The organism is Rubellimicrobium arenae, from assembly GCF_017916275.1.
Taxonomy (GTDB): Bacteria; Pseudomonadota; Alphaproteobacteria; order Rhodobacterales; family Rhodobacteraceae; genus Rubellimicrobium; species Rubellimicrobium arenae.
In genome coordinates this window covers 1-57,671 of sequence record NZ_JAFMST010000011.1, presented here as the reverse complement: position 1 = coordinate 57,671, position 57,671 = coordinate 1, and the positions used below count along the sequence as shown (strand labels likewise).

Below are 57,671 nucleotides of genomic sequence, written 5' to 3'. Positions count from 1 at the left end.
CGGATGATGGTGGTGTTGCGCCCCGTATTTCCGCCGCCCAGCCAGCCCTTGTCGATCACCGCGACGTTGGTGATGCCATGCTCCTTGGCGAGGTAGTAGGCCGCGCCGAGTCCATGCCCGCCCGCGCCGACGATGATCACGTCGTATTCGGCCTTGGGCTGGGCGTCGGGCCACTGCTCGCGCCAGTTCTTGTGGCCGGAGAGGGCGTTCTTGAGGAGGGAAAAGGCGGAGTAATGGGTCATGGGGGCTCTCGGTGGCGGCCAGCCGGATCGTCGCATTATGTCACAGCCGTTGCCGCTCACCTGTATTCCTGCGGCAGAATCGTTGTATCTTTGGGACACCGTTCTCGAACCCGGACCAAGCAAGATGACCCCTGCCCCGCGCCTCCGCATCGGCTTCATCCTGGCGCCCCGGTTCACGCTCTGCGCCTTCGCGAACTTCGTGGACGTGCTGCGGCTTGCGGCCGACGAAGGCGACCGGTCCCGCCCCATCCTGTGCCGCTGGCGTGTGCTGTCACCCACCATGGACCCGGTGGAGTCGAGCTGCGGCATCCGCATCCATCCCGAGGAGCGGCTCGGGGACCCGACCCGCTTCGATTACATCGTCGTGGTGGGCGGCCTCATGGACGAGATCGAGCGCCTGCACCCCGACCACACCGCATTCCTGCGCCGCGCCGCCGAGGCCGGCGTTCCCCTGGTTGGCGTCTGCACCGGCACCTTCATCCTGCACCGGGCCGGGCTGCTCAACGGCTACAAGGCCTGCGTGAGCTGGTTCCACCATGACGACTTCCTGACGGAGTTCGATGGGCTCGTGCCGGTGTCGGACCAGATCTTCGTCGTCGATCGGGATCGGCTGTCCTGCTCTGGCGGCGCCTCCTCGGCGCATCTGGCCGCCTTTCTCGTGGATCGGCACATCGGCCCGGCGGCGGCACGCAAGAGCCTTGCCATCATGATCATCGACGAGGCCCTGGGGGCCGAGCGTCCGCAACCCGGCCTTCCGCTCGAGCTGACAACCAAGGAGCCGCTCGTCCGGCGGGCGCTTCTCGCCATGCAGCAGTCCATGGAGGCGCCCCTGCGGGTGACCGATCTGGCGGAACGGCTGGGCGTGAGCCGACGGAAGCTGGAGCGTCATTTCGGGGACGCGCTCGGAGTGACGCCCAAGGAGGCGGATCGCCGCATCCGTCTCGCCCAGGCCAAGCACCTGCTGAGCCGCACAGGCCGGTCCGTGGCCCAGATCGCCGCTGAGACCGGATTCTGCGATACCTCGCACCTGACGCGGACCTTCCGGGAGGCCGAAGGGATGCCTCCGGAGGCCTGGCGCTCCACGCAGACCGGAATCACGTGATGACGACCAGAACTGGCAGCATAGGCGGCGACACAAGGCCCGGATTGAACCGCGCGGTCAGGTCCGTGCCACGAGTCAGCCGCGCCCTTGTGATCGATCAGGCCGGTCGACCGGACAACACCCGGACGGCTTGCGTCCCTTTCCCGGAGGCAGCGGCTGACAGGAGGCTCCGGCGGGATTCTGACCAAGGGGCCGGGCCCCAATGACGGACCCGTCGTCCCTGCTCATTGCTCTCGATCTTCTTGGCACCTTCGTTTTCGGGCTGAGTGGCGGTACGCTGGCGGTGCGCCGTGGCCTCGACATCGTCGGCGTCCTGACCCTTGCCGCGGCGGCGGCTCTGGCGGGCGGGATGCTGCGGGACTCGCTGCTGGGCGCGACGCCTGCAGCGTCTCTGGTCGACGAGCGCTACCTTCTCGCGGCGTTCGGGGCGGGCCTGGTCGCGTTCTTCTTCCATCCACTGCTGAACCGGCTGAGAAAGCCCGTGATGCTGTTCGACGCCCTGGGCCTTGGACTTTTCGCCGTGACCGGTTGCCGAAAGGCCATGGAATTCGGGCTCGACCCCGTGGCGAGCATCCTGCTCGGGGTCATGACCGCAGTCGGAGGCGGAGCCGCCCGCGATCTCCTGGTCGCCGAGGTGCCTCGGGTCCTTCGGGAAGAGATCTATGCCCTGGCCGCCCTGGTCGGGGCCGCAATTCCGGTGATCGGCCGGCAGGTCGGTGGTCCGGAGCCCGTCCTGGCCGTCATCGGGGTCGTCGCCGCCTTCATCCTGAGGGTCGTGAGCGTCCAGCGCGGCTGGAGCGCGCCGCGCTCCCCGTGGTCCTGACGAGGGCGGAGTCGCTGGCGGCCCGTGGTTTGGTCATGGTTCGGCGGCCAAGCTCTCTTTCGGACGTATCGGCTCCACAGATCCTCCGTTGTCCTTCGAGGCAGCCCCCTTCGGGCGCCGTCGGCCTGAACGCTAACCTGCAGAGGGCTCAGCCCGCGCCGCGAAGCTGTCCTGAATGGCCGATCAGGAGGCGCCATGTCGCCGCGTCGGCGATCGACAGGAGGACGGCGCCGCGCCTCCTGAGCGTGGAAAGGTAGATCCGCTCGGCGTCGGCGGGGAACACGGCCCGCATCGCGGCATGGCCGGTGATCGTCCGCTCCCAAGCCGCGATCCGGGGCAGGCCTGTCATCAGGTAAGTCTCGCAGTGCTGGTCGAGCACCCTCAACCGCCAGAGGGTCGGCCCCAGCACGACCTCGTGCCGGTGCAGCACGGCCCCGGGGACTCCGACGTCAGGCGGCAACAGATCCTCGAGCCGCTGGAGCCGATCGCGGAGGCGAAAGATGGCCATGTCGTGCTCGTTCGACTCCGTCGCCCGCGTCACGGCCGAAAGGCCCGACTGCACCGACACGCCCAGGTCGATGATCCTCCGTGTCGTCTCAGGCCCGGTGAGGGTGCCGGGCCGGCGGTTCGGCCCAGGACGGAACGCCTCGACCAGATCGAGCATGGCAAGATGATCCCGTTCCACCAGCCGAGGCACCCTTGGACGCGTGACGACGAGGGTGGGAGCTTCGCCATCCGCTGCGGTCGGATCGTTCGACCAAGAGGCTCCACACACCGCAAGGGCCACCATGACGCGCTGCGCGAGCGGGCAGAACGGCCCCGACCGAAGGTGGAATCGCACCCGGACCTGCCCCTCCTGCCCTGGGCTCTGACGATCCAGTGCCATCCTCGCGCCCTCAGGCTCCGGCCGCTGTGGGCTCGCCCAGCGAGAGCATCAGCCGGTTCGCCCAGTGGAAGAAGGCCGAGGCAAGGACCAGGTCCACCTGCTCTTCAGCGGTCAGGCCCTCGCGGTTCAGGTCGTCCACGTTCTCCGGGGCAAGGGCCGGGGGCGTGGCGGTCAGGGCTGTCGCCGAGCGGACGATGGCACCCCAGCGCTCGCCAAGCGGGACCGTCGGGCCATGGTCCAGAAGTGCCTGCACGTCCGTCTCGCGTCTGGAGTGGCGCGCGGCGAAGCGTGAATGCACCGAGGCGCAGAAGATGCAGCCGTTCACCCGCGAGACAGCGGTCGCGGCCAGCTCGCGGTCGGCCCGCGGGAGCCCGCCCTGCGTGTTGTAGAAGATGTCGCGGTCGACCCGGGTGCGTGCGCCTAAGACTTCGGGATCATGCGCCAGCAGCATGAAATAAGGAGACTTCGCGCGAGAGGGATCTGCCAGCCCGTCGCGATGGCGTTGGGTCAGCTCCTCCTCCGCCAACGGCGGCAGCCACGGCAGCCAGCCGAGGTTGTCCGTGGTGAAACGGTCGGGTTCATGGTTGCCGGGATGGCTCAGGACGGTGTCGGTCATGCGGATCTCCGATCAGGCGGGAACAGCGGAACGGGCGGCCTGAAGGACGGTCAGGCCGGCCACGACACGGATCTGAAACGCAAGAAAGGCCACGAGCTGGGACAGCGTGACGATGCCCGGCGTCGTCCACCCCGCGTCCAAGAGGGCCTGCAGGGCGTCCCTGGAGGCGTCCCGCGGGTGCAAGGTCAGGAGATGCGCATGCTCCAGGGCGGCGGCGAGGCGAAGGCCGATGGCGTCGCGTTGTTCGCGCGTCAGCCGGAACGGCGCCCCGGGCTGGTCTTCATGTGACAGCGGACCGGATGGGTAGCGACCCCAGGGACCCGGGCCGCGCGCGCTCTCGGCCAGCCGAAGGACCGTAGGTGCCAGGACGGAGTCGGTCCCCTCAAGGAGGGCGCGGTAATGAGCCGCCGTCTCGGGCTGCTGATGCAGCACCGCGACGAAGGCTGCGACGGCCCGCCGCTCGACCAGCGACACGGGGCCGGAATCGGCGGGGTGAAGCAGCAGCAGATAGCTGTCCTCGGACTGGCGGCGGGCTTCGGCGCGGTTCGCGAAGGCCCGGTCCTCGGGCGAGCCCACGGACAGCCCCGAGAGCCGGGTGATGAGATCGGTCATGGTCAGGTCCTTTCAGGGGCGGAGCGCGGCCATGCGTGGCCGGGCTGGTAGGGCGGTCCATCCGAGCGCCGGAGCCACTTGCTGGGCGAACAGTTCCAGCGAGCGGAGGATGAACCGGTGAGGCGGGTCGACGGAATGGACCTGCACCGCCACATCGGTGGCGTGCGCCAGGGTGGCATCCCGCGACAGGCTCTCGGCGACCTCGTCCGGAGTGCCGCAATGGGTATCGAAGGCGCGGATCAGGTCGTCGATGCTCGTGCCCGGGAGTTCGTGGCCGGCACGGCGGAACCGTTCGGCGATCCGGCGCAGGCCGGCCTCTGCAAAGGTCCTTGCATCGGCCCGGCTGTCGGCGACGAACACGCTGCGGGAGGCCAGGATGCGCGGCGCCCGTCCGGGCGGCAGCGCGGCGTGGTAGGCGTCGACGATCGGCAGCTGGATCTCGTGCAGCGGCAGGAGCGGCTCGCCCGGCGGGCGGGGCTGAGTGCGCGACAGCAAGAGGCCATCGCCGTCCCGCCCGGCGCGTTCGCCGCCCCGAACCGAGAAGGTGGCCTGCCAGACCCGGTCATTCAGTCCGGGCGCGGCAGGATACAGGAGGTTGCCGCCGCCTACGTCCTTGCCGGCCCAGGCGGACCGCAGCACAGCCAGATGCCGGTCGAAGACCTCGGACCGGGCGCCGTGGTCAAGTCCGAAGGCCGCGAAGGAGGTGGGGGTTCCCCCGGAGCCGAGGCCGATCTCCAGCCGCCCGTTCGACAGCGCATCGAGCACCGCCGCGTCTTCGGCGACCCGAAGCGGCTGCTCCATCGGCAAGGTCACGATCCCGGTCCCGAGACGTATCCACGAGGTCCGTGCCGCGAGGTGCGACAGAAACAGGAGCGGCGACGGCATTCCGCCCTCGGTCCCGTCGAAGTGATGCTGCGCGATCCAGAAGCTGTCGAAGCCGAGCGCCTCGGCCCTGAGAACCTGCTCCACGCCCATCCGGTAGCGCTCGCCGGGCGGCGCGTCGTCGAGGAGACGCGAGAAGAAGCCGATGCGCTTCGAGGTCATGAGGTCGCTCCTTCAAGGGTCCTGGCCGAACGGGGTTGGCCGCCCGGGATGGCGGCGATGAGGGCGCGGGTGTGCTCGCTCCTTGGGGCGGCGAAGACCCGGTGTGCCGGGCCATCGTCCACCACGCGCCCGCGATGGAGCACCGAAACGCTGTCCGCGATGGCCCGCACCACCGAAAGGTCGTGCGAAACAAAGAGGTAGGTCAGCCCCAGGTCACGCTGGAGTTCGTCGAGAAGCCGGAGAATCTGGGCCTGGACAGTCACGTCCAGGGCCGAGACCGCTTCGTCCAGGACCAGGACCTCGGGCTTCAGCACCAGGGCACGCGCGATGGCGACGCGCTGGCGCTGGCCGCCGGACAGCGCGACCGGACGACGGTCCCAGACCTCGTCCGGCAAGGCCACACGCTCGAGCACCTGAGCCGCGGCCCGCTCGCGTTCGGCCCGGGGGACAGGGTCGAAATTGAGGAGGGGTTCCTCCACGATGGCCCGCACCGTCTGGCGCGGATCCAGCGAGGCAAACGGGTTCTGGTAAACGAGCTGCACCCTGCGCCGGAACTGCCTCAGGTCTTCGCCCCTCAGCCCGGTGACCTCCTCGCCGCCGACGAGGATGCGTCCCGATGCCGGTCGCTGGAGGCCGACGATGGCCCGCATGGCGGTCGTCTTGCCGGAGCCGCTTTCGCCCACGATGGCGTGGGTGGTCCCCCGGGCGACCTCGAAGGACACGCCGTCCAGGGCCTGGATCGTCCCCCTGCCCCGCGTCGCGAACCGTTGGACGAGGTTCTCGACCGTCACGGCGGCATCGCGCCTCCTTTCGCGGAGGATTGCAGGGCTGCGGGCCGGCGCGAGCGACGGGATATCGGACAGGAGGCGGCGGGTGTAGGCGCTCACGGGATGCGCGAGGACGGCGGTGACGCAGCCCTGCTCTTCCAGACGCCCGTTGCGCAGCACGGCGATGCGGTCCGCCCGATCGCCGGCCATGGCGAGGTCATGGGTGACGAGGAGGACGGCCGTCCCCCGCTCGGCCCGCAGGCGGTCGATCATGTCCAGGACGTGCCGTTGCACCGTGGCATCGAGCGCGCTTGTGGGTTCGTCGGCAATCACGAGCTCGGGCCTGAGCGCCAGCGCCATGGCGATGAGCACCCTTTGGCGCATCCCGCCCGACAGCTCGTGCGGGTACTGGTCATGGTGGCGCGCGGGATCGGGCAAGCCTACCTCGGCCAGCGCGTCCAGCACCCGCTCCCGCACCGACCAGCGCGTCTCGAGGCCATGGACGACAAAGACTTCGGCCAGCTGCGCGCCGACGGTCCGGACCGGGTTGAGCGAAGAGCCGGGGTCTTGCGGGATCAACCCGATGCGTCGCCCGCGAAGCTGCATCCAGGCCCGGTCCGACAGGCCAAGCAGCGATTGCTGTCCAAGATGAACGGAGCCCCCGTCGATCCGGGCATTCGCGGGAAGGAGCCCCAGGATCGCCTGGGCCGTCGTCGTCTTGCCCGAGCCGGACTCTCCGACCAGGGCCAGCACCTCGCCCGGCTTCACGGACAGGCTCAGGCCGTGGAGCACGGGCCGGGCCTGGCCAAGAGTCACGTAGGACATCGACAGATCCCGGATCTCGAGACCGGATTCCGGTGGCTGGGGGGTGGGGCGCGATAGGGTCATGCGTCAGCCCTCAGCATCGATCGGCCGACGGCGTTGACCGCGAGGACGACCGCGATCACGGCCAGGCCCGGGAAGAGCGTGAGCCACCAGGAGGTCGTCATGTAATTGCGCCCTTCCGCGATCATCAGGCCCCATTCGGGCGTGGGTGGCGGCGCCCCGTAACCAAGGAAGCCCAGGGTGGAGATCTGAAGGATGGCCCAGCCGGACTGGATGGCCGCGAAGGCCAGCACCGACGTCACCGAGTTGGGCAGGACGTGCCGCCAGAGCACCCGCGCGAAGGTTCCGCCGCTGCCGAACGCCGCCTCGACGTAGTCGGCCTGGCGCACCGTCAGCACCTCGGACCTGATCAGCCGTGCGAAGGTCGCGACGGACGTGACACCGACTGCCAGAGCCACCTGGATCGGACCGAAGCCAAGGATGATGATGAGGGACAGCGACAGAAGCAGCGCGGGGATCGCCAGCAGCACGTCGACTGCGCGCATGACGATCGCATCGGTTCGCCCGCCCACGGCGCCTGCGACCAGACCAATCAGGCTCCCGGCAAGAAGGCCCACGCCGACGGCGACGGTAGCCCCTGCCAGAGTGTGCCGGGCTCCGTGGATGATCCGGGCGAGGAGGTCGCGGCCAAGCTCGTCGGTTCCGAGCGGATGGTCGAGCCCGGGCGCCTGGAGCTGCGCGCCCGGCAGGCCGGTCGTGGCGCTCTGTCCGGTGAAGAGCGTCGGTCCCACCGCCCAGGCCAGCACCACGATCAGCACCAGCCATGCCGGAACGAGCCCCAATCGCGGCAGCCGTGGCGAGAACCGCCGCGAGGTGGTCAGGAGAGGAGCATCGAGATCGCGCGACGTCATGCGAGGGCCTCCCGTGTGCGGCGGATCCGCGGGTCCAGAACGATCGACACAAGGTCGACCGCGAGATTGACGAGCACGAAGCCCAGCGCCGAGATCACGACGATCGCCTGCAGGACCGCGATGTCCTGGGTTCGCACCGACCGCTCGGCGAGCCGCCCCAGGCCGTTCATGCCGAAGACCGTCTCGGTCACCACCGCCCCGGCGACCAGCTCGCCCAGGAGCAGGCCGCCAACCGCCAGCACGGGGAGCGCCGCATTGCCCAGGACGTGGCGCCACAGTGTCGCCTGGCGCGACAGGCCCTTGGCACGCGCCACGGTCACGAACGCCTGGCGCTCGATGCGTTCGATGCTGCTCAGCAGCACGCGTGCGAGCGGGGCTGCGATCGGCAGCGCCAGCGTCAGGACTGGCAGGACCAGTCGTTCCCACGGGCCGGGGGCAATCACGGACACCCAGCCCAGCCGGAAGGACACGACCTGGACCAGCATGATGCCGATCCAGAAGACCGGGAGGGAGATCATCACCGCAGGCAGAGCGCCCAGGGCGTGGCGCAACCACCCGAACGGCGACAGCGTCGCCGCCCAGGCCAGCACGACGGCAAGGGCTCCCGCCACCAGGACGGCCAGCCCGGCGAGCGTCAGGGTCGGCGGCAGGTTCAGCGCGATCTCGTCCCAAACCGGCACGCCGGACTGAACCGAATAGCCGAAATCGCCCCGCAGAAAGCTCCAGGCCGTGAAGACGTATTGCTGAACGACGGGCTGGTCGGACCCGTAGAAGGCCCGGATGCGGGCGATGTCCTCGGGGGTCATCCCCATGTTGGGGTCGAGGAAACGGATCAGGACCGCGTCGCCGGGCATCATCTGCACGAGCAGGAAGGACAGCGTGAACGCGGCCCACAGGACCAGCACGGCTTGCCCCAGGCGATGGAGTACGATGGTCGTCATGGCCTTCTCCTTCGGGGCGAACCAGGTGCCCGCTTCGAGTCAGGGAGGAGACCCCTCGAAGCGGGCACCGACCGCCCGATGATCGTCAGGCGGATTTCCAGGTGCGATAGAAGCTGGGGCGTCCCACCGCTTCGAAGGCGACGTCATGGACGTGCGGGGCGCTCGCGAAGACCTGCGGCTCCTCGAAGATCGGAATGGCGTAGGCCTGGTCGACGACGTACTCCTGCGCCTCGGCCACGAGCGCGAGACGCTTCGCGGGGTCGATCTCGGAGGCGATCCCCTCGAGAAGGCCGTTGAGGTGGTCGTCGACGAAGCTGTCGACCTCCTGGCTCACCCCACCCTTCTGGAGAAGGACGTTGCGGTTCGCTGGATAGTACTGGCTCTTGATCACGTCCGGATCGGCCCGGCCTACCATCGCCGGCGAAACCGGCGTCTTGGCCGGATCGAGGTTGTCGACCGTGGCGCTGCCGGCATCCCCTGGCAGGACGTTCAGCGTCACGCCAAGCCGCGCCCATTGCTGCGCGATCAGCTGGAGCGCCGCGCGGTTCTGCGGCTGGGGCAGTGACTCATAGGCCGTCAGCACCAGGGCTGTCCCATCCTTTTGCCGCAGGCCGTCCGGCCCCAGAGCCCAGCCTGCCTCGTCCAGGAGGCTTGCCGCCAGTTCGGGGTCGTGGGCGAGCTTTGCGCTCAGGTCCACGTAGCCCTGCGCCTGAGACGACAGGATCGAGGTCGCGCGTGGATAGTTGCCCGAGAAGAGCGTCGCCACGATCTCGGCCGTGTCGGTGCCATGCAGCAGCGCGCGGCGGACCCGGACGTCCGCGACCAGCGGATTGTCGGGCCGGAAGACCACCGAGTTGTTGATCCCCCGGGTCGGCGGCGCGTAGAGGTTGAACCCGGCTGCGGAGATCTGCGGCTCGTCGTAGGCCTGGATCTGCCGCACCACATCGGCCTGCCCCGACAGGAGCGCGCCGATGCGCACCGAATCTTCGAGCACGATCAGGATCCTGACCTCGTCCAGAAGCGCCCGGCCCTGATGTGGCAGCTCCTTGGGTCCCCAGGCATAGTCTTCGCGGACCCTGAGGATGAGTTCGGTCCCGGTGGTCTGGCTGGCGGCGACGAAGGGGCCCGATCCGACGACCAGCGTCGCATCGCCCAGTTCGTCGAAGCTGCGCGCCAGCGTCGCCGGGGCGACCAGGCCGGACCCGATGACCGACGTTCCCTGCAGGAATCCCGGCGAGGGCTGCTTGAAGTGGAACCGCACGGTGAGCGGATCAAGCACCTCGCTACGGTCGTAGTTGTTCACGACCTCCGAAGGACGGAAGTTCCGATCGGGATTGCCTAGGCCGAAGCTGTCGAAATTCTGCGCCACGGCACTCGCGTCCAGCGGCGTGCCGTCCGAAAAGGTCACCCCCGGTCGGATGTGGAAGGTGTATTGCCGAAGGTCGTCGCTGACCTCCCAGCGTTCAGCGATCCAGGGCTCGATCTCCAGCGTGTCCGGGTTCTGCCAGGTCAGCTTGTCCGTGATCTGGTTGAGCACGCCCGAATTGGGATAGAAGCCGCCTGCCGGGGGATACAGCTGCGTATGCGGCTGCTGCTCCAGGTAGATCAGGGTGCCACCCTGGACAGGAGTGCCGGTCTCGAGGGCCACCGAACGGCGCGCCGGCAGCGCCATGACGGCCAGCGAAGCCAGAAGCGTTCGGCGGGTCAGGGACAAGGAGGTTCGTGTCACGTTGGGGCCTCGGCTTTAGTCCGCACAGGTTCTGCGGGGTTCGAGGAAACACTACTCCAGGGGCGCCTAAAACACGATAGAATTGGTCGTGTTTAATTGCCGCTGGTTGTAGGAGTTTCTTCTCCGGCTGGACCCGGGCCGTGAACCTACCTTGGGCGTCGCATCGTCTCGGTCCGGCCGGGACCGGAGCATGACCCACCGAGGCGCTGACCCCGTTGCCGCCAACCCGGCGGGCCGTCACTGAACCTGCCTGGGGGGATCGTCCTGCAGGCCCGTCGGTGAGGCCGCAGTCAGCATCTTCATGGTGGACGGGCGCCCGCCTCCTGGGTCGCCCCGGCGGTCCGGGCATTCCTATGCGAGACCGCAGCGGCTCGTCGACCGTCTGCGCAGTGGATCAGGAAGGCGAACGTGTGCATCCGGCCTCAGGCCGGGCTGGACGACCTCAGATCGGCAAGGCTCTTGGCAAGTTCCGAAGCGCGGAACGGCTTGCTGAGACGGGCAATGCCGGGCGCGACCCCGTCCATCTCGGCGTAGCCCGACACGATCAGCACCGGCAGGCCCGGCAGGCGGGCGCGGAAACTACGGGCCAGGTCCACGCCGCTCAGGCCAGGCATCAGGTGATCGGTCACGACGAGGTCGGGCCGGAACCCCTCCTCCACCAGGCGCATGGCCTCTTCGGCCGAACGCGCTTCGGTGATCTCGTAGCCAAGGTCGGTCAGCATGTCGGCCGTGCTCATCCGCACGATGTCCTCGTCATCCACCAGGAGCACGGTGCCGACCGCCTGCGCGACCGACGCCGGACGGTGACTGCGGCCCTCCTCGAAGATGGCCCCCGCGCTGATGGGCAACCAAAGGTCGACCGTCGTGCCCGCCCCAGGACGGCTGGAGATCGTGAGCCCGCCTCCCAGTTGCGACGCCAACCCATGCACCATCGACAGCCCCAGGCCGGTGCCGCGTCCGATGCCCTTGGTCGAGAAGAACGGCTCCACCGCACGGGCAAGCGTGGCCTGGTCCATGCCCGTGCCGGTGTCCCGGACCGAAAGGCGGACGTAGTGTCCAAGACGAAGCTTTGCCGGATGGCGCGGCTCGCGGACGGAGTCGCGGGCGGCCGAGATGGACAGCAGGCCTCCGTCTGGCATGGCGTCGCGGGCGTTCACGGCGAGGTTGAGGAGCGCCATCTCGAGCTGGTTGGCATCGGCCAGGGCTGGCGGCATGTCGTCCGGAAGGTCCACGCGCACTTCGACCCGAGGCCCCGACGTGCTGGCGATCAACCCGGCCATGTCGGTCACGAGGCGCTTCACGTCCACCGGGCCCGGTTGCAGCGGCTGGCGTCGCGCGAAGGCCAGAAGGCGCTGCACGAGGACCTTGGCCCGCTCGGCCGATTGCAAGGCTCCGTCCATGAGCCGCCGTTCGCGCTCGCCTCCCACTCCGCGGCGCTGGAGCATGTCGAGGCTGGCGATGATCGGGGTCAGCAGGTTGTTGAAGTCGTGCGCCACCCCTCCGGTCAGCTGGCCCATGGCCTCCATCTTCTGGCTCTGGCGAAGCTGCTCCTGCGCGGAGTCCAGTTCGGTCTGCCGGTCCTTCTCGGAGGTGATGTCGCGGCCCGTCGCATAGGTCAGATCCCCGGCGGGCGCCGCCGTCCAGGAAACCCAACGCAGGGACCCGTCCTTGTGGCGATACCGATTGATGAGGCGTGGCGACCCTCCTTGGGCCGCGAACTCATAGGCCTCGACCGTCTCGTCGTGATCGTCCGGCACGACGAACTCGTTGACATGGTGGCCTATCAACTCCTCGGGGGCATACCCCAGAACCATCGTCCAAGCCGGGTTGACCCGTCGGAACACGCCCTCGAAATCGATCACCAGCATCAGGTCGGGCGAGGTTTCCCACATCCGGTCGCGTTCGGCCGTACGCTCGGCGACCTGGGCCTCCAGGGATTCGTTCAACTCGCGCAGGCGCTCCTCGCTCGCGCGCAGTTCCGCCTCGGCCTGCCGCCGATCGTGGATGTCGACCGAGGCACCGAACCAGCGCGCAATCTGGCCGGTCCGGGGATCGCGGTAGGGCACGCCGCGCACAAGGAACCAGCGGTAGTCGCCCGCCTTCGAGCGGATCCGATGCTCGACTTGGAAGGTGCCGCCGGTCGCGCGCGCCTCGTTGAAGGCGTCCAGCGTGGCCACGGCGTCGTCCGGGTGGACGAAGCTTGCCGCGATGTCGGCGGCGGTCGTCGGCTCATAGACCGCGCCGGTGTAGTCCGACCATTGCTTGTTGAAGAACTCGGTGCGGCCTTCGGGGTCGGTGATCCAGACGATCTGCGGCACGGCGTCCGCCATGAGCCGGAAGCGGGCCTCGCTTTCGCGAAGGGCGTTCTCGGTCATGTGACGTTCGGCCTCGTCGTTCTTCCGACGGGTGACATCGCGCCAGAACACCGCCAGCCCCTCGGGCACCGGATAGGCCCGCGTCTCGAGCCACCGCGCGGTGCCGTCCTGCCAACTGTAGCGGTGCTCCAAGGCGATCGGCTCACGCATGGACATCGCCCGACGGAGCAGACGTCCGATCTCGCTGTTCTCCGAGCCGGGATACACCTCCCAGTGAGACCGCCCAAGGATCTCGTTCAGCGGACGCGATTCGATCTGCAGGGCCGCCTGGTTGAAGGTCAGGATGCAGAAATCCCGGTCCAGGAGTCCAAAGGCCTCGCCCATGCCGTCGAGAATGCCTTGCAGCCTTGTCTCGCTCTGGCGCAGTCGACGTTCGGCAAGGACCTGACTGGTGATCTCCTGGCAGACGCAGAAGAAGCCGCCGATGCCGCCCGCCCCGTCGCGCACGGGCGTATAAGAAAATGCGAAGTGCGCCTCCTCCTTGTAGCCGTTCCGTTCGATGATGAAGTCGATGTCATCCATCTGGACGGCATGGCCGTCGCAAACACGCTCCACGATGGGCAGGAGATCGTCCCGGATCTCGTCCCACACCTCCAGGAGCGGCTGTCCCAGGGCGGCCGGGTGCTTTTGCGCCAAGATGCCGGCATAGGCGTCATTGTAGATCAGCGTGCGATCCGCGCCCCAGGCCACGAACATCGGCTGGTTCGATCCCGTGATGACGCCGACAAGCGTGACCAGGGACAGTGGCCAGCCGTCCTGTGGGCCAAGCGGCGTCGTGGCCCAGTCGTGCTGCCGGATGCGGCGCGCCATGTCACTGCCGTCCGAAGCAGGCGTGACATCGCCCAGCGGCCGATGAACGATCTCATTCATGTGCGCCGCCGTCCCCTTCCAACCGGACACCCGTTTCCCCAATCCTGACCAGCGAGCGTCGGCCTGCTCGACGCGTTTCGGTTGCCAACGCGTAACGCCGTTCAGGGGCCGGTCGTTCAACGCCTCTGGGAAGCAACTGAGTCAAGGGGCCGGACCGGCAGGACTTGGCAATCATGCCTGAAGGTTAGCTCGATGTTCGGAGGTGTCACCTGATCCGAGCCGTAACGCAGCGGAGCGTGATCGGATCTCCCGCCCTTCGTCGCCCGGGAAGCGGTGCGGCCCCGCCTCCTGGTCCGGTCCGCCGCCAGATCCGCCCCGGCGCCAGTGGTTCATGGGCCACCGCGACCCAGACCGGGTTCGGTCATCGGCCAGCCGACTCCATGGGAGAGTTTCCCCCGCTCGCGGCATAGAGTTGCCGGGAGTAAGAGTCCTGGAACTCGCCATCGTGAAGAGCGGCGGCCGGGGCGATCTCGACCACGCGGCCCCGGTTCATGATCGCAACCCTGTCGCACATGAAACTGACGACCGGCAGGTTGTGCGTGACCAGGAGATAGGTCAGCCGATGCTCGGCCCGGAGCCGCTTGAGCAGGTTCAGGATCTCGGCCTGCACGCTCACGTCCAGCGCGCTCGTCGGCTCATCGAGCAGCAGGATCCGGGGCTCCAGCACCAGCGCTCGGGCGATGGCGACCCGCTGCCTCTGCCCGCCCGAGAGCTGGTGCGGGTACCGGAAGCGGAACCGACGATCGAGCCCGACATCCCGCAGCACCGCCTCGACCCGCGCGTCGCGGTCGCCGATCCCGTGGATCGCCAGCGCCTCGGTCAGGACGGCGTCGACCGTCTTGCGCGGGTGGAGCGAGCCGTAGGGGTCCTGGAACACCATCTGGACCACCCGGGCCAACTTGCGGTCCGGGTGATGCGCGGCGGGCCGACCCAGCACCTCGATCGATCCGGTCCATTCGGGCGCGAGACCCGTGATGGCCTTGAGGACGGTGGACTTGCCCGACCCGCTCTCGCCGACAAGGGCAAAGCTCTCGCCTTCGGCGACGTCCAAGGTGACATCCCGGACGACCGGAGTGCCCGCATAGGCGATGTTCAGGCCGCGCAGGGCAATGGCGGTCATGTTCCCTCCCAGGCGCGGCGGTCCAGCGTCGGAAGCTCTGCCCGCGTTTCCCGCATCCGGGGCACCGCGGCGAGCAGGCCGCGTGTGTACGGATGCGTGGCTTCGCCCAGGCGGCGGGCCTCGCAGGTTTCCACGACGCGCCCGGCGTTCATCACGAGGATGCGGTCGCAGTAGCGCGCCACGAGGTCGAGGTCGTGGCTGATGAGGATGAGCCCCATCCCGTTCCCCCGCACGAGGCTGTCCATCAGACCAAGGACCTGCGCCTGCACGCTCACGTCCAGGGCGCTGGTCGGCTCGTCGGCGATCAGGAGGCTCGGGCGCGGGATCAGCATCATGGCAATCATGATCCGCTGGCCCATGCCGCCCGAGACCTCGTGCGGGTACATCGCGGCCACCCGCTCCGGATCGTTGATCCGCACGTCCTGCAGCATCTGGAGCACCCGCGCGCGGGTCGCCGCCCGGCCGAGGGGCGTATGCACCCGAAGAGCCTCGGCGATCTGGCGGCCCACGGTCATCACCGGATTCAGCGAGTACCGCGGGTCCTGCATGACCATGGAGATCCGCGCGCCCCGCAGCGCGCGCATCCGCCGCTCGGACAGCGTCGTCAGGTCCTCCCCTTCGAAGGCGAGGCGGCTGGCCTCGACCCGGCCCGGGGGCCTGACAAGTCGCAGGATGGCGCGCCCGGTCATGGACTTGCCCGAGCCGCTTTCGCCCACGATCCCCAGCCGTTCGCGGCCAAGGTCAAACGACAGGCCGTCGACGACATTGATCCGGCCGCCGTCGCGCCGAGGAAAGCTGACCCGAAGGTCGCGGACCGACAGGAGCGGCGCGGTCATGACTTGGCCTGCCCCTTCGGGTCGAGCGCATCGCGAAGGCCATCGCCGAGGAAGCAGAACCCCAGGCTGACGAGGATGATGGCGAGGCCCGGCATGGTGGCGACCCACCACTGGTCGAGGATGAAGGTCCGCCCGCGCGAGATCATCGCGCCCCATTCCGGCAGCGGCGGCTGGGCGCCGAGCCCCAGGAAGCCCAGTCCGGCCGCGGTCAGGATGATCCCGGCCATGTCCAGCGTGACGCGGATGATCGTCGAGGACGCGCAGAGCGGGAGAATGTGCCGTCCGATGATCCGTGCGTGCGATGCCCCGAGCAGGCGCGTCGCGGCCACGAATTCGGAGTTGCGCCAGGTCATGGTCTCGGCCCGGCTGATCCGGGCGTAGGCGGGCCAGGTGGTGATGGCGATGGCGATGACCGCATTCTCGATCCCCGGCCCCAGCGCGGCAGCGAACGCGAGCGCCAGGATGAGCTTGGGCATGGACAGGAAGATGTCGGTCAGCCCCATCAGGACCCGATCCGTCCATCCGCCGAAATATCCCGAGACTGCGCCCACGATCATGCCCAGCGGGGCCGAGATGACGGCCACCAGGACAACGATCATGAGGGTGATCCGCGCACCGAAGACGACCCGGCTGAAGATGTCCCGGCCGAGTTCGTCCGTGCCCATCCAATGTGCGGACGAGGGCGGCAGCAGGCGGTTCGAGAGGTTCTGGCCCAGGGGGCTTTCGGGCGCGATCAGCGGCGCAAGGGCGGCGGTCAGCACAAGGAGCAGGATGATGCCCCCGCCCACCACGGCCAGCGGGTTCCGGAGCAGGAGCCGCGCAGCCGCATAGGCGCGCCCGGCGCCGGCCTGCCAGCGCGAGGTGGGGCTTTCGTCCAGGAGCCAGTCGCGCGCGCTCATGCCCGGCTCCGCGGGTCGAGGATGCGGTAAAGCACGTCCGACACCTTGTTGATGAGAATGAAGACCGCCCCGATGACGAGGGTCGCGCCCAGGACGGCGTTCATGTCGGCGTTGAACAGCGCCGTCGTGAGATAGTTGCCAATCCCCGGCCAGGAGAACACCGTCTCGATCATGACCGATCCCTCGAGCAGGCCCGCGTAGCTCAGCCCGATGACGGTGATCAGGGGCACGCGGATCGGCCCGAAGGCGTGGACCCAGATCACGCGCCATTCGGGCAGGCCCTTCACCCGCGCCGTCGTCACATACTCTTGGCTCAGTTGATCCAGCATGAAGCTGCGCGTCATGCGGGCAATGTAGGCCAGCGAGAAGAACCCCAGGATCGTCGCAGGCAGGATGATGTGCGACAGGGCATTGAAGAACACGTCGGGCTCGCCACCGATGAGGCTGTCAACGAGAAGGAGGCCCGTCACCTGGTCGACGAGGCCGTCGTAGAAGACGTCGATCCGCCCCGGCCCCGCGACCCAGCCCAGCCGGGCATAGAACGCGGCCAGACCCACGAGCCCCAGCCAGAACGCCGGCACCGAGTAGCCCAGCAGGGCGAAGACCCGGATGAACTGATCCGCCCAGCTTCCTTGCCGCGTGGCGGCCAGCACGCCCATGGGAACCCCCAGCAGCACCCCGATGACGATCCCGATGGTCGCCATCTCGAGCGTTGCGGGAAACACCCGGGCGAGGTCCCGTGCGACAGGGCCGTTGGTCGAGACCGACATCCCTAGGTCGCCCCGCAGCACGTCGCCCACGTAGTCCACGAACTGGACCGCCAGCGGACGGTCGAGCCCCATGGCGACCCGCGCGGCCTCATACTGCGCGGGGGTGGCGCGGTCGCCCACGACGGCAAGCACCGGATCGATGGGGATGACCCGCCCGATGAAGAACGTGATCGCCAGAAGACCCAGGAAGGTCAGCGCCGTCACCACCACGAATCCGGCAGCGGACCTTGTGTGGCGCAGGAGCCGGGCTGGCGCGGTGACAGGACGGGGCGTGGCGGTCACGGGGCGGCGCAGCCTCTTGCTTGGGGCAGCCGCACCCATGGCGGGGCAGCCGAGATTGGCCTTGGCAGTTACAGATTGTTTTGATTAGATCAAACAAATTTTTGTGAGAAGCGGGTCGCGGGTGAGCCTGTCCAGCCTTGATGCCACGACGCGCACCGGATCGGGGCCGATGCTCGGGCCGATGCTCCGCAGGCGCCGTCGGCAGCTTGGCCTCACCCTGCGGCAGCTCTGCGATCGCGCGGGTCTTTCCGTCGGCTATCTGAGCCAGGTCGAGAACAACAAGGCGGTGCCAACACTCGGAACCCTGGCGCAGATCGCAGCCGGACTCGAGGTCGGCCTCGACTACTTCGTGGCCCAGCCCAAGCCAGCGGATGCCTTGTCCCGGGCCGATGGACGCCCCCGGTTCTCTCTCCCGGGCTCTCCGATCGGGTATGAAGCGATCAGTTCGGAGTATCCGGGGTCGGAGCTGTCCTCCTACATCCTCCACGTTCCGCCGGGTTACGTCTCGGAGACGGTGACCCACGACGGCGAGGAGATCATCCTCATCCTGGACGGCGAGATCGAGCAGACGCTGGGCGGCGAGGTGATCGCCATGCGTCCCGGCGACAGCCTGCACTACAGCGGCGCCACGCCCCATGCCTGGGCGAACCGTGGCGGCACGCCCGCCCGGCTGCTGTGGACCGGGACGCTCAGCGTCCTGCACCAGCGCCGCAGCCAAGCTCCGCCGCCGCTGTCCGTTCGCGCCGGCGGACGCAGGCATGACGAATCCAAGAACGAATCCAACAGGAGAGAGAGGACATGACAACCCTTCGGACGACCCTCCTGGCAAGCGTGCTGGTCCTGCCGCTCGCCGTGCCCGCCGCCTGGGCCGAGACGCCGGACGACATCCTCGTGGTCGCGCAGAACATCGACGACATCGTCGCGATCGACCCCGCCCAGGCCTATGAGTTCACGAGCGGCGAGCTTGTCACGAACATCTACGACCGGCTGGTGCAGTACGACGCCGAGGACCCGACCGTCCTTTCGCCGGGCCTGGCCTCGGAATGGACGGTGGACGAGGCCGCCAAGGCCATCACCTTCACGCTCCGCGATGGCGTGACCTTCCATTCGGGCAATCCCGTCCGGGCCGAGGACGTGGTCGGATCGTTCGCGCGCGTGATCAAGCTGAACCTGACCCCGGCCTTCATCCTGACCCAACTCGGCTGGACGCCCGAGAACGTGGAGCAGATGGTCACCGCTGACGGCAACTCCGTCACGGTCCGCTATGAGGGCGACTTTTCGCCCGCCTTCGTGCTGAACGTCCTGGCCTCGCGCCCCGCCTCGGTCGTCGACATGGTCACGGTCATGGAGAACGAGGTCGATGGCGACATGGGCAACGCCTGGCTCAACGCCAACAGCGCGGGATCGGGTCCCTTCTCGCTCCAGACCTTCCGTCCGGCCGAACTCGTGCGGCTCGAGGCGAATGCCGACTACTTCAAGGGCGCGCCCAAGGTCGAAGGCGTGATCCTCCAGCACGTGGCCGAATCCGCGACGCAGCAGCTCCTGCTCCAGCAGGGCGACGTGGACATGGCCAAGAACCTGACCCCCGATCAGATCGCCACACTGGACCCGCAGGCGATCAAGGTCGAGGTGTATCCGCAGGCCGCGGTCCACTTCCTGTCCTTCAACCAGAAGGTCGAGTCCCTCACCAACCCCGCCGTCTGGGAGGCAGCCCGTTACCTCGTGGATTACGAGGGGATGACCAGCAGCTTCCTGGCCGGCCAGATGGAGGTGCATCAGGCCTTCTGGCCCAAGGGGTTCCCGGGCTCGCTGGACGAGACGCCCTACACCTACGATCCCGAGAAGGCCAAACAGATCCTGGCCGACGCGGGCGTCGAGCTGCCGATCAGCGTCACCCTCGATGTCATCAACTCCGCGCCCTTCACCGACATGGCGCAATCGCTCCAAGCCAGCTTTGCCGAAGCCGGGATCAACTTCGAGATCCTGCCGGGGACGGGGTCGCAGGTCATCACCAAGTACCGGGACCGCAGCCACGAGGCCATGCTGCTCTACTGGGGCCCGGATTTCATGGACCCGCATTCGAACGCCAAGGCCTTTGCCTATAACGCCGACAACTCGGACGAGGCCTATCAGGCGACCACCACATGGCGGAACGCATGGGCGGTGCCGGATGACATGAACCGGATGACGACAGCCGCCCTGAGCGAGCCCGACGCCGCCAAGCGCGAGCAGATGTACCGCGACCTTCAGGCCCGCGTGCAGGAAAGCTCGCCCATCGTGATCATGTTCCAGGCCACCTATCAGGTCGCGATGGATGCCGGCGTGTCGGGCTACGTGAACGGGGCGACCTCGGACTTCGTCTACTACCGGCTCGTCGACAAGCAGTAACGGCCCGCTTCGGCTGCCGCCGGATTCCGGCGGCCGCTCCTCCCTGTCCGGGATCAGGACACTCCGGCCATCGCAGACCTGCCGGTGAACAGGCCGAGGGACAGTCGAAACCTGTCGCAGGCGCCTCGGCCTCGTCCCGAAACGCAGCAGCTGCATTCCTCGCCGCGCTCCGGCTGACCCGCCTGGGGCGATTGGTGAAAGGAATAGCGAAATGTCCATTATTCATGGCACGCCGGGCGATGACCGGAATGACCTCGGCGGCTCCAATCTGGTTGGGACGGGCCAGTCTGATACCATCTACGGCTACGCCGGCCACGACTGGCTCGAAGGACTGGGCGGCAACGATTACCTCCTGGGCGGAAGCGGCCTGAACACAATCAAGGCTGGCGGCGGCTACGATTATGTGTCGAGCACGGGCCTTGGGGGCTGGTTCGACGGTGGCGCAGGGGCCGACATCCTCGACCTGAGTGGAACTGCCTCCCCTGGCGCCTTCGACCTTGCCCTGGGCAGCGGGCGGTTCGGGGCACAAAGCCCGAGCGGCGCAGGCGCCTTCACGATGATGAACTTCGAGTCCATCTACACTGGCGGCGGCTCGGACATGCTGTGGGGCACCGAGGGCAACAACGAGATGCGGGCCGGCGGCGGCGCCGACGCGGCCTACGGCCGCAACGGAGCGGACACGCTGCGCGGCGAGTTCGGGGACGATTACCTGGACGGCGGACGTGGCCAGGATTTCCTGAACGGAGGCGAAGGGCGGGACACGCTCTACGGCGCGGAGGACGCCGACCAGCTTTACGGCGAAGGCGGCGAGGACAAGCTCTTCGGCGGAGACGGCGACGACGTCCTGAACGGTGGCATCGGGTCGGACGTGATCGACGGGCTGTCGGGCTATGATACGATGTCGGTCAACGGCCTGGGCTCGGGCACGACCGTCGATGCGCGAACCGGCCTTGTCTATGCCACGCACGGCGGCGTCACCGACATCGATCAGTTCTACCGGATCGAGAAGGTCGTCGGAAGCTACTGGAACGACACGATCATCCTGACCGACACGATGGCCGCCGACGCCAGCACCGGCAACGACGTCGTCCACTCCGGCTCGGGGGGCAATTCGATCAAGGGCGGGCTCGGCACCGATACGGTCAGCTACGCCCTCTCGACCGCGGCGGTGAACGTCAACCTCGGGACCGGGGCGGCCGGCGGCGGCTGGGCAACCGGCGACGCCCTGGAGTCGATCGAGAACCTGACGGGCTCGGACTTCGCCGACACGCTTCGGGCGGGTCCCGTGGGCTCCACCCTCGAGGGGGGCCTGGGGAGAGACAAGCTCCTGGGCTCCAGCGGGGCGGACCGGCTCGTCGGCGGCGCCGGCGGGGACGAACTCACGGGCGGGGCCGGCGCCGACCGGTTCGTCTTCCGCGCCCAGGGCGACAGCCCGTGGCAGAGCAACGACCACGACGTCATCAAGGACTTCCAGCGCGGGGTCGACAAGATCGACCTGAGCGGCATCGATGCGAACCAGCACCTCAGCGGAAACCAGGCCTTCGACACGCTGATCCATTCGACATGGCCCTATGAGGACTTCCGCTTCGATGCCGCGACCATCGCCATCTCCTCGGTCGGCGGCGGCGTCATGGTGTCCCTGAACCTCCGCAACCTGGAGGAAGGAAGCGTCCAGCACCCGTATGATGCCATCGAGATGTCGTTCACGGTCGAGGGCTGCTACAGCCTTGACGCCACTGACTTCATCTTCTGACGTGCCATTGCGGATCGGTGGATGACAGGGACCGATGCGCCCGCCGGTCGGCCTCAACCATCGGGGTCGAGGAGATAGCCCTCGCCCCGCTGGGTCACCAGAATGCGCGGATTTTCAGGATCGGGTTCGATCTTGCGGCGCAACCGGAGCATCCGGATGTCGATGCTCCGGTCCCCCGGCGCCAGCTGCCGTCCGTGGGCGACCTCCGCCAGCCGCTCGCGCGAGACCGGCCGGCGGGGGTGGGCTGCGAGCACGGACAAGAGGTCGAACTCCATCGCGGTGAGCGTGATCTCCGTGCCGTCCTCCCGGAGCAGCCTGCGGCCGTCGAGATCGAGGACGCGCGAGCCGAGGCGGATGCGACGTGGTTCGGGCCTGGCCTGCGGGGACTCGTCCCGGACCCGGCGCAGGACGGCGCGCAGTCGGGCCACGAGTTCGCGTGGCTCGAACGGCTTGACCACGTAGTCGTCGGCGCCGCGTCCCAGACCATCCACGCGTTCTGGCAGGCCACCCGCCGCGGTCAGGAGAATGACAGGCGTCCCGATCCCGGCGGCCCGGAGGCGTGACAGCGCCTCGGTCCCGGTCTCGCCGGGCATGTTGACGTCGAGCACGACGACATCCGTCCCGCCCTCCCGCAGGACGCGCTCCAGATCCGGAGTCCCGGGCAGCGTCCGCACCTCGAACCCATGCAGGGGAAGGTAGTCGCGCAGCAGGCTCCGCAGGTCCGGCTCGTCATCCACCACCAGAACGCGGCCGCTCATGAGTCCTCCATCATTCGCCTTACGGTCGCGAGGAGACCGCGAAGGTCGAGCGGCTTCTCGAAGGTGGGGACGTCCGCTGCCGGGTCATGTCCGCTCAGGGTCAGGGCGTCCCCCGTAACGATCACGATCCGACGGGCCAGATGCGGGTGTTCGCGCCGGATGGCGTCCACCAGCGTCGATCCATCCATGTCCGGCATCCTGAGGTCGGTCACCACGGCGTCGAACCGGCGCGCGCGCAAGGCGGCGAGAGCGCGTCGACCGCTCGGAGCCGTGTCGACCTCGTAACCCGCGATGCCAAGCGCCTCGGCCACCAGCGAGGCGACGTCGGGCTCGTCATCGACCACGAGCACCCGTCCGCCCGAGAGTGGCTCGTGGTCGTCCGGTGCGGCAAGGTCCGACAGCCCGGTCTCGCCACGCGGAAGCCAGACCCGAAGCCGCGCGCCCTGCCCCGGCGCCGTCTCAAGGTCGATCCGGCCACCGTGTGCCGCAACGATGCCATGGCAGACCGAAAGACCCACCCCGGTGCCGACGCCCTGCGGCTTGGTCGTGAAGAACGGGTCGAAGGCGCGCTTGGCGACCTCGGGCGCCATGCCGGGACCGTTGTCGGACACCTCGAGAAGGACCTGATCGCCTTCGGCCCGCGCGGCCAGCAGCATCCGGCGCGGCGCAGGTTGGCCCAGAAGCGCCTGCTGGGCGTTGACCACCAGGTTGGTCACCACCTGCCCAAGCTGGTCCGCATCACCCCAGACCGGTGGCAGCCGGGCAGGCAGGTCGGTTCGAACCTCCACCCCTGCGGTCCTCAGGGCATAAGCGGAGAGATCCAGCGCCCCCAGCACGAGTTCCCCGACGTCGACCGGCCCCCGCACCGGAGGCTTGGCCCGGGCCATGGCAAGAAAGGTCCGCACGATCCGGGCGCAACGGTCGGCCGCCCCGTGGACCTTCCCGAGCCGCTCCAGCAGGTCGGGGTCGGACACCGTCTCCCGCAGCATGGAACTGTAGCCCACCACCACCGAAAGCGGATTGTTGAGCTCGTGCGCGACCCCGGCCAGCAGGGCGCCCAGGGCCGTCATCTTCTCGCTCTGGTGAAGGGCCTCGCGCTGGCGGGCGATCTCGGCTTCGGCCGCACGAAGCTGCGTAAGGTCGATGGTGCTGGTCACAAGCGCGGGCTCTCCCTGGAACAGGATCGGCCGGGAGGTGATCGAGCAGGTGATCTCCGTCCCGTCGACCCGGCGGAACCTCAACTCGCGGTTGGTCACCTCCTCGCCCGAGGCCATCGCGGCGAAGATCCGGTCCCGATCACCGGGATCGGCGTAAAGGCGGGCGAGGTCGGCCTCGTTCGGGTCGGCGGCGCTGACGCCGAACAGGTCGCGCCAGGGCTGGTTCACGAACAGGAGGCGGCGATCCGACAGCCTCGCGATGTTCATCGCCAGCGGATTGGCCTCGATGATGGCGGCGAGCCGTTCCTCGGAGGCCCGCAGTTCGGCTTCGGCCCGGCGACGGTCGGAAACGTCGTGGCCCACGCACTGGATCTCGATCAGTCGGCCCTGGTCGTCGAAGATCCCGGTGTCCGTCCATTGCTCCCAGTGCACACGATTGCCATCGTAGATGGTCCGGAATTCCACCGTGTCGGTCGGGTTGAGCGGCGTGAGCCGGGCCATGTGCGCGTCGTAGACCGGGCGATCCTCGGGGTGCACGAAATCCTGGTCGCGCTGGCCAAGCGCGCGGATCTCGTCCAGGGATTTGCCGATCCGGCGCTGCGCCGCCGCGTTCATGAAAGTCCAGTAGCCGTCGTCGTCCACACGGATGATGTACTCCGTCTGGGTTTCCACGACCGCGCGGTACCGGGCTTCGCTGGCGGCCAAGGCTCGGGCCTCTGCGCGCGCGGCCCCCACGTCGCGCCGGACCGAGACGAAGTGCGCGAGGTGCCCCCCGTCGTCCCTCAGGGGCGTGATCGTGGTGTCCTGTTCCAGCCGCCGCCCATTCCGGGCCCGGTTGACGATGATGCCCCGCCAGACCTCCCCGCGCGCCAGGCAGGCGTCGATCGCCTCGAAGAAGGCGGCGTCATGTTCCCCGCTGGACAGGATCTCGCGCGCGGTGCGACCAATGGCTTCGGCCGCCGGGATGCCGGTGACCGCCTCGAAGGCGCGGTTGACATAGGTGAAGCGCCGATCCGCGTCGGTGATCTCCACCGGCTCCGCGATCTCCTCGAGTGCAGCGGCCAAGAGCGCGTGCTCGGCGGCGCGACGCCGTTCGTCGCTGATGTGGGTGGTCTGGAGAACCCGTCCTCCATCACGCAGACGGCTTTCTCGGATGCGGACCCAGCGGCCGTCAATGAGCCGGTGGACGTGATCGGAGGGACCCTGGGCGCGGATCGCCAGGCGCCGCGCGGCGAAGTCCTCCCCCATGTCGGGATGGTAGATGGGACCGTTCTGAAGGCCGGCCCGCAGCCATTCGTCAAAGCGAAGACCGGGGCGCAGCGCCGCCTTCAGCGCAGGCGCAAGATGCTCGGGGTAGCGGGCGTTGTAGAATGCGATCCGGTCCGCCGGGTCGAAGATGGCAATGCCGTCCGGCAATGCGTCGACCGTAGCCCTGAGCCGGATGAGCTCTGCCGAACGTCGCGCCGTCCCGACGGCGAGCGCGACAGCGACCGCCACGCTTCCGATCAGCGGGAGCCAGAGCGGGATCCCTGGCGTCAGGAGGCCCAGAACCAGCAGACCTGTCGTTCCCAGCACCATGAGCAGGCCCGCCCATGGCCGAGGGGAAGATCCGACCGCTCGATCCGCCGCCATCGCCCAGACCTCCGCTGCCGACGCCTGCCGGGAATTGCAGGTCCTGGGCAGTCCTCCTGTCAAGAGCCGAGCCGGCCCCGGTTTCCGGCCGAGGCCTCAGGCGGCATCTCATGTTTCAATGATCGCGCGTAGCGCAGGGCCGGGCCTTCGCCTTTGGCGATCTCGGGCCGTGTGCACGTCATTGCCGCTTTGAGATCACGTCACCTGCCGCTAGGGTCAACATGGTGTCGGACGCGGCGGATTGGATCGTGGCACGGATCGTTGTGGTGGACGACGACCCGGATATCCGGGGCATGCTGGTCGATTACTTCGGCAGCATCGGCCACAGCGTGATGGCCGTGGCGGATGGTGCCGGCCTGGACCGGGACCCCGCCGCCCGACAGGCCGACCTTTACGTGGTGGACCTCGGCCTGCCCGGAGAGGACGGCTTCGCCCTCACCCGGCGCCTGCGGGCGGACAGGGATGCGGGAATCGTCATGCTGACCGGAGCGTCGGATACGACCGAACGGATCGTCGGGCTCGAGGTCGGAGCGGACGACTACGTGACCAAGCCGGTCGATCTGCCGGAACTCGCCGCGCGGATCGCTGCGATCCTGCGCCGCCGCCGGTCCGCCGAGGTTCCGGAGGGTTGCACCCGGTTCGGCCGTTACCTGCTCGACCTTCGGGCCTGGGAACTCCGCGACGAGGCGGGTCGCCCGGTCGAGCTTCGACCGATGGAGATCGACCTCGTGGCCGCCTTCGCCACGCGCCCCGGTCGGGTCCTGTCGCGCGACGACCTTCTCCATCTGGCTCCGGCCAGAGGGGACGATCCCTTCGACCGCAGCATCGATCATCGCGTGACGCGGCTTCGACGCAAGCTCGAACGGGATCCGGCCCACCCGGAGTTGATCAAGACCGTCCGCGGCGCCGGCTACCTGTTCGCGCCGGGCTGACCCCTGGGCTTCGCGCGACGATCGAAACAGGAGAGAAGGTCCGGCGGCCTTCGTCCGCAACCGCGACCACCGAGACATCCTCATGCAGACCAGGAGGTCCTGCATTTCATTGAGGATAGAGTTAAATGGCTGTTATTTATGGCACTCAGTTCAACGACGCCTTCCTGACGTCCCTGGTCGGCACGGACCTGGCGGACACCATCTTCGCCCTCGCCGGCAGCGACCACGTTTGGGGCAACGCCGGCAACGACAGCCTTTTCGGAGGCGCGGGCGAGGACATCATGCATGGCAACCAGGGCAACGACTGGATCAGCGGGGGCGACGGCTGGGACATCCTGCACGGCGAATCCGGCAACGATACCATCGTCACGGGCACGGGGACGGACCTCGTCTATGCGGGCCAGGGCGATGACGTCATCACCAACGGCGGCGACACGATGCTGATGGGCGCGGATTCCATTCACGCCGAGGAGGGCAACGACCGCGTGACGGGCGGCCTGCCGGGCGAGAAGATCTACGGTGGCTTCGGCAACGACACCCTGGACGGGGCCGGCGGCGACGACCTGATCCATGGTGGCGACGATCACGACGAGATCATCGGCGGCAGCGGGAACGACGATCTTTACGGAGACAACGGGATCGACACGATGTCCGGCGGACTCGGCGCGGACGACATTCGGGGGGGCTTCGGCAACGACAGCCTTCGCGGGAACGATGGCAACGACGCCGTCTACGGAGATGATGGCGACGACTGGATGTCGGGAGACGCGGGGGACGATTACCTCTCTGGCGGTGACGGCACGGACGACACCTGGGGCGGGACCGGCAACGACCAGGTGTTCGCCGGCACCGGAGACGACGAGATCCACGGTCAGACCGGCAACGACCGCCTTTACGGGGAAGACGGCAACGACCGGACCGATGCAGGCACCGGCAATGATTACCTTTCGGGCGGGGCCGGCAACGACAGCCTGTCGGGCGGCTTCGGTTACGACGAACTTCAGGGCGGCGACGGCTCGGACCAACTCAGCGGGAACGGCGACAACGACCACCTCAACGGCGGGGCGGGCTACGATCAGCTCAACGGCGGCGCTGGCCAGGATGTGCTAATCGGCGGAAGCGGAAAGGATTGGCTGACCGGGGAGGCGGGCGCCGACACGTTCAGGTTCCTCTTCACCTCGGACAGCGGGACTGGGGCCCTGAGCCGCGATGTCATCACGGACTTCCAGAAGGGGCAGGACAAGATCAGCCTGTCGATGATCGACGCCAACACGGCCACGGCCTCGGACGATGCCTTCGCCTTCATCGGCGACGCGGATTTCTCGATGATCGGGCAGGTCCGCGCGACCCAGGGGATCGGGACGACTCTGGTCGAGATCAACGTCGATGCCGACGCCGCCGCAGAGATGACCCTGAGCCTGACCGGAGTTCTCGACCTTACGTCGGCCGACTTCTTCCTGTGACGCCAGACATGGAGCGTCCCGGTGTCGAGCCGGGGCGGCTCCGGCCAGACCGTGACCGGGGCAGGTCAGCCCCCGCGATCAGCCTACGGACACACGTTTTCCCCAACGATGCTTCGCAGATGCGATCCATTTCCGATGAGAGTTTGAGATGAGCACATTTTCCCCTCGGTTGGTTGAGGCGAGCGGCCTGACCACACAAGAATCCAGCCCGACAGGACGACTGCTCCGCTGGCTCGCGTCGATTCATCGGCGCAGCCTCGAGCGCCATCACATCGAAATGTCCGTGCAGCGACTGCGCGAGCTGGACAACCATCTGCTGCGGGACATCGGCGTTGAGCCAAGCAACATCGAGCGGCAGGTGCGCGGGAGGAGACCGGCCCCGACTACCTGATCAGGAGGGATCCGGACCATTTGGGTCCTGCATTCCCAGGATCCCGGCGACCGACCGGCGCAGGCCCTGCGCGTCGATCGGCTTCTCGAGGACCCGGGCCCCAGTCGTGCGAAAGAACGCCTGCACCTCGGGCGACAGCGTGTCGCCCGTCACGAAGAGCACGCGTTCGGTCAAGGCCGGGCGCAGGCGCACCATCGCGTCGAAAAGCCCGGGGCCGTCCAGACCCGGCATACGGACATCGCTGATGACCAGATCCACGCGATCCCGTCGGAGGACGCGCAGTGCGGCTTCGGGACTCGGGGCGACACGGGGATCATGTCCATCGCCGCGCAGGATCTCGGCCATCATTTCGGCGATGTCCGGCTCGTCGTCCACGATGAGGATCCGCGCCGGGGCGGGTCGACCCTCGGGTTCACCGACCGCCGCGGCCACAGGCATCTCGGTCCCTTGGCCCATTGGCAGCCGGATCGAGAACACGGCCCCCTGCCCCGGCTTCGACTGTGCCTGGATGGCGCCACCATGGGCGGCCACGATGCCTTGGCAGACGGACAGACCGACACCCGTGCCGACCCCGACCGGCTTCGTGGTGTAGAAGGGCTCGAAGATGCGGGCCAGGACGTCGGGGGGCATGCCCGGTCCATTGTCCTCGACCGTGATCTCCACGTCCCCTGCCCCTTTGTGCGCAGCGATGCGGAGACGGCGCGGTGGGGGCACCTGCAGCAGGGCCTGCTGGGCGTTCACGATCAGGTTGGTCAGCACCTGGGGAAGCTGGTCGGCGTCGCCCTGGATGATCGGCAGCCCTGGTTCGATGTGGCAGGCGACCTCCACCCCGGCCGACCGCAACCCGTAGGCCGCAAGGTCGAGCGCGGCATGGATCACCTCCTCCAGGTCGACCGGCCCCCGGGTCGGGGGCTTCTTGCGGGCCATGGCCAGGAAGGTCCGCACGATCCGGGAGCATCGCGTCGCGGCCTCATGGATCTTCTCCGCCCGATGCCGCGTGTCGGGCTCGGAGGAGAACTCCTCCAGCAGTGCGGCATAGCCGACGACCACGGAAAGCGGGTTATTGAGCTCGTGGGCCACGCCTGCCAGCAGTGAGCCCAAGGCGGTCAGCTTCTCGCTCTGATGCAGGCTCTCGCGCTGCCGGGCGATCTCGGCCTCGGCGTTGCGCTGGGCGGTGATGTCCGTCACGGCCGCGAACAGAGCGGGCCGTCCGTCCTGCTGGATGCGCCGCGCCGAGATAAGGACATTGATCCGCTCGCCATCCGGGTTTCGCAGAACGGTCTCGAAGGCCTCGACCGCCCCCTGCGCCTCGAGCTCGGCGATCAGCCGACGACGGCCGGCAGGTTCGGCCCAGACAGCCAGGAGCGCTCGGCCCGCCTGCCCGGTTTCGAGGCCAAGGAGCTGCCGGGCCTTGGCATTGGCGAAGAGGATGGCCGGCGCATCCAGGGCCGAGATGACGATCGGCAGCGGAACTCCGTCCGAGATCGCCTCGAACCGTGCGGCCGTCTCCGCGGCCTGCGCCTCGGCCCGCTTCTGGGCGGACAGGTCGCGCAGGTAGGCGATGAACACCGGGCGTCCCTCGAACGTGCTCCGAACGATCACGATCTCGATCGGGACCTCATGACCACGGGCATGCAGCGCAGTGACCTCGATGGTGCGGCCCAGGATGGTCGCAACGCCCGACTCCAGCTGTCGGCGGAAGCCCTCGCGGTGCCGGGCGCGGCTGTGCTGCGGCACGAGGAGATCCTCCATGCTCTGCCCGAGGACACCCTCCCGGGGATGACCGAAGATGCGCTCGGCCGCCGGGTTGAAATCGAGAATCCGGCCCTCCTGGTCGATGCAGATGTAGCCGTCGAGTGCAGCTTCGAGGACCGTGCGCCGCAGCCGCTCGGCTTCCTCCCTGGCCCGCTCGGCCAGCACGCGCTCGGTGATGTCGCGACCCACGGACTGGAGTTCCACGAGCCGGCCCGCCGCATCGAAGATGCCCCGGTCCGTCCAGGAGGTGCAACGCTCCCGCCCTCCGCGCGGGATGCTCCGCAGTTCGACGGTCGCGACCGGGCTCTCCGGGGTCAGCCGGGCGATATGGTCGAAGAAGCGCGCCTTGTCCTCCGGCAGGAGGTGGTCGAGGTCGCACCAGTTCGGATCGAGAAGCTCCTCCCGGCTCATGCAGGTAAATCGGCAGTAGGCCTCATTCACGAAGGTCAGGCGACCGTCTGGGGTCTGGCGCAGCACGAACTCCGTCTGCGTCTCCACGACGCTGCGATAACGCTCCTCGCTGGCCGCGAGCCGTGCGACGGCACGTTGTCCTTCCGGCGAGAGCCGCACGAGGAACTGGGCCAGAGCTCCTCGCAACCATGTTCGCCAGCGGGGCGCTGCTGTTTCGGTCCGGGCTGGGATGTCGGCAGATCGAGCCATGCGTCCTGTTCTCCCGGTCTGCAACGGACCGTTCCCGACCCTCTTCTGTCAACCCTGATCGCCTGCCGGCGCCGTTCACGACACGAATGAAACCAACCGGGCCGGCCACGATGCAGGGCGGCAACCTGCCTCTCCTAAGCCTGCCCAAGCCGGAGGGAGGGCGCATCGGATGACGGGAACGGACCCAAGAGGAACAGACGGAATGCACCGGACGACGGCCTGCGCCCTCATCGCAGGCTTGCCCGGCCTCGTCCTGACCGCTCTCGCAGCGGGCAGCTCGACTTCGCTCGCACTTCGGACGGATCTGCTGCTGACGTTGCTCGACATGGCTGCCCTCAGTGGCGCTTGGGCCTTTGCCCGCCATCACCATCGTGATCCGGTCGCCGCCGCCCGTGCGGAACACCTCGTCACCGCCTTGGTCGCCGGCTGCATGGTCCTGTCGATGCTGAGCGTGATGGGATGCGCCGTGCATCGCGCCTGGTGGGGGGAGCCAGCCGTCGGAGGACCCGGCCTCGTGATCGGCTTCGGCCTCAATGTGGTCTCGGGTTTCGTGAACCTGCGGCTGATGATGCTCTGGCGCGAACGCGTCCGGCACGATCCGGGCTCCCCGTTCCTGCGGTCGCAACTGCGCCTGTTCGCCGACAAGCTCTGCTCCAACATCCTGCTGGCCGGATCGCTCCTCCTCATGCTGATCCTGGAGGGTCAGAGCGAGACCCGGCTCATCGATCCTGCCGTCAGCCTGGTGATGGCTTTGGCCTCAGCCTATTGGGCGTGGCCCGTCGCCTGCCAGGCTGTCCGCCAGGGAGTCAAAGGAAAGCTCCGGCTGAAGGCGTGCGAAAGCAGCGGGATGGCTTGAGTTCGGCCATCCCAGGTTGCCATCCCGACCCGGACGGAGCGGCCCGGACTGGCGGAACCACGGGCGTCCCGCGGCCCGTCCTTGCGAACCACCCCTGCGCCTTGGGGCGAAGCCTCCTTGCACGGATGCCGTCCGGGCCATCGGCTGCGGACGGCATGAGCCGCGTGGTCTACCAGGTGTAGGTCAGGCGCGCGCGGATCTCACGGCCATCGTTGTAGTAGGCGTTGTCGGTGAAAGTATCGACCGACGCGATCTCGCGCTCGTCGAACAGGTTCGACACGTTCAGCGCCAGGGCCACATCGCTGGTGAGCTGGTAGCTGACCGCGGCGTCCACGACGACCTGGCTGCCCAGCTCGATCGTGTTCGCGTTGTCCGAAAAGCTGGACCCCGTGTAGCGGACGCCGCCGCCGAGCGTCAGGTCGCCGCCTGCCCCCGCGCCGAGCACGGTGTAGTCGGCCCAAAAGGACGCGCTGTGCTCGGGCACCAGCATGGGGCGGTTGCCTTCGTTCCCGGCCGTCCCGTTCTCCACGATCTCGGCGTCCCAATAGGCATAGGCGGCGGTCAGGCTCAGCCCCTGCCCCATGGTCCACTTGCCCTCGAGTTCGGCGCCACGCACCCGCGTCTCGCCGACCTGCTCATAGACCGCCGGCGCGACCTGCGTGACCAGGTTGGTCTGGGACAGGTCGAACACGGACGCCGTGAAGAGCGCGTTCCCGGCAAGCGGGCGGTACTTCGTGCCCAGTTCGTACTGCGTGCCCTCCTGCGGCTCCACGTCCTTGATGAGAAGGCCACGGTCGTAGGGGCCGGTCGGCTGGAACGACTCGGAGTAGTTGGCGTAGATCGAAATGGCCGGCGTGGCCTTGTAGGTCAGGCCGACGCGCGAGGTGAAGGCGTCGTCCTCGAAGCTCGTGGTCGCCCCGGGCGCGCCTGTCTCGGTCGTGACCGTGTCATAGCGGCCGCCCAGCGTGACGATCCAACGATCCGCGAAGGTCAGCTCCTCCTGGAGGAAGACACCGGTCGACTCCGTGTTCAGATCCTGGTCCGCCACGTAGGTGATCGCGACGCAGGACCGACCGCAGTAGACCGGGTTCTCCGGGTCGATCCCGGCCGCGGTCCCGATGTTGAAGGTCTCGGACACATCCTCTCGGAGGTAGTCGACGCCGACCAGCGTGCGCGACCGCACGGAGCCGAGCGTGGTGTCGTACTGGAGCTGGCTGTTGACGGCGAACCTCTCCAGTTCCCCGTAGACCGCATAGGCCGAGCGGGGCGTGTCGGATGAGGTCGCGGCGCCATAGATGGACTCGTAGGTGAGATCGAGCTTGGTGTAGCGCGCCGTCTGGGCGAAGGTCAGGCCCTCGCTGAACCGGTGGGACGCGTCCCAGCCGATGCTCATCTCCTCCCGGTCCATGGCATTGAAGGCGGGCTCGCCCAGGAAGGTGTCGGGATCGATCTCCGAGCCGAGGGGGATGGCGTGGCCCGGGTTCCCGTCGCGCTTGTTGTAGTCGGCCAGCAGCGTGATCTCGGTATTCTCACTAGGCTGCCAGGACAGGGCTGGCGCGACATAGAGGCGGTCGTCCTCGGTGTACTCCGCGCCATTGTCCCCGTCCTGCGACAGGGCGGTCAGCCGGTAGTTCCACTTGCCCGCCACATCGAGCGGTCGACCCACGTCGAGGCCGAACTCGAGATGCTCGGCCCCGATGGCCATGGTCGACTCGCCGAAGGCATGATCCTGGGGCCGCTTGGTGATCGCGTTGACCAGTCCGCCGGGCGTGTTCAGGCCGAACAGCGTCGAGGTGGAGCCCTTGAGCACCTCGACCCGTTGCAGGCCGAAGGGCTCCAGCTTGCCGCCGGTGAAGTTCGTCGTCCCGGCCGGCAGCCCGTCGCGATAGGTGCCAAGCCCCGCCTGGTAGAATCCACGGATGCGCACGTAGTCGTAGCGATCGTCGCTCCCATACTCGTCCGTGGTCACGCTCGAGGTGTAGGCCAAGGCGTCCGTGGTGTCCTCCACGTCGCGTCGCTCCAGCTCGGCCTCGGTGACAACCGACACGGATGCGGGCAGGTCGACGATGGCTGAATCGGTCCGGCTGGCCGTCGCGGTCCGGGTGGCGACGATGGTGCCGTCCGGTCCGATCGCTCCCTCCAGCTCGAACCGGACCGTTCCAAGGTCGACGGGTTCTTCGGCCCCCTGCGCGAGGAGCGGCAGCGGCAGGACGGCGCAGGCGGTGCAGAGCAGCACCCGCACGATCCTCGGCCTCGATGTCGGGCGGGCCGCAGCGACGATGGGACGACGGGTTGGAGTCCGAAGGGACGTATGCATCATGGACGATTCCGGGGTCAGGATAGGGGGATGGCTGGCCCGGCGCGACCAGGGTCGCGAGCGTCTCGCTGGCGTGGGTCTGCCTACGGCCCTCCCGGGACATGGTCAAACCGCCTCCCTCCTTTGCGACGACCCTAGGCCGACCAGCTGTGGCGCGCTTGCCATGGTGATCGGCCCGGATGAGTGGAACGCCATGACCTCAGGCCGTCCACGCCGCGACCGCCGGTTGCGCGACGGGAGGACGGATTCCGACCAGTCGCGCGGGTCACATGGGTCGGCGCGCCCCTTCGCAGCCAAGGCCGGAATTCCCCACTCGGCCCACGTCGGGCGGCGGATTATGACGGCATCATTCAACGATGTCGCATGACGACGCCTTTCGGCAGCAGCAATTCACGATTGTAACCGGAGCCTTTCCATGACCAGCCAGTGGAGCACGGATTCCAGCCCAGGCGGCGACCTACTGAGCGAGCTCAACATCCGCCGCACGCGGGCGAACATCCGTCTGGGTGCCGCACGGCTTGCGGGCGATGTCGCGGCCCAGTCCGCCGCTGCTTCTGAACTCGCCCAACTTGACGAGGCAATCGCGACCGTCCTGGCCACGCGCGCCCTTCGCAACGCTGCGATCGCTCGCCTCGGACCAGCTGCAGCCTGATCTGGGTCGGTTCCTGCGCCGAACGTGCCGATGGATCCAGCTCGCGCAGCATCGGACCAAGGGTCCGTTCGGTGGCAACCGGCTGGCCAGGGAAGGACCTCATGCGTGCCCAGGAACCCACTATCCCTGCCCCGGTCGGGACCTTGCTGGCAGGCCGTACTGGAGTCCGTGCACAGGTCCGGCGGTCGGCTCTGACCGGATGAACGGCTGGCGACCGGCGCAGCTATGGCCTGTCGACAACGATGCGGTAGCCCACCCCGGGCTCATTGACGATGAGCCTTGGAGCGGACGGATCAGCCTCGAGCTTGGCGCGCAGGTTCCGGACCGTAACCCGCAGGTATTCCACGTCATGCTCGTGCGCCGGCCCCCAGATCGTGCGGAGAAGCTGGGCATGAGTCACGACCCGTCCGGGATGGCGGACGATCTCGACCAGAAGGCCCCACTCCTTGGGCGTCAGATGGACCTCTTTGCCAGCCCGTCGGACGACACGGTTCGCGATATCCACGACCACGTCCTCGAACTGCCGGGCGTCGGATCCCACCTGGGCAGCCGTGCGCTGCCGCAAGGCCACGCGCACCCGTGCGAGAAGCTCATCGGTGTCGAAGGGCTTGGTGACGAAGTCGTCGGCCCCCAGGTCGAGCGCGGCCACCTTCTCCTCGGTCGCCTCACGCGCCGAGACGACGAGCACCTTGGCCGCGCTCCGGATCCTGATCAGCGGGAGGAACTCCAGTCCGTCCCGGTCCGGCAGGCCCAGGTCGAGAAGCACGAGACCGGGCTTCTCGATGTCGATCCGGCTCAGGGCCTCGCGCGCGGTGGCGGCCTCCAGGACGTCATAGCCCGCACGTTCGAGCGCCACCCGCAGCAGGCGCCGGATCTGCGGCTCGTCATCGACGACCAGGACCTTGTCGCGGGGCGGGCCGCTCATCCGGCTTCGGCCCGCAAATCGTCGATCAGGAGCCGCGCAGGGATCCGCAGGACGAAGGCCGCACCGCCCTGAGGCCGGTTTCCCGCCACGACCGACAGGCCCATGGCTTCGGCGAACCCCTTCACGATGGCGAGGCCCAGCCCCGTGCCGCCCTGCCGGTCCGAGCCGTCGAGGCGTACGAAGCTGTCGAAGATCCGTCCCTCCTGGCCAAGCCTCAGGCCCGGGCCACTGTCGAGGATCTCGAGAACCAGCCCATCCTGGATCTGTTCGGCGCGGATCGTGACGGGTCCGGTGCCCCCATGCCGCAACGCATTGTCGGCGAGATTCAGCAGACAGTGATGGAGAAGCTGAGGGTCCAGCCGGACCAGCGGAAGATCGGCCGGCACCTCGCCGCGTAGACGACCCGCGCCCCGGACCCGGCCAAGATCGCGTTCGACCGCGGCGACGGCATCGGGGAGATCCACCGGCTCCAGCCGCAGCCGAAGCGCCCCGGCCTCAAGCCGCACCATGTCCAGGAGGTTCGAGACATACCGATCGAGCCGACGTGCCTCGTCTTCGAGAAGACCGACAGCGGCGGGATCGCTGCGGCCGTCCCGTCGAAGCTCTGCCGCCGTTGCGACGATCGAGGTCAGCGGGGTGCGAAGGTCGTGACTGACCGAGGACAGGAGGGCACGGCGCAGCCGGTCCTGTTCACGCAAGCGCGCGACCTCTGCCACCTCCCGGGCCAGGCGCTGCCGTTCGAGCGCGAGCGCCGCCTGATCGAGCAGCGTCGCCAACAGGGGCTCGCGCCCCGGCTCGACCGGCGGACGGCCATCGTCGCGCGCGAACCCGAGGGCGCCCACCACCCTGTCCGACGTAGCCAGCGGGTGGAACGTCCAGTCCGACCCGGCGACGATGGAGGAGCCACGGCCCGTCGTCGCCCGCCGCGACATGGCTTCCTCTGCCGCCTCCGCCGCAAAGGCGTCGAGTTCGTCCATGTGAGGTTCGCTCGAAAGCAGCCGGGAACGGCCATCGTCCGGCACCACGAGAACGGCGTTGGCGTCCATCAGGCGGCCCGTCTCGCTGCAGATCCCGTGGCCCAGGGCCTCGTCACCGAGCGGCCCCACCAGCACCCGCGCAAAGGCCGCAAGGCTGGCGTCCCGTTCCGCCCGCGCGGCCGCATCGCGTGCCCGCCTCCGAAGCTGAGCCGTCAGGTGCCCCGTGACCAGCGCGACGGCGAGGAGCACCAGCACGGTGATAAGGTCGCCCGAGCGGCTGATCCTGAACGTATGCAGCGGCACGGTGAAGAAGAAATTGTAGGCAAGCGCCCCAAGCACGGCCGCAAACAGGCCGGACCCCAGGCCATGCAGGCTGGCGGCGACCAGAACGGGCAAAAGGTACAGCAGGTCGGCGGAATCCGAGGACAGCACGGTCCCCGCGATCAACGCGCCGGCTGTGACGAGCGACACGGCGATCAGTGTCTCCGCGTAGGCACGGATGTCGAACAGAACGGGTGGTCGGTAGCGCATGGGCGTGAACCTACGCGTTGCCGCGCCAGACGCGAGCCGTCTTTACGGAATCCTTACGGTCATGGCCGGACTTGCCCCGCGCTTCCTTATGCCGGTCGGCTCATATCATCGGTCCAGCACGCAACCGATCGGGCCCAAGGACCTGCACATGACATCCCTCCCTTCGACCGCCGACAGTTCGGACCGGTCCCACCCCAGCGACGGCTTTCTCAAGCTCGCCGTCGGAGCCGTGGGCGTGGTGTTCGGCGACATCGGCACCAGTCCGCTTTATGCCATGAAGGAAAGCTTCATCGGCCCCCATCCGCTCGTGCTGGACGAGATGCACATCTACGGCGTCCTGAGCCTGATCTTCTGGACCATGACCCTGGTCGTGACGCTCAAGTACGTCGCCATCGTGCTGCGGGCCGACAACCGCGGCGAGGGCGGCAGCCTCGCCCTGCTTGCGCTGGTGTCCCGGGGCCTTGGCGGACAGCGCTCGACCGCCCTCCTTGTCCTCGGCGTGCTTGCGACGGCTCTCTTCTATGGAGATGCCATCATCACGCCGGCCATCTCGGTCCTTTCGGCCGTCGAGGGGCTGACCGTGGTCGAGGCGCGGCTCGAACCACTCGTGCTCCCCCTTGCCCTTATCATTCTCGTCGGACTTTTCCTGATTCAGGCGCGCGGGACGGCCCGTGTCGGCTCAGTGTTCGGGCCCATCGTCCTCGTCTACTTCGCCACCCTGGCCATTTTGGGCGTGGCCAACATGGTCCATCATCCCGAGATCCTGGGCATCCTAAACCCCCTGTGGGCGGTCAGGTTCTTCGCCTTGGATCCGGCCCTCGCCTTCCTGGCCCTGGGTTCGGTGGTGCTGGCGGTCACGGGCGCCGAAGCCCTTTACGCCGACATGGGCCATTTTGGCCGGCGTCCCATCGCGCTCTCCTGGCTGACACTGGTCTGGCCCTGCCTCATGCTCAACTACATGGGCCAGGGGGCGCTCCTGCTCGACCAGCCCGAGGCCATCTCGAACCCCTTCTATCTGATGGCGCCCGACTGGGCGCGGCTGCCGCTCGTGCTCATCGCGACGCTCGCTACCGTCATCGCCAGTCAGGCGGTGATCTCCGGGGCGTTCTCCGTGACGCATCAGGCGGTGCAGCTCGGCCTCCTGCCCCGCATCCGCACGCTCCATACCAGCGAGTCGGCGGCGGGGCAGATCTACATTCCCTCGGTCAACTGGATCCTGATGGGCCTTGTCGGCCTTCTGGTCCTCGCGTTCCAGGAATCGACGCGGCTGGCCTCGGCTTACGGGATCGCGGTCACGGGGACGATGTTCATCACGACTTGCCTTCTGGGGATCCTCGCCATCACCATATGGCGTTGGAACCGTTGGCTGGTCGCGTCGGTGATCGGTCCCTTCCTGCTTGTTGATGGCGCCTACCTGGCGTCGAACCTCACCAAGATTCCGGACGGGGGCTGGTTTCCGCTTCTCGTGGGCGCCGTGGTGTTCACCATCCTGACGACCTGGTCCGCGGGGCGGCGGCTCCTTCAGGAGCGTCTGGCGGAAGGCTCGACGCCACTCGAGGTCGTGGTTCGCTCGGCCGGACGTTCGGCCATCCGGGTCCCGGGGACGGCGGTGTTCATGACCTCCAACCCGGTGGCCGTGCCGCCGGCGCTTCTCCACAACCTCAAGCACAACCGCGTGCTCCACGACCGCAACGTTCTCCTGACGGTCGTTGTCGAGGAAATCCCCAGGGTCGCGCCCCTGCGGCGCGCGGAAACCGTCCAGCTGGGCGATGGTTTCTGGCGCGTGATCCTGCATTACGGCTTCATGGAGGAAGTGGACGTGCCCGCGGCGCTGGCCGAGGTTTCGACCTGCGGCGCTCCGTTCCGGGTGATGGAGACGAGCTTCTTTTTGGGTCGGCAGACGCTGATCGCCTCGGACCGTCCCGGCATGGCCATCTGGAGGGAAAAGCTGTTCGCCCTGATGGTCCGCAACGCCGCCAGCGCCATGGAGTTCTTCCGGCTTCCGACGAACCGGGTGGTGGAGCTGGGAAGTCAGGTGGAGATCTGACAGGCGGCGGTTCGGCCCGGGACCAGATGGATCCGTGCGCCGGGGGAGCGGTTGATTCGGGGTGACTCCGCCCTCACCTGACCCCCTTCTTCAGCCGTCCGCCGACGAGGTCCACGGGGCCTCACCGTCGGGCCGCCCTGCACGGCAGCTCCCCTGACCCGACTCCGACCCGCTGCGGGACAGGACCCAAGCGGTGGTTCCGGTGGAGCGGATCGGGGCAAAGGGATCGGCGCCCCCTCCGGAACCTGCGCCCCCCCGAGGCATTGAGTCCCCGACCGCCCGGCTGGATCGGGGGTCGCGCCGCCGAATGTGAGCCCAAAGGAGGCACCGTGGTTGCCACATACGCTCCGGGTCCCTTGAGACCGCTCCATCCGCTTCACTCCATCCTGCTCGCTTTTCCGTTCACCTTGTTCCTGAGCGCTCTCGTCTGTGACATCGCTTATTCGCGGACCTTCGAGATTCAGTGGGCGAACTTTGCATCCTGGCTCAACGCCGGCGGACTTCTTGGAGGCGGCCTTGCCCTGCTTTGGGCTTTCATCAACCTGATCCGCAGCCGCGACTACCGTAGCGGCCGGGCGGTGGTCTACTTTGTCCTGCTCCTGGCCACCTGGGTGGCCGGCTTCATCAACGTCCTCGTCCATGCCAAGGATGCCTGGGCTACCATGCCCGAAGGTTTGTACCTGTCGATCCTGGCGACGGCCCTGGCACTCGTGGCCGCCTGGATCGGCTTCTCCGGGCTTCGCGTCAGGGAGATGAGATGATGCGCCTGCTCCTGCTGACCGGCCTACTTGCGGCCGCCCCCATGTTCGCCATGGGCCAGTCTGCCTCCTCGCAGGTCGGCTCGGACCCCGAACTGCCCGAGCCAAGCCGCGGCCTTCTTCCTTCCATGACCATTCCAAGGCCCGCGCTGTGGGGCGAGGATCTCCCGACGGTGCCCGACGGCTACACGATCACGCCTATCGCCACGGATCTCATGATCCCGCGTCAGACCCTGGTTCTGCCCAATGGCGACATCCTGGTCGCCGAAGGCACCGGAGGTGGCGCGCCGGCACTACGTCCCAAGGACCTGATCGCAGGGTTCATCAAGAGCCTGGGCAAGAGCTCGGTCAAAGGCGGGAATCGGCTGACGCTGCTGCGCGATGCCGACGGGGATGGCACCTATGAATATCAGGGGGTCTTCGCTGACGGCCTGAATGCGCCCTATGGGCTCGCCTTGGTGGATGGTGCGCTTTATGTGGCCAACCAGGACGCGGTCGTCCGGTTCGACTACGTCGACGGCCAGACCGAAGCGGATGGCGAGCCGGAGACGCTCACGGAGCTGCCGTCGGAGATCAACCACCACTGGACCAAGGCGATGACCGCCAGCGCCGACGGCCGTTTCCTCTATGTCGGCATCGGCTCCAACAGCAACATCACCGAGCGCGGCATCGAAGCCGAAGAGAACCGGGCCATGATCTGGGAGATCGACGTGGCGACCGGCGCGCACAGGCCCCTGGCCACCGGCCTGCGGAATCCCACCGCTCTGGCCATCCAGCCCGGGACAGGCCAGCTTTGGGCAGTCGTCAACGAAAGGGACGAGATCGGTCCCGACCTCGTCCCGGATTACCTGACATCGGTGCAGGAGGGCGCCTTCTACGGCTGGCCCTACAGCTACTGGGGCCAGAACGTCGACACGCGCGCGCAGCCGCAGAACCCCGATCTGGTCGCCTCCGCCATCAAGCCGGATTACGCGTTGGGGGCGCATGTGGCCGCGCTTGGCGTCGCGTTCTCGAACCCCGCCATGGGAGATGCCTTCGCAGACGGGGTCTTCGTCGGTGAGCATGGCAGTTGGAACCGCAGCGAACCGGTGGGCTACAAGGTGGTGTTCGTGCCGTTCAGGGATGGCCGACCAGCCGGCGACCCCATCGATGTCGTGACCGGGTTCCTTCTGGACGAGGACAACACCCGCGGACGGCCCGTCGGGGTGACCGTGGACCCACGCGGAGCACTGATCGTGGCCGACGACCTGTCGAACACGATCTGGAGGGTCGCGCCGACCGAGCAGCCGACACCGCCTGCGCCGGCTGCCCCTTAAGGCCCGGCGCGGGGATCCGGCCGGCCTGAGAACCGGCCGCCCCAACCTGCCCGGTGGAAGGGCCATCCTAAGGCGGTAACGGGGGACATCCCCTCTCGAACTCCTGACCTTGAAGCAACCACCTGGCTGCGTTTTGAAGGTCGTCCGATGGGACAGACCGGCCGGCAGCGTCACCGATCAAGCGCGCACGCCATTTCGCGGGACAGTGGGCCTGAAGGCCCGCACTCATGGAATGATCGCTCGGGTCGACTGCACTGAAAACCTGCTTGCCCAGCGCCTGTTCTTGCAACCTGCGCGGCCCGGCACGGAGGCCCAGGCGGACCGGCCTGCCTCCAGCTGGACTGCGGAGCACGATGTCGGCTTGGGCCATCGACCTTCAGGACCGACCGAGCACCCGCGCCTCCTGGGCCCAGGCCTGGCAGGCCGCTGCGAGCCCCCTGTCGGTTTCCACGCTGATGCCCGCGAGGGACAGCCTCACCTGCTCCCGCAGCGGACACATGGACAGTCGGCAGGTCGGGAGGCGGCGCAGCCGCTCCGCCAGCCCGGTCTCTGCGCTGTATGCCCGTTCAAGGAAGAAGAACCAGGGTTCCGCGACCTGGCTGTCCCATCGGGGCAGTGCGGCGCCCCAGTTGTCCATCAACTCGGCCAGTGCGGTCAGTTGCGCCCCAGGCTGCGACGCGGAGTCCTGCGGCTCCTGAGTCACGGGAGTAGCCAGGGGCGTCCGGCCCTGTCCAGACGAAGTGGAGCCCAAGGACAAGCCGAGCGTCGGCCGCGATCCAGCAGGAGCCCTGCTCTCCGGGGCAGTGGTCTCGACCGTCTCTTTCACCATCGGCCGAGGGGCGGACTGGATGCAGTGTTCGGACACGGATCGACCCTCTCGTATGCATCGTGAACTTGGCCGGCTGGCCGCCGTCGCAATGCGCCTCCCAGTTCGGCTAAGTGGCCTGCTGGTTCGACTGCGACCAGAAACGCTTATGCCTGAGCGGATGCTAGAGCGTCGACGGCCGAGTCGTAAAGATGCCGAGGCACCACAGAGAGGGGATTGCTCGGGCAGACCAAGGCATGTGGTGCATTCGGGAGCCGGTCAGGCACCCACTCTCTGGGGCAATTTTCGGGCGCCTGACGCGGTCGTGCTGCAAACCTGTCGCGCTTCCCTCTAGAAGCCGCCTCAACCAGCAAGCAGAAGAGATGTGCTGGGGTAGGTTGTGGGCGTCCGACTCGGACGGTCGGCGATAGAGGCGGAGATGAACGGGACGGCAGGCAGTGGTGGGGCTCCGAAACCAACCTCGTGGCGGAGACGAGTCGATTTCGAGATCCTGCTGGACGGGATTCCCGCACTCGTCTTCATCTGCGATACGGGCGGAGCCTGCGTTTTCGCGAATGCCGAGGTGCAGAAGGCGACCGGGCTGAGCGAAGACGAATGGCTGGGTGGCGGCTGGATCAGCGCCATCCACCGTGATGATCGCATCCGGGTGGCCCGTGCCTGGGGACGAGCGATCAGCGCCAGCGAACCCTTCGAGCTCGAGTACCGGATCCGGACGGCCTCGGGTGATCATGACTGGTACCTCGTCCGCGCAAGGCCGGTTCGGGAGAACCGGCGCATCGTGCACTGGATCGGGCACGCCACCGACGTCGACGACCGTCGGCGCGAGAGCGAAGTCCATGCCGCCCGACTGACGGCAGAAGCAGAGCGGAAGGAGTCCGAACGGCGGCAGGTGGAGGAATTCGCGGCACGGCTTATCGAGGCCAACGCCGACTGCATCCAGACGCTATCGCTCGACGGTCGCCTTCTGACCATCAACGCTGCCGGCTCGGCGGCCATCTCGATGGACCTCGACGACGTCGTGCTGGGCCGCTCGTGGATCGGACGCTGGCCCACGGCCGCCGGACGGGCCTCGGCCTGGAACGCGGTCAGCGATGCGGCCAAGGGCGGCATCGGACGCTTCACTGCGCCGTTCATCTCGGCCACCGGAGAGCGTCGATGGTGGAACGTGGCGATCACGCCCATGCGGGACGCCGATGGCGAGGTTCAGAGCCTGCTGTGCGTGTCGCGGGACGTCACCGAGGGCCGTGAAGCGCTCGAGCGGCTCAATCTTATCACGACCACGGTGCGCGAGGGATTCTACCAGTTCGATTGGGACAACTGGCGCCTCCTTTACGCCAGCCCCGCCTACGAGGATATCTGCGGCCGTCCGGAAGGGACATTCCCGGATGATGTCAGGGCCCACCAGCGGGCCATCCATCCCGAGGATTACGAGGTGGTGGCGTCGGCTTGGGCTCAGCTCGAGAATGGCGGAAGCCGACGGATGGAGTACCGCATCACCCACCCGGATGGTCGGATCCGTTGGGTGCGGGATCTGGCCTATCCGATCCGGAACGACCACGGCAAGGTGACCCAGGTGGTGGGTTCCGTCGAGGACATCACGGACGCCCGGCAGACCGAGGACATGCTCCGGCTGGTCACGGAGACGGTGCGCGAGGGGTTCTACCTCTTCGACGCCTCGCAGGGCGATGTGCTCTATGCCAATCCGGCACTCGACAAGATCTGGGGACGGTCCTTCGCCGAGAGCAGTGCGACCCATTTCGGCTTCCTGGAATGGGTTCATGCCGATGACCGCGTTCGGCTCCTCAACGGGCTGAAGGAGGTGCGGCAGGGTCAGCAGACCCGGACCGCCTTCCGGATCACCCGCCCCGACGGGACGGTCCGGCACCTGCGCGACCTCTGCCATCCGATCGTCGACCGGGCCGGGCGCGTCACGCATGTGGCGGGCACTGTCGAGGACGTGACCGAGATCCTCAAGACCGAGGAGCAACTCAAGCTCATCGCCGAGACCGTGCAGGAGGGCTTCTACCAGACCGATATCGCGACGGGATGCTCGCTGTATTCGTCCCCGGGCTGTGAGCGCATCCTGGGCAGGTCGCCCCGGATCCTGGAGTCGGAGCCGGCCACCTATCTCGACTGGGTTCACCCGGACGACCGCGGGCGGGTGGAAGAGATGATGTCCCGGGAGCGTGAAGGAGAGCCCAACCGGATCGTCTACCGCATCGTGCGGCCGGACGGCGAGGTCCGCTGGGTGCGTGACCTGAACCATCCGGTCTTCGATGCCGGCGTTCCTGTGCAGACCGTCGGCACCTTCGAGGACATCACGGAGATCATGCAGGCGGAGGCGCGCGCCGAAGCGGCCAGCCAGGAGCGTTACAGGAGCATCTTCGAACTGGCGGCCGTTGGGATTGCCCGTGTGTCCATGGATGGCCGGATCATCGAGGCGAACCAGCGGTTCGGCGAGATCCTGGGATGGCCGATGGAGGAGTTGACGGCTCTGACGGCGCAGCAAGTGGCCCATCCGATCGATTACGCCAAGGCCTGGGACGAGACCCAGGCGCTGCTGCGGCGCGAGGTGTCGTCATTCTCGGTTCCCATGCGTTATCGGACGGCGACGGGAGAATGGGTTCGGACCCGCCTTTCGGTGAGTTCGGCCTACGACGCCGAAGGCAGGCATGATCACTTCGTGTCCGTGCTGGCGCCGTTGGAAGACCGCTGGCCGAGGCCGATGGCCGCTTCGGCCTGATTGGAGCTTCGCTGTCCAAAGGGAGACGTTCAGGGGCCGAAGCCGCGTCTTCACGGCTCCGGCCCGTGCCAGCCGGTGACCCCCTGGGGACCTTGGCGCCGCCTCTGCGGCTGACCGGCGCCCAGCCCGGACCTGCATCCTTCGCCCGCGCTACGGCTCGGCTCCTGTCAGCGACGACCTCCGCCCCAAGCCAACCAGGACCGGGTCCCCGCAGGCCCATCCATGTCCTGCCATCCCGGGACCGACGGTCCAGATGCATGTGTTCCGGGACGCGGATCGTCGAACGGCAGCGTCCCTGACTGCTGCGCCATCGTTGGTCACCGCTGCAACGGGCCTGGCCCCGCCGGAAGTTCGCAAGGGGCGCGTAGGCCGACCCCGATCCCGGCTTCCACCTTTCGCCTGAGGAAGTTCGGCCAGATTGGCCTTCTGACCCAGCTGCGGTCATCATTCCCGCAGGCTCCCCGTTCCCCCGGTCCTTGCCGACGGGCTGTCCACGTTCATGACTGCGGGCTCGGGGGTCTGGCCCTTTGCCGCGCCGTGCATGGCGCAGTGCGCGACGGGTCCCCGCCGTGCCGATCCATACTCAACCGATCAGGACCTGAAGGGCTTGGGCGATCTTTCCGGGCGCCATGGCCAAGTCCGCCCGACCAAGGTCCAGCGCGGCGGCGGGCATGTCGAAGTGCCCCGCTGAGGCCTCATCCTGGGCGATGGTGATGCCGCCCGCCTCGGCCACGGCGCGCATCCCCCTGGCGCCGTCCCACATGGCACCGCTCAGCACAACGGCAATGGTGCGGTCCCCGAAGGCGTCCGCCGCGCTCCGGAACAGCACGTCCACGGCGGGCCGCCACCAACCCACCCGCTCGGCCGAGGAGAGCGCCAGCCGGCGTTCGGGTCCCACCAGGAGGTGGCGGTCGGGGGGCGCCACGAACACCGTGCCGGGACGCAGCGCCTCTCCGTCCTCGGCCCACTTCGTCCGCAGCCCCGTGCGGTAGCCCAGCACCTCGGGCAGCTTGCTGGGCAGCGTGGCCGAGAGGTGCTGCGCGAGAAGGACGGGCAGCGGAAAATCCGCCGAAAGGCGCGAGAGCAGATCGTGCAGGGCCGCGATGCCGCCAGCCGAGGCGCCGATCACGACCACATCATAGGCCAAGGCCGCCGCAAGAGGGGCGTCGCAAGGCCGCGGCGACAAGGGGGAACGTGTCTGATCGGGCATGGTTGTGTTCGACAGCTTACATAGGTGGCCGCCGCTCTGTCCGCCAGATGACACGGTCGCCGTTCCAGCAACCTCGTCCAGAAGGGACATCGCATGCAGAAGCCAGACCGGGGCGTGGTTCCGAAACGACCACCCGTGAACCGCATCCTGGAGGCCCTCCCCCCCGAGGAGCGGGGGATCCTGGGACCGCACCTGGAAACGGTCCCCCTGCTCTACCGCGAGGACCTCTACGTGGCCAACAGCCGGGTCGAGCATGTCTGGTTCATCCATCGCGGCGTCGCCTCGTTGGTCACCGAGATGCCGGAAGGCGCCGATCTCGAGTTCGCGACCGTGGGGTCCGAAGGAATGATCGGCCTGCCGGTCTTCCTCGGGGCCGACCAGATGGCCAGCAAGGCTTTCATCCAGGTTCCGGGCGAAGGAGCCCGGATCAGGGCGGAGGACTTCCGGTCGGTGATCGGACGCTGCCCGGAGCTGACCCGGCGGCTCCTGCGCTACACGCTCGCGCTCATGAACCAGATGGCGCAGAACGCCTCGTGCAACCGCACGCATGAGGTCGAGGAGCGCTGCGCGCGCTGGCTGCTCATGACCCAGGACCGGGTGGGCGAGCCCTCCTTCCCCCTCACCCAGGAGTTCCTGGCGCAGATGCTGGGCGTGCGCCGGCCCACGGTGTCGGTCGCGGCCGGGATGCTCGCCAAGGCGGGGCTCATCTCCTACCAGCGTGGGCAGATGCTGATCCTCGACCGCGAGGGCCTCCTGGGCGCCACCTGCGAGTGCTACGGCATCATCACCGGCGAATTCGACCGGCTGGTGGGCGCCAAGGGCTGACGCCGCGCCCGATCCAAGGGCGTGCCCAGGCGAACGATCGCGGAGCGAATGTCATGACGGGCCCGGCGCGCTGCGACTGACGGCGACGCTACAAAGGCTGCGTGCCGCCGGTGGTGCCGGGACCCGGCTCCTCCCCGGCTGGCGCCGACTCCTGCTCCAGCCGCGCGATGGTGCGCAGTATCTCGTCCCGATGGTCCTGCCACTGCCGCAGCGTCCCCTGGAGAGTGGCCAGGAGCGCCTCGGCCATGCCGATGTCCTGCCCCGTTGCCCGCAGTCGGCCCACGAGATCGGCCTGGTTGGCGATGCGCGCTTCGCCCTCCGCGATGTCCCGCTCGGCCTTTGCGAGGGTCGCCCTCTCGGTCGCCAGATTCAGCATGGCCTCCCCTCCTCGCCGTCGTGGCGGGCCTGCCTGCAACCAGGACCCGACTGATTGCGGAACATATCGAAGCCGGCGGTTGTTCCCCCCCACGCCTTACCAGGAGCGCGGCCCCCGTGGACACCCGGGACATCATCGTGATCGGGGGATCGTCGGGCGCGACCGCGCCGCTGAAGACCATCCTGGGCGCCCTGCCGTCCGATCTGCCCGCGTCGGTGTTCGTGGTCCTGCACATCCCGGCACGGAGCCTCGGAATCCTCGCCACGGTGACCCAGGCCGCGAGCCACCTTCCGGTCCGGCCGGCCGAGGACGGCATGCCCATCGAGCCCGGGCACATCTACCTGGGTGTCCCCGACCGGCACCTCCTGCTCGTGGACGGGCACATCCGCCTGGGGCGCGGCCCGCGCGAGAACATGGCGCGCCCCGCCATCGACCCGCTGTTCCGCTCGGCGGCGGTGTCCTACGGCTCTCGCGTGGTGGGCGTGCTGCTGAGCGGGCTTCTCAACGATGGGGCGGCGGGGCTTTCGGCGATCAAGCGCTGCGGGGGACTCGCGCTCGTGCAGGACCCGCAGGACGCCATTGCGGACGAGATGCCGCTGGCCGGGCTCCGGGCCGTGACGGCGGACCTCGTCGGCCCCTCCACGCGCCTGGGTGACGTGCTTTCGGACCTTGTGCGCGAGGCGGCCGGCCCCCGCGTCCTGATCCCGCCCGAGATCCAGCTCGAGGTCGACATCGCCGCGGGCGAGCGGGTCGACAGCGGCGTGGTCAGCCGCTTTGCCGATCCATCCCCGCTTGTCTGTCCCGACTGCGGGGGCGTCATGTCCCAGGTCCGCGGGCCCGGGCCGCTCCGCTTCCGCTGCCAGGTGGGGCATGCCAAGACCGCCGAGGTGCTGGCCTACGAGCAGGAGAACACGGTGGACGAGGCGCTGCGGGTGGCGCTGCGCATCATCGAGGAGCGGGCCGAGCTGGTCAGCCGCATGGCGGAGGACGGCCGCAACTCGGGGCGCCGCGCCGTGGCCGAGATGTACGAGGAGCGCTCCGAGGAGTACCGCCGCTACGCCGACACGCTCCGCCGGGCGGTTCTGATGTCCATGGGACGGGCCAGTCCCTCGGGCGACGAAGGCGGGCAGGAGACGACGTGATGCCTCAGTCGGGTCAGGCTCCGGCGAGCGGCTTGGCGGCTGGCGTTTCGCCGCGGCGCGACCTACAGCTTGGCGGCAAGGTGACGTCGCGCAGGGGCGGCCCCGAGCTGCGCGCGATGCAAAGGGCAGGTGAACATGTCCCCCAACACGACCCCGACCCGCGAGGCTGACGCCTCCGTCCTTGTCGCGATCACCGCCTCGGCCGCCCGGATCGGCTCGCTGGAGGCGGTGCTGACGACCCTGCCCCCCCGCGAGGATGCCGCGCTCATCATGGTGCTCCAGCTCCGCGAGGCGCTGGACGAGGCGCGGCTGCGGGCCGCCGCCGGGGCCGGCGGGCACACCCTGGTGGAGATCGCGGACGGGATGCCCGTCGAGCCCGGTCGCCTGTACCTGCCGCCCATGAACGTGATCGCCACGCTGGAAGACGGCCGCTTCCGCACGCACCCCGCCGAGCAGGCCCCGGGCGCGCGGGGTGTGATCGACAGCTTCCTCGTCTCGCTGGCCACGCAGGGCGGCGGGCGCGCCCTTGTGGTGGCGCTCGATGGAACGGACGGCGATGGGACGCTGGGGGTGAAGGAGATCAAGGAGGCCGGGGGCCTGGCCCTGGCCGAGGACACCGAGGAATCGCGCGCCCACGCCCTGGCCTCCAGCGACAGCCCCGTCGCCCTCGCGGATGCCGTGCTGCCCGTCGCGGAGCTGGCGGGGCGGATCGTGATCCTGATCCAGCAGATCGGCGAGACCGCGGACCCGGGAGCGGCTGCGGCCCCGGACACGCCCGAGGCCCGCGCGGCGCTCGGGACGATCGCCGGGATCCTGCGGAGCCGCACCGGCCACGACTTCCACGGCTACAAGCCCGGCACCTTCCTGCGCCGGGTGCAGCGGCGCATGCAGGCGCTGATGATCGGCGATCTGAGCGACTATATCGAGACGCTGCGCGCGAGCCCCACCGAGGCGCAGGACCTGTTCAACGACCTCCTGATCGGCGTGACCGAGTTCTTCCGCGATCGTCGGGAGTGGGAGCTGCTGGAGCGGGAGGTCGTCCCCCGGCTCTTCGAGGGCAAGGGGCCACGCGACCCTCTGCGCGTCTGGGTGGTGGGCTGCTCCACGGGCGAGGAGGCCTATTCCATCGCCATCCTCCTGGCCGAGCACCGCGCCCGGATGGACGACCCTCCGCCCGTCCAGATCTTCGCCTCCGACCTCGACGGGCGCGCGCTCGCCGCCGCGCGGGCCGGGCGCTACGCCGACCGGATCGCCGGGCAGATGAGCCCGGAGCGGCTGGGCCGGTTCTTCGTCAAGGAGGGCGACACCTACTGCGTCACCAAGGAGCTGCGGGAGATGTGCGTCTTCTCCCAGCACAGCCTCATCAAGGACGCCCCCTTCTCGCGCCTCGACCTCGTGTCCTGCCGCAACCTCCTCATCTACCTCGACGCCGAGCTTCAGGAGCGGGTGATCCCGCTCTTCCACTTCGCGCTGCGCCCCGGGCGCTTCCTCTTCCTTGGCAACAGCGAGAACGCCTCGCGCCACACGGCCCTTTTCGCGCCTCTCGAGGCTCGCTCCCGGATCTTCCGGCGGCTCGACACCGCCACCCGGGTCCTTCCGGACTTCCCCTTCACGGCCGTGGACCGGCGGGCGCTGACGCAGGGCGCTCCGCTCCCGCCCGCCGAACCAACCCGCTCCGATGGCGCCGACCTCACCCGCTGGGCCGAGCGGGTCATCGAGCAGCTCTCGCCCGCCTACGTGATCGTCGACCCGCAGCACAACGTGCTGCACTTCTCGGGCACAATCGGCCCGTTCCTCGCCCCCTCCCGCGGCGCGGCCTCGCTCAACCTCCTGCAGCTCATTCATCCGGCCCTGAGGCTGGACCTGCGCACCGCGCTCGCTCGCGCCGCCGAGCAAGGGCATACGGCGGAGCTGCATGGCCTGGAGCTGGCCACCCATCCCCATCGCCTCATCGACCTGGTCGTGGAGCCGCGCCTTTCGGCCTCGGGGATGCCGACGGGCTTCCTCGTGGCCTTCAAGGACCGGCAGCCGCACCCCGACTCCGCCGCGCCGGGCGCCGCGCCGTCCAGCGCCGACCCGGTCGAGCACACCCGCCGCCTGGAGGACGAGCTGCGCGTCACGCGCGACCACCTCCAGGGCACGGTCGAGGAGCTGGAAAGCACCAACGAGGAGCTGAAGTCCTCCAACGAGGAGTACCAGTCCCTCAACGAGGAGCTGCAGTCCGCGAACGAGGAGCTCGAGACCTCCAAGGAGGAGCTCCAGTCCGTCAACGAGGAGCTGACCACCGTCAATGGCGAGCTCGCCCACCGCGTCCAGGAACTTGGCCGCGCCAACAGCGACCTCAAGAACTTTCTCGAAGCGACCCAGATCGCCACGCTCTTCCTCGACAACGAGCTTCGCGTGACGAACTTCACCCCGGCCACGGCGGACCTGTTTCACCTGCTCGAATCCGACGAAGGCCGACCCATCACCCACATCAAGGCGCGCGTCCACTACGACGAGATCGAACGCGACGCCCGCCGGGTGCTGCGCACCCTCGTCCCCGTCGAGCGGGAGGTGGGCGACCCCGAGACGGGTGCTCGCTTCGCGGTGCGCGTGCTGCCCTACCGCTCGACCGACAACGTCATCGCCGGCGTCGTCGTCACCTTCGTGGACGTGACCGCCCGGCGCGAAGCCGAGGAGCGCCTGAGGGAAAGCGAGGAGCGCCAGGCGTTCCTCCTCAAGCTTGGCGACGCGCTGCGGGCGGAACCCAGCGCCGATGCCGTGACGAACCGCGCGATCGCCATGCTGTCCGGGCACCTGCAGCTCGACCGTTGCTATGTCGGCGTCTACCGGCTCGCGGAGGACCGCGGGGACTTCACCCATCAGGTCGGCAACGACCGGGTGCCGCCTTTGCCCGCAGGCGTTCGCCTATCCGACTTCCCGGCCGCCCTTCGGGTCGCGTTCGACCGGACCCTGGTGATCGAGGACATCGCGACGGCAGAGGGCCTGACCGCCACGGACCGGCAGAACCTCGCAGGGCTCGGCTATCGCGGGCTTGTCGCCGCGAGCCTGCGCCGGGGCGAGAACAAGCCGCTCTGGTCGATCGTCGGGGTCTCGGCGGATCCCCGGCGCTGGACGGCGGGCGAGGTCGCGCTGATGGAGGAGGTGACCGAGCGCACCTGGGCGGCGGTGGAACGCGTGCGGGCTGAGGCGGCGCTGCGCGCGAGCGAGGCGCGGCTGAAGAACGTCCTGCAGATCCAGACCGTGGGCGTGATGTTCTGGGGCAAGGACTTCGCCCTGACGGAGGTGAACGACGCCTTCCTGCGCTTGACCGGCTTCACGCGCGAGGAGTCGCTGGGCCGGACCTGGGCCGACCTGACCCCGCCGGAGTTCCACGAGGCGTCGCGCAAGGCCGTCGAGGAGGTGCTCACGCTGGGCGGAAGCACCCCTTACGAAAAGCAGTACTTCCGCAAGGACGGCTCGCGCTGGTGGGGTCTCTTCGCCGCCCGCCGGATCGGGGACGAGGTGGTGGAGTTCGTGCTGGACGTGACCGAGCGGCGCGAGGCCGAGGAGGCCCTGCAGGAGAGCGAGGCGCGACTCGCCACCATTTTCGCCTCGGCCTCGGTGGGACTGTCGGAGATCACGCTCGAGGGGCGCTTCCTCCAGGTCAACGACGAGCTCTGCCGCATCCTGGGCCGGTCGCGGGACGAACTCCTGCGCCTGTCGATCCCGGAGGTGACCCACCCCGAGGACATCCCCCCGAGCCTCGAGGCAGTCGTGCAGGCCCGGCAGGGCAGCACCGCCAGCCTCGACAAGCGCTACCAGCGCCCCGACGGCTCGGCCATCTGGGCCAACAGCCGTGTCGCGGTGCTGCGGCACGGGGAAGGACAGCCCGACACCCTGCTCGCGGTCACCATGGATATCACGGAGCGGCGTGAGGCCGAAGCGGCGCTGCGGGAAAGCGAGGAGCGCTTCCGGGCCATCGTCGAGACCGCCAAGGACTACGCCATCTTCACCACCGACGCCGGGGGCCGGATCGAGACCTGGCCCACGGGGGCCCACGAGGTCTTCGGCTGGACCGCCGAAGAAGCCGTGGGCCGGCCCGTCGACATCACCTTCACCCCCGAGGACCGGGAGGCGCACCAGCCCGAGACGGAACGGCAGGAGGCGCGCGACGCGGGCCAGGCCCCGAACGTGCGCTGGCATGTTCGCAAGGACGGCTCGCGGGTGTTCATCGAGGGCATCACGCGGCCCCTGACCGGGCCCGACGGACAAATCCTGGGCTTCCTGAAGATCGGCCAGGACGTGTCCGAACGCCGGGTGGCCGAACAGGCGTTGCACGACAGCGAGCTGCGGTTCCGCACCTTGGCCGAAGGGATTCCGCAACTCGTCTGGCGCGCCGTCGATGACGGGCACTGGACCTGGGCCAGCCCGCAGTGGACAGCCTTCACCGGACAGGCCGAGGAGGCCAGCCATGGCAGGGGTTGGCTGGACGCCCTCCATCCCGATGACCGGCAAGCCGCGCGGGAGGCGTGGGAGCAGTCGAAGACGACCGGCACGTTCGAGGCCAACTATCGGATCCGCGAGGCGACCAGCGGGACCTACCGCTTCTTCCAGACCCGCGCACGGCCGGTCCGCGACGAAGCGGGCGCCATTGTGGAATGGCTGGGCACCTCGACGGATGTGCAGCACCTGCGCGAGCTCCAGGATCGGCAAGGCGTGCTGGTGGCCGAGCTCCAGCACCGGACCCGCAACCTCATGGGCGTGGTGCGCGCGACACTGGCCACGACGCTTGGGGAGCACCCGACCCAGGAGGCTTTCGTGCCCGCCTTCCGTGGCCGGCTCGACGCGCTGGCGCGCGTGCAGGGCCTGCTCTCCCGCCTCCACGAGGGCGACCGCGTCGCCTTTGACGAGCTCCTCCGCACCGAGCTCGGCGCCCTGGGCGCAGTGGACGCGGATGGCCGCGGCGAGCGCGTGACCCTGGACGGGCCCAGGGGCGTGCGACTGCGCTCGAGCACGGTCCAGACCTTCGCGCTGGCGCTCCACGAGCTTGCGACCAACGCCGCCAAGTACGGGGCCTTGGCCCAGCGGGACGGCCAGCTTGCCGTGCGCTGGCGCATGCTTCGTGGCAAGGATGGCCCTCGGCTCCGGGTCGAGTGGATCGAGACAGGGGTGGCCATGCCGGAGCCCGGGGCGGCCCCGCAGGGAACAGGCTACGGGCGCGAGCTCATCGAGCGGGCGCTCCCCTACCAGCTCAAGGCCGAGACAACCTATGAACTCGGAGCGGACGGCGTGCGTTGCACGATCACCCTGCCCTTGTCCTCCCGGGAGGAGCGAGCCGATGCCTGATCCCGATTTCCGCTTCTCTCTGCGCGACCGTCGTGTCCTCGTGGTGGAAGACGAGTACCTGCTGGCCAACGATCTCTGCACCGAGCTGGAGGAAGCAGGCGCCGAGGTGATGGGGCCCGTGCCGACCGTGGCCGAGGCTCTGGCGCTGCTCGCCACCGGTGCACCGCCCGACGTGGCCATCCTCGACGTGAACCTCGGGGGCGAGATGGTCTTTCCCGTGGCCGAGGTCCTGCGCGACCGGCGCATCCCGTTCATGTTCGCCACCGGCTACGACGCGTGGTCGCTGCCTCGGGCCTATGTGGACATCCCGCGCTGCGAGAAACCGTTCGACGTGGAGCGCTGCCTTCGGACCCTGTTCGAGTAAGTGGCCCATCAGCCATAAAGGCATGTCGCAGGGCCAAGGTCTTGCCACGACGCCCTGGCACGCTGAGCACCAGGCGCAGGCCGGTGCAAAGGGAGCGAACCTATGTGCCGTTGTCCGGCTTGGGGACGCTTGTTCCTTCGAGGCCAAGCCGTTCTGGTGACGGCCCGACCTTGGGAGCGGAAGGTTGCGCCGTCCCGGCCGCCTTCGACCCTTTGACAAGTGACCCCGTGGCGTCCAGCAGGTCGCGTGACTGCTGGATGGCCTCTTGCGAGGTCTGGATGAGCCCTTGATCGCGTGCTGTGACTGACATGTTCTTGGTCGGGATGGCCATAAGCGCGCTCCTCGCGATGCAGGCGGGAGCGCACGTCTCTCTCAGCCACCAGGGCCCACGGGTTCGGTTCGGCTGGCGATGGCTGACTGCTAGGTCGTTCGGCTTTGATGCCAAGCACAAGACCAATCGGCGCCAGCAACCTGCGACAGGATCAACGACCGGACGGACACGGACCGCGTCCGAGCGCCCGCCCCGCGCGATGGTCGGTTCGGGCATCCGGCCCTCGCGAGTGGCCCAGCTTAGGCGCGTGACCCTGTCGGGATCAGCGATGCGGTGGGTCACCGGTACGCAACGTTCGCAGTTTAGAGAATCGAGCCCATCGATCGTGGAAGCTCATCGCTAGCGGCCGACTGAGCGGACCTATACTTACCTCACCCCGAAAGGCAGTTCAGCACAGGAGGCAAGAACCAGATGCGGCTCGGCGCTTCCGATCTGTCATGTCGCTTCAGCAGCAGTTTCCTGCCCGATCCTATATTCTTGCGAACGAACCTCCGTCACAGTGGCACCTACTCCGGCGCTCGCATGAATGACCGTACCGGTGTCCGCCTCCGCCAAGCCTATCGGCTGCCGATTGAGAACCATCGCGGCAATTCGAGGTTTCGGCATTCGCCGTGGATCCAGCTCAGCGAGAGGCTCTGTCTGCCAGCTGACCGCCCCAGAGCGCGCCCACCTGAGGGGTCTGTGCAATCGCGGCGCCGAACCAACGTCGTGTGAGCTCGCGTCAGGCGCCTCCAGATCTTCCGCGAGTACGCCGAGGGCCGCACGCCGCGTGAGATCGCGCCTCAGCTCAACAAGGAGGGCGTCCCCTGCCCCGCCTCTGGCAGGCGGGAAGTCACGCCCGCTTGGAACCAGTCCACCATCCAGGGCAATCGCGACCGCGGCACCGGCATCCTCAACAACGAGCTGTACGTCGGCGTCCGCGTGTGGAACCGGCTTGAGTACCGGCTCCATCCCGACACCCGCAAGCGGGCCTCGCGGCTGCGGGATCCTTCGGAGCACAAGATCGCCGCGGTGCCGCACCTTCGCATCGTTCCCGACGATCTCTGGCAGGCCGTGAAGACGCGCCAGGACGCCCACGACGTCAAGCGGGCCGAGCGGATCGCCAAGGGCGCGAAGGGCCTCTCCCAGATCCAAGGGGTCCGCAAGATCAAGTACCTGCTCTCGGGCCTGCTGCGCTGCGGTCGCTGTGGTGGGTACCTGACCATCGCAGGCTCTGGGGACAAGCGGTACTACTGCTCGGACTCCAAGCAGAAGGGCTCGGCGATCTGCGAGGGCCAGCCCGGGATCCGCCAGGAGGAGGCCGAGCGGCGGGTGCTCGCGGGCCTGCAGCGGCACCTCCTCACCGACGCGGCCTACGCCGCCTTCAAGGCTCGCGTGGACACCGAGGCGGCCGTATTGGAAGAACGGGCCAACGGGGAGATCAGGCGGGTCGAGGACCAAGTCGCCGAGGCTCGCGAGGCGGTCAACAACCTCGTCGCGGCCATGGCCAAGGGCCGGACCAGCACCGCACTCTTCGACGCCCTGGAGAAGGCCGAGGCCCAGCTCGCCACCTGGGAGGCGAAGCGGGCGGAGATGACGCCCGTCGTCTTCGACCTGCCCCGGGTCTATCGCGGTTAGGTCCGGCGCCTCGCGGCGTCGCTCTCGCACGAGGTAGCGCTCGGCCGGGCGAGTCTCGCGCTGCGGAGCCCCATCGAGAAGGTCGTGGTCACCTGGGACAAGGCGGTCGAAAGCCACACCGTGGCGATCGAGGGGAGGCTTTGCGCCCTTCTCGATCTCGGCGGTGCGCGGGCCGTCGCGTTCTCGCCCGATGATCGCTTGGAAGTCGAGGCAACTACGCCCGCCACGCTCGACGCCGATCAAGATGTCGAGGTCCTTCTTAGGGACGTCGATCCGGAGGATGACCCCGACGGCCAGCAGCCGCCGTCGGGGAGGCGGCCCCTCAAAGCCGGGGCGCCACTTGCCAGCCCCGACCAACCCCGCACCCCAGACTGAAGCCCGCGCAGGTGGCGCGGGCTTTCGTGTTTCTGGGGCGACGGCTTTGCTCCACCCCGAGGCACCCGCCGGCGCACCCAAGACCCACGGGGCTGACACATCGTCCCCGAACGACAAAGCCCCCGCGCATCGCTGCAACGGGGGCTTCGGGTGGTCTGGTCTTTGTGCAAACCAGAGTGAACTGGCCCCTGTTTCGAGCGGACACCTGGGCATGATTATGGAGGCTTAGGCACAGCCCTAATCACGAGCTTATGTCTGACGTTGAGATCATCACGGACGGCGGCCGGCGCCGTCGTTGGTCCGCGGCCGAGAAGCTCCGCATCGTCGAGGAGACGTTGGACGAGCGGGCCAGCATCTCGGTCGTGGCTCGCTGCAACGGCGTCGCCCCGAACCTGCACTACCGTTGGCGACGGCTCATGCTGGAGGGCGGGAGCGTGGCGGTTACCGGCGACGACGAGGTGACGAGCAACAAACTCGTCCGGCAGATGGAAGACCGCATCCGCGAGCTTGAGCGCCAGCTCGGGCGCAAGACGCTGGAAATCGAGATCCTGAAGGAGGCTTTGGACAAGGCGCGCCCAAAAAAACCGATGTGGCTAGCGCCATCGCCGCTCAAGGACGGTTTCCGATGAAGGCCATCGCGGAGGTGCTCGGGGTGGCTCGCTCGAACCTGCACGACCGGCTGAAGGGCGCGACCAAGCCGCGTCGGCGCTATCACAAGGCGCAAGACACGACGGTGGTGCCGCCCATCATGGCTCTCGCGACAGCGCGGCCGACCTATGGCTACCGGCGCATCACGGCCGTGCTGAACCGGCAGCTCCGGGCGGACGGGCTGGTCCCGGTGAACCACAAGCGCGTTTACCGCATCCTGCAGGCTCACAGCCTCCTTCTGGCCCGTCATTACAAGGAGCGGCCGGACGTGACGCACGATGGCAAGGTCATCGTCATGCGTTCTAACCTGCGCTGGTGTTCAGACGGCTTCGAGTTCACGTGCTGGAACGGGGAGGTGGTGAGAGGTGCGTTCATCATCGACGCGCACGACCGCGAGATCATCAGCTGGTGCGCCGTGGCGAACGCCGGCATCAGCGGCTCCGATGTCCGGGACATGATGCTGGAGGCCGTCGAGAAGCGCTTTGGCGGCTGCCGGGCACCCCAACCGGTGGAGATGCTCAGCGACAACGGCTCGCCCTACACCGCCAAGGACACCCGGATCTTCGCCCGCCAACTCGGCCTCAAGCCCTGCTTCACCCCGGTGAAAAGCCCCCAGAGCAACGGCATCTCGGAGGCCTTCGTGCGCACGCTGAAACGCGACTACGTCCAGGTGACCCCACTCCCCAGCGCCGAGGTGGTCCTCGGATTGCTCCCCTCCTGGTTCGAGGACTACAACGCCCACCACCCGCACTCCGGGCTGAAGATGCGCTCGCCTCGCGAGTTCATCGCTGCCCAAACCGCAACCGCCTGAGTGTCCGATCAAATGGGGGCCAAATCACAGAGCAGGTTATCACCTGCGCTGGTTCGTTCGCTCAACTTGGTTGCGGGGGCAGGATTTGAACCTGCGGCCTTCAGGTTATGAGCCTGACGAGCTACCGGGCTGCTCCACCCCGCGGCGAGGGTTG

The 57,671-nt window shown here is 68.2% G+C and carries 45 protein-coding genes and 1 tRNA gene (1 of these 46 running past the window's edge); 21 read left to right on the top strand and 25 right to left on the bottom strand.

Translation table 11 applies throughout. The features are described 5' to 3' along the window. A protein-coding gene (locus J3P31_RS16910; protein WP_210529680.1) for a sarcosine oxidase subunit beta family protein crosses the window boundary here: on the bottom strand, positions 1 to 242 show its beginning. 1,012 nt of this gene lie to the left of the window's left edge; the window shows 242 of its 1,254 coding nt (coding positions 1-242); its start codon is at positions 240 to 242; its stop codon lies beyond the left edge, outside the window. Positions 243 to 366: 124 nt separating this feature from the next. Between J3P31_RS16910 and J3P31_RS16905 the strand changes: the two genes are divergently transcribed. Together J3P31_RS16905 and J3P31_RS16900 are read left to right on the top strand one after the other, a co-directional pair. Further along, on the top strand, positions 367 to 1,344 hold the full coding sequence (locus J3P31_RS16905) for a GlxA family transcriptional regulator (protein WP_210529679.1): 978 nt from the start codon (positions 367 to 369) through the stop codon (positions 1,342 to 1,344). Positions 1,345 to 1,546: 202 nt separating this feature from the next. After that, a complete protein-coding gene (locus tag J3P31_RS16900) occupies positions 1,547 to 2,167 on the top strand; it encodes a trimeric intracellular cation channel family protein (RefSeq protein ID WP_210529678.1) in 621 nt (206 codons plus the stop codon). A gap of 148 nt (positions 2,168 to 2,315) precedes the next feature. Here J3P31_RS16900 and J3P31_RS16895 read toward each other — a convergent pair whose 3' ends face one another. The 13 genes from J3P31_RS16895 to J3P31_RS16835 form a co-directional block, all read right to left on the bottom strand. Then, a complete protein-coding gene (locus tag J3P31_RS16895) occupies positions 2,316 to 3,053 on the bottom strand; it encodes a hypothetical protein (RefSeq protein ID WP_210529677.1) in 738 nt (245 codons plus the stop codon). A 10-nt stretch (positions 3,054 to 3,063) separates the two neighbouring features. After that, a complete protein-coding gene (locus J3P31_RS16890) occupies positions 3,064 to 3,669 on the bottom strand; it encodes an alkylhydroperoxidase domain protein (RefSeq protein ID WP_210529676.1) in 606 nt (201 codons plus the stop codon). Between the two features lie 12 nt (positions 3,670 to 3,681). Next, the gene (locus J3P31_RS16885; RefSeq protein ID WP_210529675.1) at positions 3,682 to 4,281 is read right to left on the bottom strand and encodes a CMD domain protein; all 600 of its coding nucleotides are present in this window, start codon (positions 4,279 to 4,281) and stop codon (positions 3,682 to 3,684) included. Between the two features lie 12 nt (positions 4,282 to 4,293). Continuing rightward, on the bottom strand, positions 4,294 to 5,325 hold the full coding sequence (locus tag J3P31_RS16880) for a putative FMN-dependent luciferase-like monooxygenase (protein ID WP_210529674.1): 1,032 nt from the start codon (positions 5,323 to 5,325) through the stop codon (positions 4,294 to 4,296). Continuing rightward, positions 5,322 to 6,980 (bottom strand): dipeptide ABC transporter ATP-binding protein, encoded by a 1,659-nt coding sequence (locus tag J3P31_RS16875; RefSeq protein WP_210529673.1) that lies wholly within the window; start codon positions 6,978 to 6,980, stop codon positions 5,322 to 5,324. Before J3P31_RS16875 ends, J3P31_RS16880 begins: the two co-directional genes overlap by 4 nt. Then, a complete protein-coding gene (locus J3P31_RS16870; RefSeq protein ID WP_210529672.1) occupies positions 6,977 to 7,828 on the bottom strand; it encodes an ABC transporter permease in 852 nt (283 codons plus the stop codon). The genes J3P31_RS16875 and J3P31_RS16870 overlap by 4 nt, the downstream gene beginning before the upstream one ends. Then, complete coding sequence (locus tag J3P31_RS16865; RefSeq protein ID WP_210529671.1) at positions 7,825 to 8,769, bottom strand: ABC transporter permease; 945 nt, start codon at positions 8,767 to 8,769, stop codon at positions 7,825 to 7,827. Before J3P31_RS16865 ends, J3P31_RS16870 begins: the two co-directional genes overlap by 4 nt. 85 nt (positions 8,770 to 8,854) lie before the next feature. Continuing rightward, the gene (locus tag J3P31_RS16860; protein ID WP_368373101.1) at positions 8,855 to 10,498 is read right to left on the bottom strand and encodes a TIGR04028 family ABC transporter substrate-binding protein; all 1,644 of its coding nucleotides are present in this window, start codon (positions 10,496 to 10,498) and stop codon (positions 8,855 to 8,857) included. A gap of 422 nt (positions 10,499 to 10,920) precedes the next feature. Continuing rightward, a complete protein-coding gene (locus J3P31_RS16855; protein WP_210529670.1) occupies positions 10,921 to 13,743 on the bottom strand; it encodes a hybrid sensor histidine kinase/response regulator in 2,823 nt (940 codons plus the stop codon). 361 nt (positions 13,744 to 14,104) lie between these two features. Beyond that, positions 14,105 to 14,863 carry an ABC transporter ATP-binding protein gene (locus J3P31_RS16850; RefSeq protein ID WP_210529669.1) on the bottom strand — a complete coding sequence of 253 codons (759 nt, stop codon included), beginning with the start codon at positions 14,861 to 14,863 and terminating at the stop codon, positions 14,105 to 14,107. After that, positions 14,860 to 15,699 carry an ABC transporter ATP-binding protein gene (locus J3P31_RS16845; RefSeq protein WP_210529668.1) on the bottom strand — a complete coding sequence of 280 codons (840 nt, stop codon included), beginning with the start codon at positions 15,697 to 15,699 and terminating at the stop codon, positions 14,860 to 14,862. The genes J3P31_RS16850 and J3P31_RS16845 overlap by 4 nt, the downstream gene beginning before the upstream one ends. Beyond that, on the bottom strand, positions 15,696 to 16,598 hold the full coding sequence (locus J3P31_RS16840; RefSeq protein ID WP_210529667.1) for an ABC transporter permease: 903 nt from the start codon (positions 16,596 to 16,598) through the stop codon (positions 15,696 to 15,698). Before J3P31_RS16840 ends, J3P31_RS16845 begins: the two co-directional genes overlap by 4 nt. Next, positions 16,595 to 17,689 carry an ABC transporter permease gene (locus J3P31_RS16835; protein WP_210529666.1) on the bottom strand — a complete coding sequence of 365 codons (1,095 nt, stop codon included), beginning with the start codon at positions 17,687 to 17,689 and terminating at the stop codon, positions 16,595 to 16,597. The genes J3P31_RS16840 and J3P31_RS16835 overlap by 4 nt, the downstream gene beginning before the upstream one ends. Before the next feature lie 82 nt (positions 17,690 to 17,771). Here J3P31_RS16835 and J3P31_RS16830 point away from each other — a divergent pair, with 82 nt between their 5' ends. From J3P31_RS16830 to J3P31_RS16820, 3 genes are all read left to right on the top strand, one after another. Next, positions 17,772 to 18,452, top strand: coding sequence for a helix-turn-helix domain-containing protein (locus J3P31_RS16830; protein ID WP_368373100.1), 681 nt, complete (start codon positions 17,772 to 17,774; stop codon positions 18,450 to 18,452). Further along, on the top strand, positions 18,449 to 20,038 hold the full coding sequence (locus J3P31_RS16825) for an ABC transporter substrate-binding protein (RefSeq protein ID WP_210529665.1): 1,590 nt from the start codon (positions 18,449 to 18,451) through the stop codon (positions 20,036 to 20,038). The genes J3P31_RS16830 and J3P31_RS16825 overlap by 4 nt, the downstream gene beginning before the upstream one ends. 211 nt (positions 20,039 to 20,249) lie before the next feature. Beyond that, the gene (locus tag J3P31_RS16820; RefSeq protein WP_210529664.1) at positions 20,250 to 21,791 is read left to right on the top strand and encodes a calcium-binding protein; all 1,542 of its coding nucleotides are present in this window, start codon (positions 20,250 to 20,252) and stop codon (positions 21,789 to 21,791) included. Positions 21,792 to 21,844: 53 nt separating this feature from the next. Here the strand turns inward: J3P31_RS16820 and J3P31_RS16815 are convergent, their stop codons facing one another. Next, positions 21,845 to 22,549: a response regulator gene (locus J3P31_RS16815; RefSeq protein WP_210529663.1), complete on the bottom strand. Its 705-nt coding sequence runs from the start codon at positions 22,547 to 22,549 to the stop codon at positions 21,845 to 21,847. Then, a complete protein-coding gene (locus J3P31_RS16810; protein WP_210529662.1) occupies positions 22,546 to 25,284 on the bottom strand; it encodes a PAS domain S-box protein in 2,739 nt (912 codons plus the stop codon). Before J3P31_RS16810 ends, J3P31_RS16815 begins: the two co-directional genes overlap by 4 nt. Positions 25,285 to 25,586: 302 nt before the next feature. Here J3P31_RS16810 and J3P31_RS16805 point away from each other — a divergent pair, with 302 nt between their 5' ends. The 3 genes from J3P31_RS16805 (at position 25,587) to J3P31_RS16795 (ending at position 28,124) form a co-directional block, all read left to right on the top strand. Continuing rightward, entirely contained in the window at positions 25,587 to 26,270 is a 684-nt protein-coding gene (locus tag J3P31_RS16805) for a response regulator (RefSeq protein WP_368373099.1), read from the top strand. Between the two features lie 125 nt (positions 26,271 to 26,395). Next, positions 26,396 to 27,733 carry a calcium-binding protein gene (locus J3P31_RS16800; protein ID WP_210529660.1) on the top strand — a complete coding sequence of 446 codons (1,338 nt, stop codon included), beginning with the start codon at positions 26,396 to 26,398 and terminating at the stop codon, positions 27,731 to 27,733. Positions 27,734 to 27,881: 148 nt separating this feature from the next. Next, on the top strand, positions 27,882 to 28,124 hold the full coding sequence (locus tag J3P31_RS16795) for a YjiS-like domain-containing protein (protein WP_210529659.1): 243 nt from the start codon (positions 27,882 to 27,884) through the stop codon (positions 28,122 to 28,124). On the opposite strand, the gene J3P31_RS16790 is transcribed toward J3P31_RS16795, so the two are convergent. Then, the gene (locus J3P31_RS16790) at positions 28,125 to 30,476 is read right to left on the bottom strand and encodes a hybrid sensor histidine kinase/response regulator (RefSeq protein ID WP_210529658.1); all 2,352 of its coding nucleotides are present in this window, start codon (positions 30,474 to 30,476) and stop codon (positions 28,125 to 28,127) included. It lies immediately after the preceding gene. Between the two features lie 265 nt (positions 30,477 to 30,741). On the opposite strand from J3P31_RS16790, the gene J3P31_RS16785 reads away from it, so the two are divergent. After that, positions 30,742 to 31,395 (top strand): cation efflux transmembrane domain-containing protein, encoded by a 654-nt coding sequence (locus J3P31_RS16785; RefSeq protein WP_210529657.1) that lies wholly within the window; start codon positions 30,742 to 30,744, stop codon positions 31,393 to 31,395. A gap of 169 nt (positions 31,396 to 31,564) precedes the next feature. Here the strand turns inward: J3P31_RS16785 and J3P31_RS16780 are convergent, their stop codons facing one another. Next, positions 31,565 to 33,631, bottom strand: a complete 2,067-nt coding sequence (locus J3P31_RS16780) for a TonB-dependent siderophore receptor (protein WP_368373098.1) — start codon at positions 33,629 to 33,631, stop codon at positions 31,565 to 31,567. Positions 33,632 to 34,127: 496 nt separating this feature from the next. On the opposite strand from J3P31_RS16780, the gene J3P31_RS16775 reads away from it, so the two are divergent. Continuing rightward, positions 34,128 to 34,364: a hypothetical protein gene (locus tag J3P31_RS16775; RefSeq protein ID WP_210529656.1), complete on the top strand. Its 237-nt coding sequence runs from the start codon at positions 34,128 to 34,130 to the stop codon at positions 34,362 to 34,364. Between the two features lie 223 nt (positions 34,365 to 34,587). Here J3P31_RS16775 and J3P31_RS16770 read toward each other — a convergent pair whose 3' ends face one another. Further along, positions 34,588 to 35,289 (bottom strand): response regulator, encoded by a 702-nt coding sequence (locus tag J3P31_RS16770; RefSeq protein ID WP_210529655.1) that lies wholly within the window; start codon positions 35,287 to 35,289, stop codon positions 34,588 to 34,590. Beyond that, positions 35,286 to 36,797 (bottom strand): DUF4118 domain-containing protein, encoded by a 1,512-nt coding sequence (locus tag J3P31_RS16765; RefSeq protein WP_210529654.1) that lies wholly within the window; start codon positions 36,795 to 36,797, stop codon positions 35,286 to 35,288. The genes J3P31_RS16770 and J3P31_RS16765 overlap by 4 nt, the downstream gene beginning before the upstream one ends. A 148-nt stretch (positions 36,798 to 36,945) precedes the next feature. Between J3P31_RS16765 and J3P31_RS16760 the strand changes: the two genes are divergently transcribed. From J3P31_RS16760 to J3P31_RS16750, 3 genes are all read left to right on the top strand, one after another. Further along, a complete protein-coding gene (locus tag J3P31_RS16760) occupies positions 36,946 to 38,844 on the top strand; it encodes a potassium transporter Kup (RefSeq protein ID WP_210529653.1) in 1,899 nt (632 codons plus the stop codon). Positions 38,845 to 39,173: 329 nt separating this feature from the next. Further along, entirely contained in the window at positions 39,174 to 39,605 is a 432-nt protein-coding gene (locus J3P31_RS16755; RefSeq protein ID WP_210529652.1) for a DUF2231 domain-containing protein, read from the top strand. Beyond that, positions 39,602 to 40,918, top strand: coding sequence for a PQQ-dependent sugar dehydrogenase (locus J3P31_RS16750; protein WP_210529651.1), 1,317 nt, complete (start codon positions 39,602 to 39,604; stop codon positions 40,916 to 40,918). Before J3P31_RS16755 ends, J3P31_RS16750 begins: the two co-directional genes overlap by 4 nt. Before the next feature lie 376 nt (positions 40,919 to 41,294). Here J3P31_RS16750 and J3P31_RS16745 read toward each other — a convergent pair whose 3' ends face one another. After that, the gene (locus J3P31_RS16745; RefSeq protein ID WP_210529650.1) at positions 41,295 to 41,621 is read right to left on the bottom strand and encodes a hypothetical protein; all 327 of its coding nucleotides are present in this window, start codon (positions 41,619 to 41,621) and stop codon (positions 41,295 to 41,297) included. A gap of 541 nt (positions 41,622 to 42,162) precedes the next feature. On the opposite strand from J3P31_RS16745, the gene J3P31_RS16740 reads away from it, so the two are divergent. Continuing rightward, positions 42,163 to 44,487 carry a PAS domain-containing protein gene (locus J3P31_RS16740; protein ID WP_210529649.1) on the top strand — a complete coding sequence of 775 codons (2,325 nt, stop codon included), beginning with the start codon at positions 42,163 to 42,165 and terminating at the stop codon, positions 44,485 to 44,487. A gap of 583 nt (positions 44,488 to 45,070) precedes the next feature. Here J3P31_RS16740 and J3P31_RS16735 read toward each other — a convergent pair. Continuing rightward, on the bottom strand, positions 45,071 to 45,697 hold the full coding sequence (locus J3P31_RS16735; protein WP_210529648.1) for a chemotaxis protein CheB: 627 nt from the start codon (positions 45,695 to 45,697) through the stop codon (positions 45,071 to 45,073). A 93-nt stretch (positions 45,698 to 45,790) separates the two neighbouring features. On the opposite strand from J3P31_RS16735, the gene J3P31_RS16730 reads away from it, so the two are divergent. Beyond that, the gene (locus tag J3P31_RS16730; RefSeq protein WP_210529647.1) at positions 45,791 to 46,522 is read left to right on the top strand and encodes a Crp/Fnr family transcriptional regulator; all 732 of its coding nucleotides are present in this window, start codon (positions 45,791 to 45,793) and stop codon (positions 46,520 to 46,522) included. An 88-nt stretch (positions 46,523 to 46,610) separates the two neighbouring features. On the opposite strand, the gene J3P31_RS16725 is transcribed toward J3P31_RS16730, so the two are convergent. Beyond that, positions 46,611 to 46,898, bottom strand: coding sequence for a hypothetical protein (locus J3P31_RS16725; protein ID WP_210529646.1), 288 nt, complete (start codon positions 46,896 to 46,898; stop codon positions 46,611 to 46,613). Between the two features lie 116 nt (positions 46,899 to 47,014). Between J3P31_RS16725 and J3P31_RS16720 the strand changes: the two genes are divergently transcribed. The 3 genes from J3P31_RS16720 to J3P31_RS16710 all read left to right on the top strand — a co-directional run bounded on the left by J3P31_RS16720 (position 47,015) and on the right by J3P31_RS16710 (position 53,735). Then, positions 47,015 to 48,040, top strand: coding sequence for a chemotaxis protein CheB (locus J3P31_RS16720; protein ID WP_210529645.1), 1,026 nt, complete (start codon positions 47,015 to 47,017; stop codon positions 48,038 to 48,040). A gap of 135 nt (positions 48,041 to 48,175) precedes the next feature. Continuing rightward, on the top strand, positions 48,176 to 53,371 hold the full coding sequence (locus J3P31_RS16715; RefSeq protein WP_210529644.1) for a PAS domain S-box protein: 5,196 nt from the start codon (positions 48,176 to 48,178) through the stop codon (positions 53,369 to 53,371). Beyond that, positions 53,364 to 53,735: a response regulator gene (locus J3P31_RS16710; protein ID WP_210529643.1), complete on the top strand. Its 372-nt coding sequence runs from the start codon at positions 53,364 to 53,366 to the stop codon at positions 53,733 to 53,735. The genes J3P31_RS16715 and J3P31_RS16710 overlap by 8 nt, the downstream gene beginning before the upstream one ends. 100 nt (positions 53,736 to 53,835) lie before the next feature. Here J3P31_RS16710 and J3P31_RS16705 read toward each other — a convergent pair whose 3' ends face one another. After that, positions 53,836 to 54,066 (bottom strand): hypothetical protein, encoded by a 231-nt coding sequence (locus J3P31_RS16705; protein ID WP_210529642.1) that lies wholly within the window; start codon positions 54,064 to 54,066, stop codon positions 53,836 to 53,838. Positions 54,067 to 54,801: 735 nt separating this feature from the next. Between J3P31_RS16705 and J3P31_RS21885 the strand changes: the two genes are divergently transcribed. The 3 genes from J3P31_RS21885 (at position 54,802) to J3P31_RS16690 (ending at position 57,517) form a co-directional block, all read left to right on the top strand. Further along, complete coding sequence (locus tag J3P31_RS21885) at positions 54,802 to 55,683, top strand: recombinase family protein (RefSeq protein ID WP_368373103.1); 882 nt, start codon at positions 54,802 to 54,804, stop codon at positions 55,681 to 55,683. Positions 55,684 to 55,767: 84 nt separating this feature from the next. Then, complete coding sequence (locus J3P31_RS16695) at positions 55,768 to 56,058, top strand: hypothetical protein (protein ID WP_210529640.1); 291 nt, start codon at positions 55,768 to 55,770, stop codon at positions 56,056 to 56,058. Between the two features lie 251 nt (positions 56,059 to 56,309). Further along, a protein-coding gene (locus J3P31_RS16690) for an IS3 family transposase (RefSeq protein ID WP_246849595.1) occupies positions 56,310 to 57,517 on the top strand; the annotation gives its coding sequence in 2 pieces (ribosomal slippage) (positions 56,310 to 56,634 and positions 56,634 to 57,517; 1,209 coding nt in all). Between the two features lie 67 nt (positions 57,518 to 57,584). Here the strand turns inward: J3P31_RS16690 and J3P31_RS16685 are convergent. Then, positions 57,585 to 57,661 (bottom strand) — tRNA-Met (locus J3P31_RS16685). Positions 57,662 to 57,671: the final 10 nt, after the last annotated feature.

Bases quoted from the DNA above. Each gene is read 5' to 3' on its own strand.
- J3P31_RS16875 (WP_210529673.1), bottom strand. From the start codon at position 6,980: ATGACCCTATCGCGCCCCACCCCCCAGCCACCGGAATCCGGTCTCGAG.
- J3P31_RS16895 (WP_210529677.1), bottom strand. From the start codon at position 3,053: ATGGCACTGGATCGTCAGAGCCCAGGGCAGGAGGGGCAGGTCCGGGTG.
- J3P31_RS16705 (WP_210529642.1), bottom strand. From the start codon at position 54,066: ATGGCCATCCCGACCAAGAACATGTCAGTCACAGCACGCGATCAAGGG.
- J3P31_RS16775 (WP_210529656.1), top strand. From the start codon at position 34,128: ATGACCAGCCAGTGGAGCACGGATTCCAGCCCAGGCGGCGACCTACTG.
- J3P31_RS16885 (WP_210529675.1), bottom strand. From the start codon at position 4,281: ATGACCGATCTCATCACCCGGCTCTCGGGGCTGTCCGTGGGCTCGCCC.
- J3P31_RS16765 (WP_210529654.1), bottom strand. From the start codon at position 36,797: ATGCGCTACCGACCACCCGTTCTGTTCGACATCCGTGCCTACGCGGAG.
- J3P31_RS16845 (WP_210529668.1), bottom strand. From the start codon at position 15,699: ATGACCGCGCCGCTCCTGTCGGTCCGCGACCTTCGGGTCAGCTTTCCT.
- J3P31_RS16835 (WP_210529666.1), bottom strand. From the start codon at position 17,689: ATGGGTGCGGCTGCCCCAAGCAAGAGGCTGCGCCGCCCCGTGACCGCC.
- J3P31_RS16890 (WP_210529676.1), bottom strand. From the start codon at position 3,669: ATGACCGACACCGTCCTGAGCCATCCCGGCAACCATGAACCCGACCGT.
- J3P31_RS16740 (WP_210529649.1), top strand. From the start codon at position 42,163: ATGAACGGGACGGCAGGCAGTGGTGGGGCTCCGAAACCAACCTCGTGG.
- J3P31_RS16810 (WP_210529662.1), bottom strand. From the start codon at position 25,284: ATGGTGCTGGGAACGACAGGTCTGCTGGTTCTGGGCCTCCTGACGCCA.
- J3P31_RS16715 (WP_210529644.1), top strand. From the start codon at position 48,176: ATGTCCCCCAACACGACCCCGACCCGCGAGGCTGACGCCTCCGTCCTT.
- J3P31_RS16900 (WP_210529678.1), top strand. From the start codon at position 1,547: ATGACGGACCCGTCGTCCCTGCTCATTGCTCTCGATCTTCTTGGCACC.
- J3P31_RS16800 (WP_210529660.1), top strand. From the start codon at position 26,396: ATGGCTGTTATTTATGGCACTCAGTTCAACGACGCCTTCCTGACGTCC.
- J3P31_RS16785 (WP_210529657.1), top strand. From the start codon at position 30,742: ATGCACCGGACGACGGCCTGCGCCCTCATCGCAGGCTTGCCCGGCCTC.
- J3P31_RS16865 (WP_210529671.1), bottom strand. From the start codon at position 8,769: ATGACGACCATCGTACTCCATCGCCTGGGGCAAGCCGTGCTGGTCCTG.
- J3P31_RS16725 (WP_210529646.1), bottom strand. From the start codon at position 46,898: ATGCTGAATCTGGCGACCGAGAGGGCGACCCTCGCAAAGGCCGAGCGG.
- J3P31_RS16850 (WP_210529669.1), bottom strand. From the start codon at position 14,863: ATGACCGCCATTGCCCTGCGCGGCCTGAACATCGCCTATGCGGGCACT.
- J3P31_RS16760 (WP_210529653.1), top strand. From the start codon at position 36,946: ATGACATCCCTCCCTTCGACCGCCGACAGTTCGGACCGGTCCCACCCC.
- J3P31_RS16880 (WP_210529674.1), bottom strand. From the start codon at position 5,325: ATGACCTCGAAGCGCATCGGCTTCTTCTCGCGTCTCCTCGACGACGCG.
- J3P31_RS16750 (WP_210529651.1), top strand. From the start codon at position 39,602: ATGATGCGCCTGCTCCTGCTGACCGGCCTACTTGCGGCCGCCCCCATG.
- J3P31_RS16815 (WP_210529663.1), bottom strand. From the start codon at position 22,549: ATGAGCGGCCGCGTTCTGGTGGTGGATGACGAGCCGGACCTGCGGAGC.
- J3P31_RS16710 (WP_210529643.1), top strand. From the start codon at position 53,364: ATGCCTGATCCCGATTTCCGCTTCTCTCTGCGCGACCGTCGTGTCCTC.
- J3P31_RS16905 (WP_210529679.1), top strand. From the start codon at position 367: ATGACCCCTGCCCCGCGCCTCCGCATCGGCTTCATCCTGGCGCCCCGG.
- J3P31_RS16730 (WP_210529647.1), top strand. From the start codon at position 45,791: ATGCAGAAGCCAGACCGGGGCGTGGTTCCGAAACGACCACCCGTGAAC.
- J3P31_RS16855 (WP_210529670.1), bottom strand. From the start codon at position 13,743: ATGAATGAGATCGTTCATCGGCCGCTGGGCGATGTCACGCCTGCTTCG.
- J3P31_RS16770 (WP_210529655.1), bottom strand. From the start codon at position 35,289: ATGAGCGGCCCGCCCCGCGACAAGGTCCTGGTCGTCGATGACGAGCCG.
- J3P31_RS16820 (WP_210529664.1), top strand. From the start codon at position 20,250: ATGTCCATTATTCATGGCACGCCGGGCGATGACCGGAATGACCTCGGC.
- J3P31_RS16840 (WP_210529667.1), bottom strand. From the start codon at position 16,598: ATGAGCGCGCGCGACTGGCTCCTGGACGAAAGCCCCACCTCGCGCTGG.
- J3P31_RS16795 (WP_210529659.1), top strand. From the start codon at position 27,882: ATGAGCACATTTTCCCCTCGGTTGGTTGAGGCGAGCGGCCTGACCACA.
- J3P31_RS16735 (WP_210529648.1), bottom strand. From the start codon at position 45,697: ATGCCCGATCAGACACGTTCCCCCTTGTCGCCGCGGCCTTGCGACGCC.
- J3P31_RS16825 (WP_210529665.1), top strand. From the start codon at position 18,449: ATGACAACCCTTCGGACGACCCTCCTGGCAAGCGTGCTGGTCCTGCCG.
- J3P31_RS16870 (WP_210529672.1), bottom strand. From the start codon at position 7,828: ATGACGTCGCGCGATCTCGATGCTCCTCTCCTGACCACCTCGCGGCGG.